This window comes from Vibrio sp. J2-3(2022) (assembly GCF_021725735.1).
Classification (GTDB): Bacteria; Pseudomonadota; Gammaproteobacteria; order Enterobacterales; family Vibrionaceae; genus Vibrio; species Vibrio diabolicus.
The window spans coordinates 1-57553 of sequence record NZ_JAKKCK010000009.1; the positions used below are offsets into that span (position 1 = coordinate 1).

Below are 57553 nucleotides of genomic sequence, written 5' to 3' on the forward strand. Positions count from 1 at the left end.
CGCCGCTCGACGCCGTTATCGTTCCCCGAAGGTTCAGATAACTCGTTTCCGCTCGACTTGCATGTGTTAGGCCTGCCGCCAGCGTTCAATCTGAGCCATGATCAAACTCTTCAATTTAAGATTTTGTCGGCTCAATGAATACTGAACATTACATAAGTAATGTTTGAATTGACTGTGCTGAATCCGAAGATTCAATGGTCACTTCGTTTCATTGAAACCTAATTTGAAACCGAAGTTTCTAATTGGATTATCATCAACGAGTGCCCACACAGATTGATAGGTCTATATTGTTAAAGAGCTTTTCCTGTTGAGCTTTGCTCAAAACAGGACGGCCATTTTAGCGAGTTAAAGTTTAGTGTCAATCACTTTTTCAAACTTTCTTCAAGCGTTTCCGCTTGGCTAATTTGGCTTGCTAACCTCGACTTCGTTTCTTTTGAAGCGTTGCCGTGTCAGCGAGGTGGCATTATAGAGATTGCGATCACATTGGCAAGCCCTTTTTCACGTTTTTTTTGATTTTTTTATCGTTTGGGTGTTTTTTATTCTAAAAGGCGAGTTTTCACTACTATTCTACCTCCATATCCCCAGTAATCGCCCCTAATAAGGAGAAAAGATGAGCTCAATTAGAAGCTACAAAGGTATAAAGCCCCAACTTGGTGAGCGTGTTTACGTTGACTCAACCTCAGTGTTAGTCGGAGATATCCGTATTGGGGACGATTCTAGCATTTGGCCATTAGTAGCGGCACGAGGCGATGTGAACCACATTCACATTGGTGATCGAACTAATATTCAAGATGGCAGTGTTTTGCATGTCACCCATAAGAACTCTGAAAACCCAAACGGCTATCCACTTATTATTGGCAATGACGTTACGATTGGCCACAAAGTGATGCTGCACGGTTGTGAGATACACGATCGTGTATTGGTTGGTATGGGGGCGATTGTTTTAGATGCTGTCGTTATTGAATCAGAGGTGATGATTGGAGCGGGCAGTTTAGTACCGCCAGGAAAGAGATTAGAAAGCGGTTATCTTTATGTCGGTAGTCCAGTGAAACAAGCTCGCCCTCTATCAGAGACAGAACGAGCTTTTTTGCAAAAGTCTGCCAATAACTATGTTCAAAACAAAAACGACTACTTACATGAAGTAGAAGACTTGAACTAAAGGTCTGTTAACCAATGATGATATGGCCTTCTTCATTGAAGGCTTCATCTTCTATTAACTCTTCTGCTATTTCTTCCAGATCAAATCGGTAGTCAATAAAAGCAGAGATCACGGCCTGCTCCGTATCTAACTCTGAGCCAGATAACTTTTCTAACTTTTGTTTCGTCACAAAGCATTCTATTAGCGCACCAGATTGTTGCGCCGCAAAGTTTACTGATTGTGATACTTCATCCCATGATTGCATGTCTGGGAATAAGATGGATTGATTCATCGCTTATTGACCTTCAAGGTTCTTTCTTAATTCACGCAAAATCTGTTTAGCTCCAGGACGAAGACCGCGCCATAACATAAAACTCTCAGCAGCTTGGCCAACTAACATACCTAAACCATCATAAGCATGTGCGACACCATGTTGCTTAGCCCATTGGTTAAATGTGGTATCACCTTTGCCATACATCATGTCGTAGCTTGTACTATTGGCGGCGAACACCGAGGAAGAGATCGCAGGTAACTCACCACTCAATGATGCAGACGTGGAGTTGATTACGACGTCGTACTCTTCAGCAATGGTATTCATCTCTTTTGCTGTAACAGGGCCATATGCAGAAAACAATTCTGCCAATTCTTCGGCTTTGGAAAATGTACGATTAGTTATCGTTAGAGATGTTGGTTTTTGATCGAGCAATGGTTTAATCACTCCTCGAGCGGCACCACCAGCTCCTATGATCAGGATACGTGCACCTTCTAAAACGACTTGATGCTGCAACAAGTCTTGCACTAAGCCTGCACCATCAGTGTTATCACCAATGATTTCACCATCATCAAGCTTCTTAAGTGTATTCACTGCTCCAGCAAGCTGAGCACGCTCGGTCAAACGGCTGGCAAATTGATAGGCATCTTCTTTAAAAGGCAAGGTCACGTTACAGCCTTTGCCGCCGTCAGCAAAAAATGCTTTCGCCGCCTCGATAAATCCACCCACAGGCGCACATTCTGCGGTGTATGTTAGGGACTGATTCGTTTGACGAGCAAAGAGTGTATGGATAAATGGCGACTTGCTGTGCCCGATAGGGTTACCAAACACGGCGTAACGATCGATTTGCAGGGTCATTTCCTTACCTTTATTCCTTACTTAGATATAGAGAGAACAGGGCCATCTGATTACAGATGACCCTATCACTATCTATCTATATAGAAAAGGAGATTCCGTGCTTACCATTCGCGTGGTTTCAGGTATCGATCGTAAAGTTCGGCTTCAGGCGTTCCTGCTTCTGGTTCGTAGCGGTACTCCCATCGCGCTAACGGCGGCATCGACATCAGAATCGACTCGGTACGCCCACCACTTTGTAAACCGAATAAAGTGCCACGGTCGTACACTAAGTTGAACTCAACATAACGACCACGACGGTAAAGTTGGAATTCACGCTCGCGCTCGCCATATTCGATGTCTTTACGACGAGACACGATCGGCAAGTAAGCTTGGCAATAGCCTTCACCCACCGCTTTGATGTAATCGAAACACTTATCAAACTCCCAGTGGTTCAAATCATCAAAGAACAAACCACCGACACCACGAGTTTCGTTTCGATGTGGCAAGAAGAAGTACTTATCACACCACGCTTTGTGTTCTGCATATACTTCTTCACCAAATGGGGCACAGATTGCCTTAGCTGTATCGTGCCATGACTGACAATCTTCTTCGAAAGGATAGAAAGGAGTCAGGTCGAAACCACCACCAAACCACCAAATTGGTTCTTCGCCCTCTTTCTCAGCGATAAAGAAACGCACATTAGCATGAGAAGTTGGGACGTAAGGGTTTTTGGGATGGATAACCAAAGAGACCCCCATCGCTTCAAAACGGCGACCCGCTAGCTCCGGACGATGTGCCGTCGCAGATGCTGGCATTTCTTTCCCTTCTACATGCGAGAAGTTCACCCCACCTTGCTCGAAAACAAGGCCATCACGCATAACACGTGAGCGCCCACCGCCACCAAGACGTTCGCCCGGTTCACGATGCCATGCATCCTCGACAAAGACGGCCTCTCCATCTTCTTGTTCTAACTGCTGACAAATGGAGTCCTGAAGTGACATCAGGAACTGCTTTACGGCGTGCTTATCGATTGCTGACATACGTTATTACCTATTACGTGATACCGGTTGATGACTGGCAAGCAGGGTTAGCCCTGTCTTAATATTTGTGAAGTCTTGGCGTCACGAATCTCGCTGGGTTTATCACGACCGCTGGTTTCACCACGAAGAATGGCCACCAGCTTGTCACCCAATTGCTCTTCGACTTCTTCCGTGGTCATACACGGTGGCAAGCCGGAAAGATTCGCGCTGGTAGAGGTTAACGGCTTTCCGAATGCATTACACATCTTTTGAACCAAAGGATGATCAGTCACACGAACTGCAATCGAATCAAACTGCCCTGAAACCCAGTTGGAGACTTTATCGCTCGCAGGCATGATCCAAGTGTATGGACCTGGCCAAGTTGCATGAACGGTCGCTAATTGTTCTCGAGTCAGTTGAGATTCATCAATATACGGCAAGAGCTGCTCATAACTTGCAGCGATCAGAATCAGCCCTTTTTCCACCGGGCGCTGCTTGAGCTCCAGCAGTTTTTGAATTGCTTCTGGGTTATCTGGATCGCATCCGACACCAAAAACCCCTTCTGTTGGGTAGGCAATCACTTCGCCTTGTTGTAGTGCGTTGAGCACTTGTTCAAAGTTATCCACCGATTACTTCCTGATTGTCTGACTGTATTATTTTCACTAAGTGTACAAATATTCATTCTCAGACACTAAAGCAATTTTTTTATAAAATGTATCAATAGCGACAACAACAAGACGCAAACGTTTGCTTGAGATAAAAATCCCCGTATAATGCGCACAAATTTATCAGCTCACCTAATTTTGCAGCTTGAAGGAGTTTGAGATGAAAGTCGGTATCATCATGGGTTCTAAATCCGATTGGCCAACCATGAAACTAGCAGCAGACATGCTAGACCAATTTGGCGTACCTTACGAAACAAAAGTCGTGTCAGCACACCGAACTCCTCAATTACTGGCGGACTACGCCAGCAGCGCAAAAGAACGCGGCATCAAAGTTATCATCGCAGGCGCAGGTGGTGCAGCCCACCTACCAGGTATGGCTGCTGCGTTTACTAGTTTGCCAGTGCTTGGTGTTCCCGTTCAGTCTCGCGCACTAAAAGGCATGGACTCTCTGCTATCTATTGTACAAATGCCAAAAGGCATTGCCGTCGGTACGTTAGCGATTGGCGAAGCGGGCGCAGCAAACGCCGGTATCCTAGCGGCGCAAATACTAGGCACTCATGACGAAAACATCATGGCGAAGGTAGAAGCATTCCGTAATGAGCAAACGGAAACAGTACTCGCAAATCCAAACCCTGCAGAGGATTAATCAGATGCATGTACTGGTTCTTGGTGCGGGTCAGTTGGCTCGCATGATGTCTCTGGCTGGTGCGCCATTGAATATTCAAATTTCAGCTTACGATGTCAGCAGCGGTGATGTCGTTCATCCTTTGACTCAACAGGTACTTGGCCATGGCTTGGAAAATGCGATTACGCAAGTTGATGTGATTACTGCCGAGTTCGAGCATATTCCACATGACGTGCTCAAGGTTTGCGAAGCGAGCGGCAAGCTCCTCCCTAGTACCGCAGCCATCAAAGCAGGCGGTGACCGCCGTGTTGAAAAAGCGCTACTCGATAATGCTGGCGTGCGTAATGCCAAGTACTACGTGATTGAGACACGTGAAGATTTTGAACGCGCAATTGAACATGTTGGCATGCCTATGGTGCTGAAAAGTGCATTGGGTGGTTACGATGGTAAAGGCCAATGGCGCTTGAAAGAAACGGCTCAGATCGAGACGATCTGGGCAGAAATGACGGAGTGCATTGCAGCAACACCAACTCAAGCGATTGTTGCTGAAGAGTTTGTTCCTTTTAACCGCGAAGTATCACTAGTTGGTGCTCGAAGCAAAGATGGCTGCGTTGAAGTTTACCCTCTAGCAGAAAACGTTCACATCAATGGCGTACTGAGCTTATCCACCGCAATTGATGCGCCAGAACTGCAAGCCCAAGCCAAGCAGATGCTCACGGCCGTCGCAGATAGCCTAGATTACGTTGGTGTATTGGCGCTCGAATTCTTTGATGTCGATGGCACACTGTTAGTGAATGAGATTGCCCCACGAGTGCACAACTCCGGTCACTGGACACAGCAAGGTGCAGAAACCTGTCAGTTCGAGAACCACCTGCGCGCCGTATGCGGCTTGCCGTTAGGCAGCACCAAACTGATTCGCGAAACCTCGATGGTGAATATTCTTGGTGAAGATACGTTGCCAGAAGCGCTTCTCGCCATGGATGGTTGTCACATCCATTGGTACGGCAAAGAGAAGCGTGAAGGGCGAAAAATGGGTCACATCAACGTATGTGGTGACTACCCAGGAGAATTGCACCGTAGGTTGTGCGCTCTCGCGGATGCCTTAGATCCAATGGCATTCCCAGCCGTGCACGAGTTTGCGAAACAAGCATAACGCTAAAATCTAGCCCCAAAAACCACAAAGGGTCGCACGATGCGACCCTTTTTAATTCCTTTGATGTATTTACCCTTGCTGAGTGTGCTGGCACTTACGGTTGGCACATTGCAATTTCACACCACTGGCGAGTTTCTTCTCCACCAACAGAGTAAAACCACATTCTTCGCACCTCCCCTTTACCGGAGGGAGATTCACTGCAAATTTACATTTAGGGTAGTTATCACATGCGTAGAAAGTTTTACCAAAACGCGTCTTACGTTCAACTAAATGACCTTTACCGCATTCAGGACACGCGTGGTGCTCTTGCGACTGCTTTTCTGGCTCTGGTTGATTAATCGACTCAATATGATGGCACGCCGGATAGTTACTGCAACCAACAAACATCCCATAACGCCCTTGGCGTAATACCAACTCGTTACCACAATCTGGACAAGGAACGCCAAGCTCTTTGACGATGTGTCCATCATTGTTGTGCAGGGCTTTGATGTAATCACAGCTTGGATAGTGGCTACAGCCAAGAAAGGGACCGTGTTTGCCATGTTTGAGGGTCAATTCACTGCCACATTTAGGACACGGCTCGTGTTCCAATGCGTGTTCATGGGCAGAGAAAAGGGTGTTGTCGATTTTACTACTCATACTTACCGTTTCGTGAAAAACACACCAAAAGACAAGCTCGCGTTCTTGATAGCTAAACTCGAACTTGCCTAGATTGGGTTAGTGAAGAATCCCTTGTTCCTTGGTGTACAACAGCTCTTCCATTAGCGTATAAGCGTTTTCATTACCAGGCACATTAAACAGCACCATCAAAATGATCCATTTGAGGTCTTCAAGCTCAAACTCGCTCGTTTCTAGACCCATCACTCGGTCAATCACCATTTCGCGAGTTTCTGTGGTTAACACATTGATTTGCTCGAGAAACAATAAAAACCCTCGGCATTCCAAGTCTAAACGCTGCATCTCTTTCGCTGTGTAGATACGAGTTGATGACGAAGCCATGCAAGTCGAGATTGCAGAAGAGGTGTCACTTTGCTGCAATGCGGCAAGCTCTTCTAACCAGACAAGGGCTTTGTAGATATCTTTTTGTTGGAAGCCTGCACGGAGCAACTCTTCTTCCAACTCGTCTTGTTCGACCTGTAACTCTGCATCGCTATGGATGTAGGTTTCGAATAGATACATCAGTATATCCATCATCATAGCTAGCCCCTCCCCTTTCGAATATAGCCACCTGAAACCGCAACGACATGCCCAGAGAGTTCTAACTCTAAGAGCAGCATCATGACTTCCTGGACAGGTATATTGGTCCTGTTTGCAAGAATATCAACCGGTGTAGCTTCACTTCCTACGTTAGCTAACAGCTGAGGAAATGGCAATTCTTCTTCATCATTTAACGTAGAAAATAAATCAGTACTCTGATTAATAGACCAATCAAGCAAAGACTGTATTTCATCTAAGACATCTTTCGTCTTTTCTACGAGGCAAGCACCATGACGTATCAACTGGTTGCCACCGCTGGCATTAGGGGCATTTATCGAGGCTGGCAGCGCAAATACTTCTCGACCTTGATCAAGCGCGTAACGAGCAGTAATTAACGAGCCACTCCTTTCCGCCGCTTCCACAACTAACACACCTAGCGATAATCCGCTAATAATGCGGTTTCGACGCGGGAAGTTTTCCGGGCGCGGCTTGGCATTGGGGCGAAACTCAGACACCAAAGCCCCATGTTCAATAACACGTTGCGCTAAACCACGATGACGTGCCGGATAAATATTTTCTAAGCCAGATCCCAGCACCGCAATCGTCTTACCTTTGGCTTGCAACGCACCATCATGCGCATGACCGTCAATGCCTAAAGCTAGACCACTAGTGACAATAAAATCGTGCTGAACAAATTCTGCTGCAAAGTGGCGTGCATGCTGTAAGCCATCAATACTCGCATTTCGGCTGCCAACCATTGCTATTTGTGGCTGCGAAAGACAAGTAGAATTTCCTTGAACAAAAAGCAGAGGTGGCGGCGCAACGATTTGTTTGAGTTGAGGTGGATAAAGCGGGTCAGTCAGTGTCAGGATATGATGATTTGTAGAAGCCTCAAGCCAACTTAAACAGGCATCAACTTCTTTATCTGTTGAAGCCCAAGCTTGAATTTGCTTAGTTGTTAACCCAAGTTGTTGTAGCTGTTCGGGAGAGAAGTTTACGATGTTACGCGGCGTGTCTCTTGCCAGTAGCTTATTCATTTTGACCCCGCCAATGCCTGGTAAACAACTCAGTTTTAACCAGGCAGCAAGGTCACTGTCGTTATTGCGTGGTTTCATTGGTGGTCGGCTCTTGCGTCAGAGGCGAAACCACAGAGACCTCTTTATTAATGGGTTTAGTGCTGGTTGTGATCAACGCCAAGCTAAAGTACTCATAAGGACGAATCACAAGCAATTCGCCAACTTTACTCTGTGGCAGAGTGATTTTCTTATCAAGCACGCCAAACTCTTTCTTGAACTCATCACCGTCTTTGTAAACTGGGTGCGCGTCTTCTTTTAAATCAAACACACTGCCTTGTTTCAGACTGTCTGACGTGCCTTTATCAATCACCACGACTTGGTTAGTTGAACTAAAGCGAATACCTTCGATATTGCCCAGCAACTTTGCAGAGCTATCTCGTGGCGACGGCAGTGGGTAGAACGTTGTTGTGAAGTCAGTGTTCTCGACTGATTGATTTGGCAACGCGATATCGTTACGCAGGATTTCTTGCAATTGAGAAGTGATCTTCAAACCAGAATAATCGCTCGAAGCTTCAACGAGCTCACCTTTGGCTATCAAACGCAGCGCGGTGATCTCTTTAGACACATCGTCACGCGAAAACGTTTCTACAGGTCGGTAAATAGCCCAGCCTGTCGCGGTCTGATTACCATTGATATACAGCACATCTTCTGCCGTCAGATACTTACTGCCTTTGCTGCTACCCATCACTTTTGCTGCACTGTTCAACGCATCTTGATCCAGCAATCGATCCGATTTGAGGTACGGCATCACCAAACCTTCCGCGACCGTTGGTACCGCTTTCTTTTCCGTGATGCGTGCTTTCGGGCTAATCTTCTTAACTGGTTTTAGGCTTAACACGGGCTGACCGTTAATCCACACCAAAGACAGCTTATCTCCGGGATAAATTAAATGAGGGTTGTCGATTTCCGGGTTTACTTGCCATAAACGAGGCCACAACCACGGGCTATCCAAGTACATGGCCGAAATATCCCATAGCGTATCGCCCTTCACGACTACATATGTTTGTGGCGCATCATCTTTAACAGTCAGTGGGTTTGCATCCACATTTGCTACAGCGTTGAAAGAGAAAAGTAACGGCAACGTAACACTGGCAACGTTGCGGAAAATTCGATTCATGACCCTCGTCCTTGGTCTATTAAGCAGGAACCAGAATGGAAATTGGTGCAAGGATGCTGTCATTTAGGCTATAAAATGTCTAGAATTGAGCCAACAAGGTTTGTGCTGTTTCGGCACAGTTCAATATTTCGAGTGAATATGTCTGTATTACAAGTATTAACATTCCCGGATGATCGCCTGCGCACAGTCGCAAAGCCTGTTGAAGCGGTGACGCCTGAGATTCAAAAAATCGTCGATGACATGATTGAAACCATGTACGACGAAGAAGGTATTGGCCTTGCTGCAACGCAGGTTGATATCCACAAACGTATCGTAGTGATTGATATTTCAGAAACTCGCGATGAGCCGATGGTGCTAATCAACCCTGAGATTCTGGAAAAGCGTGGCGAAGATGGCATCGAAGAAGGCTGTCTGTCGGTACCAGGTGCACGCGCACTTGTGCCTCGCGCTGCAGAAGTTACCGTTAAAGCACTGGATCGTGATGGCAAAGAGTTCACCTTCGAAGCCGACGACCTGCTAGCGATTTGTGTTCAACACGAGCTTGATCACTTACAAGGTAAGCTGTTCGTGGATTACCTATCGCCACTGAAACGCAAACGCATTCAGGACAAGCTAGCAAAAATCAAACGCTTTAACGAGAAGCAGCAAAACGCTTAATCTCGAACCATACCAATTAGAAGGAAGCCTACCTTGAGTCAGTCTTTACGTATTGTCTTTGCAGGTACTCCGGATTTCGCCGCCCGTCACTTGGCGGCGTTGTTGTCTTCGGAGCATGAAGTCATCGCGGTTTACACAAACCCAGATCGTCCAGCGGGTCGTGGCAAGAAATTGGCTGCGCCACCGGTAAAACAACTGGCGCTGGAACACAACATCCCGGTTTACCAACCTGAAAGCTTTAAGTCCGACGAAGCGAAACAAGAACTTGCCGATCTGAACGCCGACCTCATGGTTGTCGTGGCATACGGTATGCTACTGCCACAAGCGGTTCTTGATACCCCTAAACTGGGTTGTATCAACGTACATGGTTCTATCCTACCTCGTTGGCGTGGTGCGGCTCCAATCCAACGCTCTATTTGGGCGGGCGATGCAGAAACTGGCGTGACCATCATGCAGATGGACATCGGTCTCGACACTGGTGATATGCTGAAGATTGCAACTCTGCCAATCGAAGCGACAGATACCAGCGCTTCAATGTACGAAAAATTGGCTGAGCTTGGTCCAGAAGCCCTGATTGACTGCCTAGCAGACATTGCTGCGGGTAAAGCAGTGCCAGTGAAGCAAGACGATGAGCTCGCGAACTACGCGAAAAAACTCAGCAAAGAAGAAGCACGCATTAACTGGAACGACGATGCGGCTCACATTGAGCGCTGCGTTCGTGCATTTAACCCATGGCCAATGAGCCACTTTGAGGCGGCAGAAAACAGCATCAAAGTATGGCAAAGCCGTGTGGCAGAGCAAACCAGTGACAAGCCAGCCGGCACTATCGTGCAAGCAGATAAAACCGGTATTTATGTTGCGACAGGCAACGGCGTACTGGTGCTAGAACAACTGCAAGTTCCTGGCAAAAAAGCCATGTCAGTTCAGGATATTCTAAACTCACGTGCAGCTTGGTTTGAAGTCGGCACTCTGCTGGTTTAAGCCATACTAGGGGTTATCATCCCCAATAATACGAACTTTTAGAGGGCAGAGATGCCCTCCTTTACTTTAAGGTACTCATCATGAATGTTCGCGCTGCGGCTGCTAACGTCCTGTATCTTGTCGTCGACAAGGGCCATTCACTTTCAAGCGCTCTTCCAGCGGCTCAACAAACGGTACGACCTCGTGACCACGCTCTGCTACAAGAGATTTGTTACGGTGCGCTACGTTACCTACCTCGCCTAGAAATGATCGCAAACCAGTTGATGGATAAGCCGCTCAAAGGCAAACAACGTGTATTCCATCACCTAATTCTGGTTGGTATTTACCAACTGAGCTTCATGCGTATTCCTGCGCACGCAGCTGTCGGTGAAACAGTTGAAGGCACTAAAGAGCTGAAGGGTCCTCGTCTGCGTGGTTTGATTAACGCTGTATTGCGTAACTACCAGCGCAACCAAGAAGAACTCGACCAAATGGCTGTCAGCAACAACGCTGGTAAGTACGGTCACCCAAGCTGGTTACTAAAACTGCTGCAAGAGGCCTACCCACAGCAATGGGAAAGCATTGTTGAAGCAAACAACCAAAAAGCACCAATGTGGCTCCGTGTAAATCACCAACACCACACTCGAGATGAATACCTTGCGCTGCTCAAAAATGAAAACATTGATAGCACGCCACACACAGAAGCAATGGACGCCATAAAATTGGCCGCACCATGTGATGTGATGAAGCTGCCTGGTTTTGAGAAAGGTTGGGTTTCGGTACAAGATGCGGCAGCGCAGCTCTCGATCAACTATCTAAAACCACAAGACGGCGAACTGATTTTAGATTGCTGTGCTGCGCCAGGTGGCAAGACGGCGCACATTCTAGAGCGCACGTCGGGCAGTGAAGTGGTCGCGATTGACTGCGACGACACACGCCTGAAACGTGTGCATGAAAACCTGAAGCGTCTCAACCTTCAGGCAAAAGTGGTTTGCGGTGATGCGCGTAATCCTCAAGAATGGTGGCAAGGCGAGCAATTTGATCGGATTTTGCTGGATGCCCCATGTTCTGCGACTGGCGTGATTCGTCGTCACCCAGACATCAAATGGCTACGTCGTGCAGACGACATTGCCGCATTAGCAGAGCTACAAAGTGAAATTTTTGATGCCATGTGGACGCAACTGAAACCCGGCGGCACAATGGTTTACGCGACTTGTTCAATCACACCGCAAGAAAACGTGGAGCAAGTAAAAGCGTTTTTAGCACGTACCGCGGATGCGCAACTGCTGGATTCTGATCCCGACCAGCCTGGTCGTCAAATTCTACCAGGCGAAGAAGACATGGATGGTTTCTACTACGCAGTGCTAACCAAAACACACGCGTAACAGCATGCTAAATAGGGCGATTGGAGTTATTTCAATCGCCTTTTTCAGATAACGAGAAAAGAGTATGAAGATCATTATTCTTGGTGCAGGTCAGGTTGGCGGCACACTGGCAGAAAACCTAGTGGGTGAAAACAACGACATCACCATCGTCGACAACAATGCCGACCGACTGCGCGAATTACAGGACAAATACGACCTGCGTGTGGTCAATGGCCATGCGAGCCACCCCGACGTGCTGCACGAAGCTGGTGCGCAAGACGCCGATATGCTCGTCGCGGTGACCAACACTGATGAAACCAACATGGCCGCCTGCCAGGTCGCGTTCACTCTATTCAACACCCCAAACCGCGTTGCACGTATTCGCTCTCCAGAATACTTGGCAGAAAAAGAAGCCCTGTTTAAATCTGGCGCCATTCCTGTCGATCACCTTATCGCCCCAGAAGAACTCGTTACGAGCTACATCGAACGTCTGATCCAATACCCGGGCGCGCTGCAAGTGGTAAGCTTTGCTGAACAGAAAGTCAGCCTAGTCGCAGTAAAAGCCTACTACGGTGGCCCGTTGGTGGGTAACGCGCTGTCTGCTTTGCGTGAGCACATGCCGCACATCGATACCCGTGTGGCAGCGATTTTCCGTCAAGGTCGCCCGATTCGCCCGCAAGGCACCACCATTATTGAAGCCGATGATGAAGTGTTCTTCGTCGCCGCAAGCAACCATATTCGCTCAGTGATGAGTGAGCTTCAGCGCCTAGAAAAACCGTACCGCCGCATCATGATTGTTGGCGGGGGTAACATTGGTGCCAGTCTCGCAAAGCGCTTAGAACAAAACTACAGCGTGAAGCTGATTGAACGTAACTACCAACGTGCAGAAAAACTGTCAGAAGAGCTAGAAAACACCATCGTGTTCTGCGGCGACGCGGCAGACCAAGAGCTTCTCTCGGAAGAGAACATCGACCAAGTCGACGTCTTCATCGCGCTGACCAACGAAGATGAAACCAACATCATGTCTGCGATGTTGGCAAAACGCATGGGTGCGAAAAAAGTAATGGTGCTGATCCAACGTGGCGCTTATGTAGATCTGGTACAAGGCGGCGTAATTGATGTGGCCATCTCACCTCAGCAAGCCACTATTTCAGCCTTGCTAACGCACGTTCGTCGCGCTGATATCGTTAACGTATCCTCACTTCGCCGCGGCGCTGCGGAAGCAATTGAAGCCGTCGCTCACGGTGATGAAAGTACATCCAAAGTTGTTGGACGTGCGATTGGAGATATTAAGCTCCCACCTGGGACCACCATTGGTGCTATCGTTCGTGGCGAAGAAGTCCTTATTGCCCACGACCGTACGGTCATCGAGCAGGATGACCATGTGGTGATGTTCCTGGTCAACAAAAAATACGTATCAGACGTCGAAGCGCTATTCCAGCCGAGTCCATTCTTCCTCTAGGATTTTCCTATGGTCAACTTACGTCCCGTACTGTTTGTTATCGGGCTGGTTTTATCCAAACTGGCCCTGTTTATGTACGTGCCGACTTTGGTCGCTTTCTTCACTGGTACGGGTGGATTTCTCGATTTCGCCCAAGCCGTTGTGATCACGCACCTTGCCGCTTTCATTTGTTTGACGATCGGTCGAACCGCTAAGTTCAAACTCAGCGTACGCGATATGTTCCTCATCACCAGTTTGGTTTGGACCATCGCGAGTGCGTTTGCTGCCTTGCCGTTTGTGTTCATCAACCACATCAGCTTCACTGACGCCTACTTTGAAACTATGTCAGGCATTACTACCACTGGTTCCACAGTGCTCAGCGGTTTAGACAACATGGCGCCAAGTATTTTGTTGTGGCGTTCTATCTTGCAGTGGCTTGGGGGGATTGGTTTTATCGTAATGGCGGTGGCGGTGCTACCTATGCTCAATGTCGGTGGTATGAAACTATTCCAAACCGAATCATCCGACTGGTCGGATAAAAGTAGCCCGAGAGCAAAAACGGTCGCCAAAAACATCGTAGCAGTTTATTTGATGCTTACTGGCTTATGCATTGTGGGCTACTTGGTCACAGGCATGAACCTGTTTGAAGCGATCAATCACGCCTTTACCACGCTATCAACGGGCGGATACTCTACATCCGACGGGTCGATGAACCACTTCTCTAATGGCGCACACTGGGTGGCCACTACCTTTATGTTCTTAGGTGGCTTGCCATTTTTGCTCTTCATCGCCGCGTTACGTAAACGCCGTATTGATGTGTTGGTTAACGACGCTCAAGTTCGAGGATTCGCGTACCTGTTCGTGTTCTCAAGCTTAGTGATTTCAGCCTGGTTAGTGATTCGAGATGGATACACCATTTTGGATGCGCTACGAGTGTCGATGTTTAATATCGTCTCTGTCGTCACCACAACCGGCTTTGGCTTAGAGGACTTCACCGCGTGGGGCGCATTGCCCACAACTCTTTTTGCCTTCTTAATGATGGCGGGCGCATGTTCGGGGTCAACGTCTGGTGGGATCAAAATCTTCCGTTTCCAAATCGCAATGACACTGCTGAACAAACAGATGATGAAATTGATTCACCCTTCAGGTGTGTTTGTACAGCGCTACAACCAACGCCCAGTGAATGATGACATTGTTCGCTCGGTGGTCGCGTTTGGCTTGATGTTCTTTATCACCATCATCTTTATCGCGGGTTGCTTGAGTGCGCTGGGTTTAGACCCCATCACTAGCATCTCTGGTGCCATCACTGCGGTAGCCAACGTCGGCCCAGGTATGGGAAGCGTGATTGGACCAACGGGTAACTTCGCGCCTCTGCCAGATACCGCCAAGTGGCTCCTGAGCTTTGGCATGTTAATGGGCCGCTTGGAAATTCTGACTATTCTTGTACTGTTCTTCCCTGCGTTTTGGCGCCGTTAAGCAGACACAAATAAAAGGTATAACAATGAAAACATGGATTACTCTGGCGACCCTACTTGCCGCCTCATCCACATACGCCGCTGAAGTCATCACTTTAGCCGATGGTCGAGAAGTGAAGTTAAACGATGACTTTACTTGGGAATACGTCATGAAAAAATCTGCGCAGCAAGCAACAGAGACGCAAGCGACAACAAGTGCGGTTGAAACGATCGCATCTCCCGCAATTGCGACAATTCCAGTTGTGACGAAAACTGTTGGCACTACCGTGGTGGTAAACGCCAAAAAGCCAACCATGCAGCTGTCTGACTCTGGTGTCGACGTACTGATTGGCTCCGCGAGCTATCAAGATGGTGAGCTCGTACTGCCAACGTCCATTACCAATCAAAGCTCACAATCGGTGATTCAAGTTGAAGTGGAAGTTCAGGTATTTGATATGTCTGGCCAGCAACTGGCGAAAGAAAAAGTCACAGTTTGGCAATCCATCAAGCGAATGGCGGATACTTACCTGCGACCAAAGCAAGCAGAACAGGGTAAAAGCATCAAACTGGCAGTGCCGCAGTCTCAGCAATACCAGTTTTCAGCCAAAGTGTTAGAAGTGAAAACTCGTTAATGTGATAACACATGTTTTGTCGAGTTCATATCTATCCGTTAGATAGGCTCGACAAAATAATAAATTGCGAAGAAGTGACACACACAACCCGCTAAAACGAAGCCGTGCCAAATCGCATGATTGAATGGAATACGCTTCGCAACGTAGAAAATCACCCCCAGTGAATACACAATCCCACCAGCTGCGAGTAATGTCAGTCCGCCAATATCCAAGTTGATCGCCAACTGATAAATCACAATCAACGACAGCCAGCCCATGACCAAATACGTCATCAAGGAAAGCTTTTTAAATCGGTAAACAAACGCGACTTTCATGATGATGCCGAGTAGAGCGATGGTCCAGATGACAATCATCAAACCAAACGCGAGCGGCGTACGTAAACTCACCAACAAAAAAGGCGTATAACTGCCAGCAATGAGTAGATAAATGGCGCAGTGATCGAAAGTTTTTAGCCAACGTTTGGCGTTGGGGTGCGGAATTGCATGATACAGCGTCGAAGCCAAAAATAGCACGATAATACTCGCACCGTAGACAGCCATACTGGCCAGCGTCAGCGTATCAGCTTGCTGGTCTATGGCTTTGATTAGCAGCAGTATCAGGCCAACAATACCAAAAATCATCCCAATGCCATGAGTGATGGTATTGGCCAGTTCTTCGCGTTGACTGTATTGAGGTTTCTGCAGTTCAGACATCAATGCGCCTATACTAGAGTTTGAAATTTGCTCTAGTATGGCACATTAGGCTTACACGTGTAAGCTTAAATTAAGACTCATGAACGGCCGTGGTTTGGTCGAGGTAATTAAGTACAAGTTCGCCCACTTGATCAAGCTTAGTTGTGGCTGGAATGGTCAACTCTCGTTTGAGTTTTCCGCTACCCAGTAAGCTTGCGAGCATGCCACCCTCGCCCTTGCGTGTGCGGTCAACTTCAAACCATAATTTAAGTTCTTGCTCGCTACGATGAGCGACAAATTCTAACTCACGCCACACGCCATGGTATGGCCCGTCAGTCGGCACCATCTCAAATTCTTGCACAAATGGCAGGTCGAACCCTTTTACTTCCTCACACTCCACTTGGCGAATACGCAAACCCTGCGCTTCAAATGCGGATAACACCGCATCCATTAGTGGATCAGGTCGAACGGTGAGGATGTCTTTATCGGTCGGGTCTAAAGCAGCAGCAACGTCCAAGCCGGTTTCGAGCCACACTTTGGCGTCACCAATGGTGACAGGCGTATTCCAAGGCACATCGAGCTGAACATCGAAGGTACGCTCTTCGCCAGAATGGATGGTAAACGCATAAGGGAGGCTCCACTTAGCAAGCACATGAGTCTGAGGTACTCGACGCATGCTGTGTCCTTCTCGCGCACCACGGTCATCAGGAGCTTCCGCGATATAGCGGCAACACAGTTTTAAATCGATGTTGTCGATCGCTTGTTCAGTGGCACCACCATAAACATGGATAGACACATCCACACTTTGACCAGGATATAGCACGTCTTGATTTAGGATTGAGTCAACCTTAGCACTCCCAATCCCAAAACTGGCAAGTGTCTTCTTCAAAAATGACATAGGCACCTCCTTCGTCGAGATCTCATACTACTACTGCTGATCGAGGGATCAAACAAAAATTGCCTCGATCATCGCGACAAAATGACAAAATCTAAACAATTCAATTGCTCAACTATCGACCAATTATTACAAGGATGCTAATCTTATACGTGATATGCATGCATATCGGTATTCCTGATTCATTAACTGGATTGGCGAGAGCCAGAAGAGTGATTCTTCAATCTTGTTGGAGCCTAGCTCATAATGATTCAGGCCATTACATCGGCAATGGATATGCCTGACAGTTAGGTAAATTAATGCGCCCAACAACAGTCAGGTTCGCACACACTAATACTAGTGCAATGCGCCGCCGCAGTGGCTTTACTACTGCACCAAAGGCAAAGCAAGTTGCGCCAGCAATGACATTGGTTGAGAAGACAGCAATGATGTCGAGTGTTCCGGCCAAAGTTATCAAAGCAGCTTAATCAAAAGCGCGGCGCCAGCTGCGCTTTTTTCTTTGCACGCGACTCAAACCACCTCAACGACTTAGAACAAAACACAGTGAAATAGGTAGTTTTTCCTATTTGGTCTTCGCAAAGCAATTTGGTACCTTTACAGCTAATTACACCTATAAATTCTGTGGAGAAAGAAATGAAGTGTCATCGCATTGAAGAGCTGCTTGAGCTACTAGAGCCTGAATGGCATAAAGACCAAGAAATGAACCTACTGCAGTTCATCGTGAAGCTAGCGAAAGAAGCAGGCTACGAAGGCAAGCTAGAAGATCTGACCGACGACGTGCTGATCTACCACCTTAAAATGCGTAACAGCAGCAAAGACGAAATGATCCCAGGTCTTAAGAAAGACCAAGAAGATGATTTTAAAACTGCGATTCTGCGCGCTCGTGGCATCATCAAATAACCGGCTCAACAACCCAGTATTCTTTAAGCGACTCCCTCAAATGAGTCGCTTTTTTATAACTAAAATTTTTAGTCCCACAGTTGGTTATAACTGTTCAGCCAATTATCAGGTTAACTGTACTGACTTTTGTTGTTAAACGTTGACTGCGTTAAAGAAAAGGAATTGTTATTGATTGTATAATCGCCGTTCATCAGTATTTACTAAAATAATTATGTCCGGTCATGATTTATGATAAGGACGAAGTAGCAATGTCATCGAGCGACATCAATAGAAATGACGCCGTACATTATAAAAGCCTAAGAAGGATGAGTGCATGAGTCAGGATAAGATCGATATCAAAGATGTGACTCCTAAAACCTACAACCCTAAGACTCATAAAGGGAATGGGGATCGGTTCAACCCAAGTAATCGCATCTATGTACGCGAAAGCAAAGGGACTTACCAGAAACTGCGTCGTTACGGTGGTTGGTTCTTACTGCTTCTCTTCGCTTTGATACCGTGGATCCCTTACGGTGAACGTCAAGCGATCTTGCTCGATATTGGCAACCAGCAGTTCAACTTTTTCGGTACCACGTTGTATCCGCAAGATCTTACCCTACTCGCCTTGCTATTTGTGATCGCGGCATTTGGGTTGTTCTTTATTACCACCTTCTTAGGTCGAGTTTGGTGTGGCTATCTCTGCCCACAAACCGTCTGGACCTTCATGTATATCTGGTTTGAAGAGAAGCTAGAGGGCAGCGCCAATAAGCGTCGTAAGCAGGACTCCAATAAGCTGACGGCAAATTTAGCGATGCGCAAAACCGTCAAACATATCGCTTGGTTTGCCATTGCGCTCGCCACTGGTTTTACTTTTGTTGGCTACTTCGTACCAATGAAGCAATTGGTTATCGACTTTTTCACCTTTAACGCCACCTTCTGGCCCGTCTTTTGGATCATGTTCTTTGCCATTTGTACTTATGGTAATGCTGGTTGGATGCGTTCCATCATGTGTATCCACATGTGTCCTTATGCGCGCTTCCAGTCTGCCATGTTTGATAAAGACACCTTCATCGTTGGCTATGATGCCAAACGTGGTGAAAAACGTGGTCCACGTCCGCGCAAAGCCGATCCAAAGCAACTTGGTTTGGGGGATTGTATTGATTGTGACTTGTGTGTGCAGGTGTGCCCAACAGGTATCGATATTCGTGACGGCTTACAATATGAATGTATTAACTGTGGTGCCTGTATTGATGCGTGTGACAACACCATGGATCGCATGGGTTACGAGAAAGGACTAATCAGCTACACCACAGAGCATCGCTTATCGGGTAAGAGTACCAAAGTCATGCGTCCGAAGCTGCTGGGCTATGGAGCTGTGCTACTGGTCATGATTGGTCTGTTCTTTGCCCAAATCGCAGCGGTAGACCCAGCAGGCATGAGTGTTATTCGCGACCGTAACCAACTGTTCCGAGTAAATAGCTCAGGCGAAGTAGAAAACACCTACACCCTCAAAGTGATCAACAAAACCCAGCAAGTGCAAGAGTACTCGTTGGATGTTGAAGGGCTATCCGATGTAAGCTGGTACGGTAAGCAGACAATTCAGGTACAGCCAGGTGAAGTATTGAACTTACCAATGAGCCTTGGCGCCGATCCTGACAAGCTAAACTCTGCGATTACGACAATTCAGTTTATACTCACCGATAAGAGCAACGAATTCACCATTGAAGTGGAAAGCCGCTTTATAAAAAAACTATAGCGTCTACTTCAGTGACTAATGGAAAAAGGCTCAGCAATGAGCCTTTTTGTTTATATGTCCCAAAGTATGTTTAACTTTGACGCCCTTACCCCAGATTTTATGTGGTACGCGTTAGAAAGCATCGGCGTTCGCGCAGAATCAGGCTTTCTTCCCCTCAATAGCTACGAAAACCGTGTTTATCAATTCACTGACGAAGAGCGTCGTCGTTATGTCGTCAAGTTCTACCGCCCTGAACGTTGGAGCAACGAACAGATCCAAGAGGAGCACGACTTCACTTTAGAACTGATTGGCAACGAAATCCCCATCGCACCACCTGTGCGCATCAACGGTGAAACCCTTCATCACTATCAAGGCTATGCATTTGCGCTGTTTGAGAGCGTAGGTGGTCGCCAGTACGAGGTTGACAACTTAGATCAGCTCGAAGGTGTAGGGCGTTTCCTTGGCCGAATCCATAAAGTCGGCAGCCGCCAAGCCTTCCAACATCGCCCAACGATTGGCTTGCAAGAATACCTGTATCAACCAAGAGAGATTCTGCAAAACGCCAACATGATTCCAATGCACTTGGAGAACAGCTTCTTCAATGACTTGGATATGCTGATCAAATCGATTGAAAGCCACTGGCAAGAAAGCTTCAATATCATTCGTTTGCATGGCGATTGCCACCCAGGCAATATTTTGTGGCGAGATGGCCCTATGTTTGTTGATTTGGATGACGCTCGTAACGGCCCTGCTGTGCAGGACTTATGGATGCTACTGAACGGTGAACGCCAAGACAAACTTATGCAGCTGGATATTGTTTTAGAAGCTTATCAAGAGTTTTGCGACTTTAACCCCGCAGAATTGAAACTAATTGAGCCACTTCGCGGTCTACGAATGGTGCACTATATGGCATGGCTAGCAAAACGTTGGCATGACCCTGCGTTTCCTCTCGCTTTTCCATGGTTTAATGAGCCAAAATACTGGGAAGGTCAGGTCCTTGCATTTAAAGAGCAGATCGCCGCTTTAGAAGAAGCACCGCTGTCTTTAATGCCTCAATGGTAAGTCAGGCCACAAATTCAAAAATGGAGATATTTCGATGAAAAAACTGTTCGCACTGTTTTCTATGCTGATGCTAAGCCTGTCGGCACATGCAGCGCAATTCAAAGAAGGTGAACATTACAAAGTATTGGATCTTGAGGCATCAAAAAAACCTCTTGTGACGGAGTTTTTCTCTTTCTACTGCCCGCACTGTAATAGCTTTGAACCTGTTATCCAGCAACTGAAAAAGCAGTTGCCAGAAGGCACTAAACTACTAAAAAACCACGTTTCTTTCATGGGTGGCAACATGGGCCCATCAATGAGCAAAGCCTACGCGACCATGGTTGCACTAAAAGTGGAAGACAAAATGGTGCCAGTGATGTTTAACCGCATCCACAATCTAAAGAAGGCGCCACGTAACGATGAAGAGCTTCGCCAAATCTTCCTTGATGAAGGTGTAGACGCGAAGAAATTCGACTCTGCATTCAAAGGCTTTGCGGTTGATTCCATGGTTCGCCGTATGGACAAGCAATTTGAAAACAGCGGTCTAACAGGCGTTCCTGCGGTTATCGTTAACAACAAATACCTAGTTCAAGCACAAAGCATCAAGACGATGGATGAGTACTTCTCTCTGGTGAACTACTTGCTGACACTAAAATAAGCGCATCGATATCAATCAAAAGGGGAGCTCATCGCTCCCCTTTGTTTATTTGTAAATCTCTTGTAGCAACCGATCTTTTTCTTGCCACACATCACCCAACCATTGCTGAAATTGTCGCTTATAGGGCTTATCGTTAAAGTAATCACCAAGCACTCGTTCATCGACGGGCAACACATTCACACGCACAACAACCTTGCCCATTCGGCCCATTAATAAATCCTTGAATGGCTTATTTGTATTTTCTGGGTACGCAAGCGTCACATCGATAATGTTCTCGAACTGCTCCCCCATTGCCGCTAACGTGTATGCGATCCCGCCCGATTTTGGTTGCAGCAAATATTGGTAGCTCGTCTTACTCTTACGCTGTTTTTCTTCGGTAAATCGAGTGCCTTCGACATAATTAACCACTGTGGTTGGTGCATGTTTGAACTTGGCGCACGAGCGACGTGTCGTCTCTAAATCTTGACCTCGTTTGTGCGGGTTGCGGATCAGATACTCTCGCGAATAACGACGCATAAATGGCATGTCGAGCGCCCAACACGCCATCCCAATGAAAGGCACATACAACAGTTGTTGTTTGAGGAAAAACTTCGGCATAGGAATGCGGTCTTTAAACACGCAGCAAAGCACCACAATATCGGTCCAACTGAGATGATTACTGATCAACAGATACCACCCGTCTTTTTTCAGCGCCTCACCGCCCTGAACATCCCAGTCAACACGGTTAGAAACCGCCAGAATGCCCGCATTGACGGTAGCCCATAACCACATCACCTTGTTGGCACAAGCGGTCGCTTTCGCTTTTAGCTCCACGCTTGGAAGCAATACTTTAAACACAGCGATAATACAAATTGCGAGTGAACACAGCGCAGAATTGATAATCACAAAAGAAGCGTTAAAAAAAAATAACAAATATGCCAACATGATAGTCAAACAACAGTGATAATGTGTGAAGAATAAAACAGCGTGTAATTATACTGCGCCTTTGCCACATTGGAATATGCGTGGGAATGGTCAGATTTGTTACCTCAACCAATATTTGCACCACTCATTCGACAATAAGGAGATAACGAATGAAACCAAGGCTAATTCTCTTGCCTTTGGCCTTTGTCGTCAGTTCTGCTCAGGCTCAACTCGCTGAAACCGCAGGTTTTGGCGGTGAAATTTCGCTGAATGCCGGATTTGTATCATCAGAATCCAACTTCAATACGGAAAATAGTAACACCATCGATTCTCTCGATAAGCGCGCCGATAGTGACAGCTCCGTTATCGCTGCGCCGCTAGGAAGCATTACTTACACTTTTGGTAACCGACTCAATCACCAAGTGTACGCGGGTACCACACGTTCCGATGTCGCGGTTGGTACACTCGCTTTTCAGCTGGGCTATCAACACGAGTTGCCATCCGGCACCGTGCTCGATATTTCCTATCTACCGACCGTGCTCAAAAGCGAAACTTGGCGTAACCCATATCAAGTCGGAATCGCCCGTCAAGAAACGGATGTGGACGGCAATGCCTATCGCTTTCAAATCAAGGGATTGATTGATAAAAACTTCAACCTTGATCTCGCTTATGCTGATAAAGACATTGAGCAAGAAGAAGTAACGGACCGTTCACTCGCTCGCGATGCGAGCCTTTACTACGTTAAAGGTGACTATCGGATTTCACTTAATCAAACATCCATGTTGCAACCGGCGTTTACCTACATTAATCAAGATGCCGACGGTAAGGCGGAATCATTTGATTCGTACGGGTTTGACATCAGTTGGTTTAAATTTATCAACCGCCATCGGTTGGCCCTCACCGCAGGTTATGCATGGAAAGACTATCAAGCCGCTAGCCAAACTTTTGCTAAAATACGAAATGACGACACCGTCAGCCTATTTGCAGCCTATGAATATCAAAACGTATTTGACTGGCAAAACTGGTCGTTCATTTCTTTAGCCGGCTACAGCCAAACGGACTCAAATATCACGTTCTATGATGAAAAAGAGTACCTGTTGTCTCTTGGTCTCAACTACACCTTCTAACGTACTTCATCGCGACAAGGCACTTACAACACTTGTTGCGGTGATATTTGCACGTCTCTATACCGCTTGCGCCGTGAGTTGTTTCAGTAAGCGGTCCATCGCTCGATACCCAAGCGCCTCGGCTAAGTGCGCTCGTTCAATCTGCTCCGCCCCATCAAGATCGGCGATTGTTCGCGCCACTTTGATAATGCGATGATACGCGCGAATCGAAAGCCCCAAACGATGCAAAGCGGTTTCAAGAAACTCCGCATCACTTTTGTGTAAGGGGCAAAACGCCTCGATTTCTCGACTGCCTAACAAAGCATTTACCTTACCGCTGCGGTTCAACATATTGGTACGCGCATGATTCACACGTTCTTTAACGATAGCGGTCGGCTCGCCGCGATCACCACCTTCTGCTAATGTCCCTTTGGGCAGAGCAGGGATTTCTAAAGACATATCAAAGCGATCTAACAATGGTCCAGATAATCGACCAAGGTAGCGCAAAATAGCTTGTGGATTGGTGCGAGCTTGATTGCCTTCATAATATCCTGTCGGACTTGGGTTCAATGCTCCAACTAATTGGAAGCGAGCCGGAAAGCGTGTTTTACCTTGCGCTCGAGAGATAATGATCTCGCCAGATTCGAGCGGTTCGCGTAACGAGTCTAGAACTTTACGATCAAATTCGGGCATTTCATCGAGAAACAACAAACCGTTGTGGGCTAAAGAGATCTCCCCGGGTCTGGGTACCGAGCCACCGCCAACTAATGCAGCCATTGAACTTGAATGATGCGGAGAGCGAAACGGACGCGACTTCCAATTGTGCTCATTAATTTCACTCTGCGTCAGCGACGCCACCGAAGCGGTTTCCATTGCTTCTTCGTCACTCATCTCCGGTAGTAAGTCACACAAACGCGAAGCCAACATGGTTTTCCCGGTACCTGGCGGGCCAAGGAAAAGTAAGTTGTGGTTTCCAGCGGCAGCTATCTCCAATGCGCGCTTACCTTGTTGTTGGCCAATAATATCTTGTAAGTCTCGACCATGTTTTTCGACTATTTTGCGCTTAGGCGTTTGAAAAAGATTCAGTCGATGTTGACCACAAAGCTCGGCACATACTTCCAGTAATGATTGAGCCGATTTATGTTGTTCTTTCCCCACTAGCGCCGCTTGATCGCCATTCACATGTGGGACCACTAAATGACGTTGAATCTTACTGGCTTCCAGCGCAGCAGGCAGCACACCTTTTACAGGTCTCAAACCACCAGATAGCGCTAACTCACCAACAAATTCGTAGTTTTTAAGCTTATCTGTCGCGATTTGCTCCGAAGCGGCCAAAATTCCCAATGCAATAGGAAGATCAAAACGCCCTCCCTCCTTGGGTAGATCTGCCGGAGCCAAGTTCACGGTGATCCGCTTAGCTGGAAACTGAAAATTAGAATTAATGATCGCGCTACGAACGCGATCTTTGGACTCTTTTACCGTCGTCTCTGGTAGCCCTACCAAGGTAAACCCGGGCATACCATTGCTAATATGAACTTCTACACTAACCGATGGCGCTTGCACCCCGACGCTTGCTCGACTATGAATGATTGCCAGCCCCATACGTTCCTCAATTTATTGAACACTCTGTAAACAAATGTTTTATCTAGTTGGTTATGTTATATACCGCGTCCCAATTGAGAGTTAATGTGAAAAAAGAATGACTTTTTGCTTGTCATGCAGCGGAATTGTGTGATACCACTAATGACGCAAACAATTTCGTAGAACATTACACAACATTTTTTAACGAAAAAAGAACGACAGACAGATGAACCTTTTCGCTCATATCAACGCACTGCTAGCCCTGATTATCGTGGTCATTATTGGCACCGCGCGGGGTATTGTGGGCGAAAGGTAACCACAAATTACAAAAAACCCCCGCACTGAAAAGTCCGGGGGTTTTTTTACAACTACAAGTTGTCATCTGTCTAACCCTCGGACAGTTTAACGGGAAGAATGGGAGTGCACATGAAGTGCAATAAATATGGCAATCGCTACGAGCCACAACGTAGCAAAGGAGGTTTACGATGACTGGTGCACAACTTGTCGTAGCCGCTTTAAGACAGCAAGGCATCGAAACCGTTTTTGGCTACCCTGGCGGGGCCATCATGCCAATCTACGATGCTTTGTATGACGGAGGGGTGGAACACATCCTATGCCGTCATGAGCAAGGGGCCGCCATGGCCGCAATTGGTATGGCTCGTTCCACTCAAGACGTTGCTGTATGCATGGCAACTTCCGGCCCAGGGGCCACTAACCTTGTTACCGGCCTTGCCGACGCTTTCCTTGACTCCGTACCTCTAGTTGCCATCACAGGCCAGGTTGCTAGCTCTCATATCGGTACCGATGCATTCCAAGAAATGGATGTGATCGGAATGTCCCTAGCCTGTACTAAGCACAGCTATCTCGTGACCGAAATTGAAGACCTAGCACCAACGCTAGCCGAAGCGTTTGAAGTGGCCAAAACGGGTCGTCCGGGTCCAGTCATTGTCGATATCGCCAAAGACGTTCAACTGGCTCAAACCCCAACAGATCTACTGCCTCCATACGTAGCGCCTGCAATCGAAGATGTCAGCGCTGAAGACATTAAGCGCGCACAAGATGTACTGGCAGCCTCAACTCGCCCAGTGTTGTATGTTGGTGGTGGCGTGCAACTCGCTAAAGCAACCGATGCAGTACGCGAATTCCTTCGCTTAAACCCAATGCCAGCAGTTAGCACACTAAAAGGCCTCGGTACCATTGAACGCCATGACCCTCACTATCTTGGTATGTTGGGCATGCACGGCACCAAAGCCGCTAACCTAGTGGTTCAAGAAGCCGATCTATTGATCGTGGTTGGCGCGCGCTTTGATGACCGTGTGACGGGTAAGCTCGACACGTTTGCACCAAATGCGAAAGTGATTCACATCGACATTGATGCTGCGGAGATTCATAAACTGCGCCACGCCAACGCACCATTGCGTGGCGACATCAACACCATTCTTCCTCAGCTAGAGCTGACTCAAGATATCTCACCGTGGGTACATCACAGTGAAAGTCTGCGCAGCGGCTTTAAGTGGCGTTACGACCACCCGGGCGAGTTAATCTACGCACCGCTATTGCTTAAACAACTGTCAGACATGATGCCAGACAGCTCAATTGTCTCGACTGATGTCGGTCAGCACCAGATGTGGGCAGCGCAACATATCCAGCCACGCGAACCACAAAATTTCATCACTTCTGCTGGCCTTGGCACCATGGGCTTTGGCTTGCCAGCAGCGATGGGTGCAGCAGTCGCACGTCCTGATGATCAGTCTATCCTTATTACAGGTGACGGTTCATTTATGATGAACGTGCAGGAATTGGGCACGCTGAAGCGTCGTCAGATTCCAGTGAAGATTGTCCTTCTTAATAACCAACGTCTTGGCATGGTTCGCCAATGGCAATCGCTGTTTTTCGACGGTCGCCACAGTGAAACCATTCTTGATGACAACCCAGATTTCGTGATGCTAGCAAAAGCGTTCGATATCCCGGGCAAGACCATCACCAAGAAAGAAGAAGTGGAGCCAGCGCTGAAAGAGATGCTAGCGAGTGAAACTTCTTACATGCTTCACGTTTTGATTGATGAAGAAGAAAACGTGTGGCCATTGGTGCCACCTGGCGCATCAAACAGTGATATGTTGGAAAATACATAGGAGACAATCGCATGGACAGATATTTACTCGACATCAAAGCCGATGACAAACCGGTACTGTTGGAGCGCGTTCTACGTGTGATTCGTCACCGAGGCTTCGTGATCAAACAAGTCGCTGCTACGCAAAACCATGAAAGTAAAGTAGCCAGCGTCGAGATCATCGTCGACAGCGATCGACCAATCTCGTTTTTGATCAATCAAATAGAGAAGTTGTGGGACGTTCGTAAGGTTGAGGTGCTAAAAATCCGCAACGATGAACTGCCAAATCACAACTTACAACAACACGTAAGTGCATAAGGAAGGCAACAAATGGCAACGAAAACTGCAGATTTCATTTGGTTTAATGGTGAGATGGTTCCATGGGCAGAGGCTAACGTTCACGTTCTGACTCACGCAATGCACTATGGTACATCCGTGTTTGAAGGCGTGCGCTGTTACAACACACCAAAAGGCCCAATTGTCTTCCGTCACCGTGAGCATGCACAACGTTTAAAAGATTCCGCCAAGATTTACCGTTTCCCGATCCCTTTTTCTGTAGAAGAAATCATGGAAGCTACCCGCGAAACACTGCGCCAAAACAAACTCGATAGCGCTTACATTCGTCCATTAGGTTTTGTCGGTAATGTTGGTTTGGGCGTGTGCCCACCAGTTGGCACTGAAATGGATCTAATCATTGCGGCATTTCCTTGGGGCTCTTACTTAGGCGAAGAAGCGCTAGAAAAAGGTGTCGATGCGATGATTTCAAGCTGGAACCGCGCTGCGCCAAACACCATCCCAACTGCGGCTAAAGCAGGCGGTAACTACCTATCTTCACTACTGGTTGGTGGTGAAGCGCGTCGTCACGGTTACGACGAAGGTATTGCGCTAAGCGTAGATGGTTACCTATCGGAAGGCGCCGGTGAAAACATCTTCGTTATCAAAGATGGCGTAATCACCACACCACCAGCAACTAGCGCGATTCTACCGGGCATCACTCGTGACTCGATCATGACGATTGCACGCGATAAAGGCTACGAAGTGCGTGAAGCGAACATTGCTCGTGAAGCCCTTTACCTTGCCGATGAAGTCTTCATGACAGGTACTGCGGCTGAAATTGTGCCTGTGGCAACCATCGACAAAATTGAAGTGGGCACAGGTAAACGCGGCCCAATCACTAAAGAATTACAAGCAGCCTACTTTGGCTTATTTGACGGCACCACGGAAGATAAGTGGGGCTGGTTAGACTATGTGTACCCAGAACAGAAGTAAGAAGGATTTAAGAAATGCCAAAATATAGATCAGCTACCACCACACATGGTCGTAACATGGCGGGCGCACGCGCGCTGTGGCGTGCAACGGGTGTGAAAGAAGAAGACTTCGGTAAACCAATCATCGCCGTGGTGAACTCGTTTACTCAATTTGTTCCGGGTCACGTACATCTTAAAGACATGGGTCAGCTTGTCGCACGTGAAATCGAAAAAGCCGGCGGCATCGCAAAAGAATTCAACACCATCGCGGTTGATGATGGTATCGCAATGGGTCACGGCGGCATGCTGTACTCACTGCCTTCACGCGAACTAATCGCAGACTCAGTAGAATACATGGTCAACGCGCACTGTGCCGATGCCATGGTATGTATCTCTAACTGTGACAAAATCACTCCGGGAATGTTGATGGCATCTATGCGTCTTAACATCCCTGTTATCTTTGTTTCTGGTGGCCCAATGGAAGCGGGTAAAACCAAGCTTTCTGATCAGATCATCAAACTAGACCTTGTTGATGCAATGATCCAAGGCGCGGATCCAAAAGTATCTGATGAGCAAAGCGAGCAGATCGAACGCAGCGCATGTCCAACCTGTGGATCGTGTTCAGGCATGTTCACGGCAAACTCGATGAACTGCCTAACAGAAGCACTGGGTCTTTCTCAGCCGGGCAACGGTTCTATGCTGGCGACTCACGCTGATCGTGAACAGCTATTCCTTAACGCGGGCAGGCGCATTGTTGAACTGACTCGTCGTTACTACGAGCAAGATGACGAATCCGCGTTGCCACGCAACATCGCAACTTATGATGCCTTCGAAAATGCAATGGCACTGGATATTGCCATGGGTGGTTCAACCAACACCATTTTGCACCTGTTAGCTGCAGCGCAAGAAGGTGAAGTGGATTTCGATATGGAAGATATCGATCGCCTGTCTCGCCAAGTGCCACACCTATGTAAAGTGGCACCATCCACTCAGAAATATCATATGGAAGACGTACACCGCGCTGGTGGTGTAATGGCGATTCTTGGTGAGTTAGATCGTGCTGGTCTACTGCACAATGATGCTCGCACCGTACTGGGTCTTTCAATGAAAGAGCAGTTGGCAAAATACGACATCATCCAAACGGAAGACCAAGAAGTACTTAAATTCTACCGTGCCGGTCCGGCTGGTATTCGTACCACCCAAGCGTTCTCGCAAGATTGTCGTTGGGATCGCCTTGATGACGACCGTGCAGAAGGTTGTATTCGCGCGAAAGACAACGCCTTCAGCCAAGAAGGTGGCCTAGCCGTTCTATCAGGCAACATCGCATTGGATGGCTGTATCGTTAAGACAGCCGGTGTTGATGAAAGCATTCTTAAGTTCACTGGTCCGGCTGTGGTATTTGAAAGCCAAGAAGATGCGGTGGAAGGCATCTTAGGAGGTAAAGTGAAAGCCGGTGATGTGGTTGTTATCCGTTATGAAGGTCCAAAAGGTGGCCCAGGCATGCAAGAAATGCTTTACCCAACCACTTACCTAAAATCGATGGGCCTTGGTAAAGAATGTGCACTGCTGACTGACGGCCGTTTCTCTGGTGGTACATCAGGACTCTCTATCGGCCATGCTTCTCCTGAAGCCGCTAACGGCGGTGCTATTGGACTGGTGAAACCGGGCGATATGATCGCGATTGATATTCCGAACCGTTCAATTTCACTCGAAGTGTCTGAACAAGAACTTGCAGAGCGCCGTGCAAAACAAGATGAACTTGGCTGGAAACCTGTTGATCGTCAAAGAGAAGTTTCCTTTGCACTTAAAGCGTACGCGAGCATGGCCACCAGTGCTGACAAGGGTGCAGTACGAGACAAGTCGAAGCTAGAGGGCTAGCAATGATGGAATCTCAACCCGAAAAGAAAGTAAATCAAACTGGCGCAGACTATCTGCGCCAAATCCTCCGCGCTCCGGTGTATGAAGTCGCAACAGTAACACCACTGCAAGAAATGCCACGATTGTCTGCACGTATTGGTAACAATGTGCAAATCAAGCGCGAAGATCGCCAACCCGTGCACTCATTTAAATTACGCGGTGCGTACAACATGGTGGCAAGCCTAACTGAAACACAAAAAGCCGCTGGTGTCATCGCTGCATCGGCAGGTAACCACGCTCAAGGCATGGCACTGTCTGGCACTAAGCTGGGAATCAAAACCACTATCGTGATGCCAAAGACCACGCCGGATATCAAAGTCGACGCCGTACGCAGCTTTGGTGGCAATGTGGTGCTGCACGGCAGCAACTTTGATGAAGCAAAAGCAGAAGCCGAACGTTTGTCAGAGCAATATGGCTATACTTTTGTGCCCCCTTTTGATCACCCACTGGTGATCGCAGGTCAAGGCACCATCGGTATGGAAATGCTGCAGCAAAATGGTCACCTTGATTACATCTTTGTTCCTGTCGGTGGTGGCGGTTTAGCTGCCGGTGTTGCGGTACTCGTGAAGCAGCTCATGCCAGAAATCAAAGTCATTGCCGTAGAGCCGGAAGACTCATCTTGTCTTAAAGCCGCGCTGGATGCTGGTGAACCAGTGGTACTAGACCAAGTCAGCATGTTTGCCGATGGCGTCGCAGTAAAACGCATTGGTGAAGAGACTTTCCGTCTGTGTCAAAAGTACATTGATGGCCATATTGCGGTCTCTAGTGATGAAATCTGCGCAGCCGTAAAAGACATCTTTGAAGATACCCGTGCGATTGCTGAGCCTTCGGGTGCGCTTGCTCTGGCGGGGCTGAAGAAATTTGCTGAACAGAACAAGCTGAAAGACAAAAACCTAGGCACGGTACTGTCTGGCGCAAACACCAACTTCCACGGGTTACGCTATGTGTCAGAACGTTGCGAGTTAGGTGAAAAACGTGAAGGTTTATTGGCAGTGACGATCCCTGAACGCCAAGGAGCGTTCTTTGAGTTCTGTAACTTGATTGGCGGTCGTGCCGTAACGGAGTTTAACTATCGTTATAACGATGACGAACTCGCTAATATCTTTGTCGGTGTCCGTCTGCAAGGCGGTCAAGAAGAGTTGGAAAACATCATTCACGATCTACGTGAAGGTGGCTATCCGGTGGTTGACCTTTCTGACGATGAAATGGCGAAGCTACACGTTCGCTACATGATCGGCGGGAAGCCATCGAAGCAACTCAAAGAGCGACTCTACAGCTTTGAATTTCCAGAGTACCCAGGTGCCTTGCTGAAATTCTTAAGCACTCTTGGTACCCATTGGAATATTAGCTTGTTCAACTACCGTAACCACGGCGCAGACTACGGACGCGTTTTATGTGGTTTCGAGTTAGATGAAGGAGATTTAGCTCAGTTTTCTGCGCATTTACGCGAACTTGGCTATCAATGCAAAGACGAAACAGACAACCCGTCTTACAAGTTCTTCCTGTCATAAAACGCCACATTCCAAACATATCAAATAAAACACCTCGCTATTGCGAGGTGTTTTTTTTATGACTGTAACCAATCTTGATGTAGCTGATTAGGCGATCCTAGGTAATCCACCATCCATTGGATCAATTTATGATTATCATCTTTGCGCCAGACCAAGCAACAATGACTGAGCGGCTTATCATCTGGCATCACCTTCTCCACCAGCACACCATCATTGATCAGTGGCGTTGCAATATGACGTGGCATGTAACCCACGCCAACTCCATTTTTCAAACATTCAATTGCACTGTACCAGTTGGGTAGTAACAATCGGCGTTGTTGCGGGTAATGGCCAGTATGGCGCTTTGGCAGCACGTTTGAAGTATCATCAAGGCAGATCGCCGGAAATTGACTCACAAACTCTTCAGTAAGCACTTGTTGGCGAACACAGGGATGAGCGGGAGACATCACAAATGCCCAATCCAATACGCCCATATCTTTGACTTCAAAATCCCCACCAACGGGAACCGCAGACGTGGCTCCAACGACTATATCAGCTCGTCCTTGTGCTATAGCCTCCCAAGAACCATTGAAGACCTCCATATTGATCTGCAATTCAGCAAATTCAAACTCGCGATAAAAATCTTCCACCAAAGGTTTGAGCTTCTCTAACTTCACCACGTTATCTAAGGTCAGCTTTAACGTGCTCTTCCATCCTTGAGCTGCTCGGCGTGTTTGTGCTTTCACCTCTTCCATTTGACGCAGCAAAGAGCGAGCCTCAGCCATAAAAAGTTCACCTGCTGGAGTTAACTCCACTTTCCTCGGTAAGCGTCGAAACAGCACCACATCTAAATCTTGCTCGACCTGCCTTACTCCATAACTGATGGCTGAAGGGACTTTATGCAGCACCTCAGCCGCAGCGGTGAAACTGCCTAAACGGGCAACCGTATCCAGCATTTCCAGAGACGCTTTAGAGAACATGATTTAACCTTTCAAAAAATTTGATTGATAACCAACAATTTTAGCGTTTTATTTTCTTAAAATCGAAAAATAGAATAATAAGGTAAATAAATCAGGGTTGGCGCCAACTGATGTTGATTAAAAAATGATTAAATAATTTGACTGGTTGAATCATGAAAATATCAAAACTACAGCTCATTTATCTGGCAGCATTATCGATGCTTGGCTTCGTTGCTACCGATATGTATCTGCCAGCATTCAAAGCGATGGAAATCGACTTTGCAACAGGCCCAGAGCAAATAGCGCTCTCTTTAACGGTATTCCTAGTTGGTATGGCGGTTGGCCAGCTAATGTGGGGATTGGCATCCGATAAATTTGGCCACCGCAATACACTCGCGGCCGGGTTAGTGCTGTTTACTATCGCGTCATTCGGTTTGGCTTTCTGTGACCAAGTATGGCAACTACTGACACTGCGCTTTATCCAAGCTATCGGTGTATGTGCACCAGCAGTGATCTGGCAAGCCATGGTCATTAAACGCTACTCAAGCAGCAGTCAGCAAATTTTCGCAACGATCATGCCGTTAGTCGCGCTATCACCAGCGCTAGCACCTCAATTAGGGGTAGTGTTGGCAGATAACTTCGGCTGGCACAGTATCTTTATTACGCTAACACTAGTTGGTGTCTTCTTGGTCTTTGCGACAATGGCCCAAAAAGACGAGAAAGCAGAAATCAAACAAACCAGTATTTCTGCCGACATCAAAGCGCTGCTGAGTTCTAAAAAATACCTTGGCAACGTATTTATGTTTGCGACGGCTTCGGCTGCATTCTTTGCTTACCTAACTGGTATGCCAGAAATCATGGCGCAACTAGGCTATGAAGCCAAAGATATTGGTTTGAGCTTTATCCCACAAACTATCGCGTTTATGGCTGGTGGTTACTTGGGTAAAGTCGGCGTTCGTAAATTTGGTGATGAAAAAGTTCTACGTCAATTGATTGGACTATTTAGTGTCGCGGCAATAATGATATTCATTGCCTCACAATGGGAACTGTCTTCTATCTGGCCAATTCTAGCGCCTTTCTGTTTAATTGCGGTAGCCAATGGTGCGCTATACCCAATCGTAGTAAACCGCGCGTTGGCAAGTGCTAAGCAAAGCCCTGCAACAGCTGCAGGCCTGCAAAACAGCTTACAAATTACTGTGAGCAGTCTATCAAGCGCATTAGTTGCTGCAATGGCAAGCCAAGCTCAAATGGTAACGGGCGTTGCAATCATCATCTGTATGGGTGGTCTTTGGATGGGTTACATCTTATCTAACCGTGAATTGTCTCAGCACTTCACGACTCCAGACAATGCTCGTGTAGTGAGTGAAGACGAACTTTAATTGTTCAGATAATAAAAAAGAGCCGCGTAATGCGGCTCTTTTTGTTTATAAGCTTTTCAACCCCCACTTCTTGGCAGTCAACTTGAAAAAGCCTTGGGTCTTTTTCAGCTCAACCCAATGGTTGATGTAATTAATCCATACTTGATCGTCTTGCGGCAACAGCATCGCAATTGGTGTCGGTTTACGCGGAGCGGTCACTGGTACTATCGCCAGTTGTTTAAACTTGTCCACCAACGTCGCTGCTTCCACATTGGACGTCACCGATACATCGGCCCTGCGAGCTAGTAATTCTTGGAAGTCGCGCGCTGGCGCTTCAATCACAATGTGTTGAGCCAGCGGGAAAAACTCTTTCACCATTTTTTCTTGCACCGTTCCTAGTGTCGCCGCGACTTTCACATCAGGCGTATTAAAATCTGCCCAATCAGAGAATTTGGCGAGATCTTTCTTTTGCACAACAGGTACAAAGGCAAGGTAGAAATACGGTTGGCTGTATCCAGCGACTTTGGCGCGCGACATATTCAGGGACGCGCTGCCAGTAATATCGTATTTGTTGGCGGTAATGCCATTGACTAACGTCTTCCAATCCGTGGCTACATACTCTACTTTTACACCGAGATCTTTAGCAAGCTCTGTCGTTACGTCGATATCAAAGCCACGATAACTGTTGGTTGCAGGGTCTTTCATCGTCATCGGATTCCAATCTCCCGTCGTTCCAACACGGAGAACACCACTGTCTAAAATGGATTGAAGACGGCTTTCAGCATGAGCAATTTGAGTTGCAGCAAGTAAACACATTCCTAGCGCTAGTAAAATCTTTTTCATTTTTATTCCCTTAAAAATAATGACCTTATGCGGTTTAATGATTAACCTTTATTAAAGCTCTATTGATAACATAGCAGCAACAATGGAAGTTTTTTAGTTAATTCAGGGAGTAAATGTGACCTTTCGAACTCTATGGCTGATTTCGCTGCTGTTGCTCACAGGTTGCTCAGATTATCAATGGGGCTGGTATGTGCTCGATCCCTCCACGGAGCAAGGACTCACCAATCTGAAGTTTTTAATCGCCGGATTTAGTGACACCATCCAAGTATCACTCCTCAGTATGTTATTTGCGATGACCTTAGGTTTAATCATCGCCCTACCGGCTCTGTCGAACTCTCCCTACTTGAAGTGGATCAACCGCATTTATGTCGAGGTAGTCCGTTCAGTGCCTGTTTTAGTCTTACTACTTTGGGTGTATTACGGCATGCCAACGCTGTTGGATGTCTCACTCAATCACTTTTGGGCGGGTGTTATTGCCCTGACCATTGCTGAGAGTGCGTTTATGGCGGAGGTGTTTCGCGGCGGAATCCAAGCCATCAGTCGTGGCCAGCATGAAGCGGCTGAATCTTTGAGCTTAAGCTATTGGCAAAAGATGCACTTGGTAATTCTTCCTCAAGCGTTTCGACAAATTCTCCCACCATTGGGCAATCAATTTGTCTACATCCTCAAGATGAGCTCTTTAGTCAGTGTGATTGGTTTAAGCGATCTCACTCGCCGTGCTAATGAGCTAGTGGTGAATGAGTACTTACCCCTAGAGATTTATACCTTCCTCGTTTTGGAGTACTTGTTGCTCATTCTATTCGTATCCCAAGCCGTTCGTTGGCTCGAAAAACGCATCGCCATTCCCAGTTACTAACGATGAAGCCTTTAGCTAGAAACAACAAAGCCGCTCTTGTTGAGCGGCTTTGACAATATAGCGACAGAGTGCAGGTACTGCTTATTTCTGTTTTACAGGGCGTTGCCAGCCATTAATTTTGCGCTCTTTGACGCGAGTAATCACTAACTCGCCTTCTTCAACATCTTTTGTCAGCGTCGTGCCTGCACCGATGGTTGCGCCATCAGCGATAGTGACAGGCGCCACCAGCTGACTATCAGAACCAACAAATACATCATTACCGATGATGGTTTTAAACTTGTTCGCACCATCGTAGTTACAAGTAATCGTACCGGCACCGATGTTCGTACGTTGACCGATTTCAGCATCACCAAGGTAAGTTAGGTGGTTCGCTTTTGAGCCTTCTCCGATACGCGCATTTTTAACTTCTACGAAGTTACCCACATGGGAATCGTTACGCATCTCAGCACCAGGACGAAGGCGAGTAAATGGACCAACGGTACATTCTTCACCAACCGTTGCACCTTCAATCACACTGTAAGGGCGAACGATGGTGTTGTCGTCGATTTCGCAATCTTTCAGTACACAGCCAGCACCGATAACCACGTTATCACCGAGTGATACTTTACCTTCAATGATAACATTCACGTCAATTTCACAGTCCATACCGCACTGCAACTCACCACGCAAATCAAAGCGTGCTGGATCGCGTAGCATCACACCTTGCTCTAGTAGCTTCTGAGCTTGCATTGATTGGAAAGCACGCTCTAGACGAGCAAGCTGTGCGCGGTCGTTGACCCCTTCCACCTCAATGGCATTGACTGGGTGTACAGCTTCAACGGCACGACCTTCATCGTGTGCGGCTGCAATAACGTCAGTTAGGTAGTATTCGCCTTGCGCGTTGTTGTTGTTTAAGCCAGACAACCAACGCTTGAGATCCCCACCAGTCGCAACCATGACACCCGTGTTGATCTCTTTAATTTGTTTTTGTTCTTCCGTTGCATCTTTTTGCTCAACGATCGCAACAACAGGACCATTTTTACGAATAATACGACCATAACCTGTTGGGTTATCAAGCATCACTGTAAGCAGTGCAATACCACCAGTTGGTTGAGCATCCAACAAGTTCTCGATGGTTTCAGCTGAGATTAATGGCACATCACCATAAAGCACGAGGATTTTCTCATCGTCTTCGAAGCGAGGAGATGCTTGGTCAACTGCATGGCCAGTCCCCAACTGATCCGCTTGCAGCACCCAGTTTACTGGCTCTTCAGCAAGAGTGGTTTGCATTTGATCACCACCGTGACCAAATACTAAGTGAATATTTTGTGCACCAAGACCAGTACATGTATCAATCACATGTTTTGCCATTGGCTTCCCTGCCAAAGTGTGTAGCACTTTAGGCATGTTCGAATGCATACGGGTACCTTTACCCGCAGCAAGAATCACAGCACTGAATTTCATTGAGAACCTATTGACGTTTTATGTTAATTGGCCGTTATTTTAAACAGCTCTTTTAAAATAGTTAATGGAGTAAGGTAAATTTCCAACTAAAATTAATCAAAAAGGCGACCATTTGGCCGCCTTTTGTCATGCAACGTTGCTAATTGAGCTTAGCGACGCTTTTTTGTCAGCTCGATAACTCGTAGCTGAGCAATGGCTTTAGCCAGTTCACTGGCCGCTTGTGCGAAGTCCATGTCACCATGCTGATTCTGGATTTGCTCCTCAGCGCGGCGCTTGGCTTCTTCTGCCTTCGCTGCGTCTAGCTCTTCACCACGGATAGCGGTATCAGCCAGTACAGTCGCTGTACCAGGCTGAATCTCTACCATACCACCAGAAACATAAATGATTTCTTCGTGGCCGTGCTGTTTCACAATACGCACCATACCAGGCTTGATAGCGGTCAGCAGCGGTGTGTGACCATGGAAAATACCAAGTTCACCTTCGCTACCGGTCACCTGAAACGTTTCAACACGACCAGAGAAGATTTTCTTCTCAGCGCTTACTACGTCTAGGTGAAAGGTTATTGCTGCCATATCGCCTCCTAGTTAGCCTTATAGCTTCTTCGCATTCTCAATAGCATCGTCGATGCTACCGCAGTACATGAATGCCTGCTCAGGAATGTCGTCGTATTCACCAGCTAGTAGACCTTTAAAGCCACGTAGAGTCTCTTTTAGAGGTACGTAAATACCAGGGTCACCTGTAAATACTTCTGCTACGTGGTAAGGCTGAGTTAGGAAACGCTCAATCTTACGTGCACGAGATACAACTTGCTTATCTTCTTCAGATAGCTCGTCCATACCTAGGATAGCAATGATGTCTTTCAGCTCTTTGTAGCGCTGAAGTGTCTGCTGAACGCCACGAGCAACTTCGTAGTGATCTTGACCAACTACTAGTGGATCAAGCATACGAGATGTTGAATCTAGTGGGTCGATCGCAGGGTATAGACCCATTGCCGCGATGTTACGGTTAAGTACAACCGTTGCATCCAAGTGCGCGAACGTGGTTGCTGGAGACGGGTCAGTCAAGTCATCCGCAGGTACGTATACCGCCTGTACAGACGTGATAGAACCTGATTTCGTTGACGTGATACGCTCCTGAAGTACACCCATCTCTTCTGCAAGAGTTGGCTGGTAACCTACCGCAGAAGGCATACGACCTAGCAGTGCCGATACCTCTGTACCTGCAAGTGTGTAACGGTAGATGTTATCAATGAACAGTAGTACGTCACGACCTTCGTCACGGAAACGTTCTGCCATTGTTAGACCAGTCAGTGCAACACGTAGACGGTTACCTGGAGGCTCGTTCATCTGACCGTAAACCATTGCTACTTTAGATTCTTCAGGCTTCTCAACGTTTACAACGCCCGCTTCCTGCATCTCGTAGTAGAAATCGTTACCTTCACGAGTACGCTCACCAACACCCGCAAATACGGATAGACCTGAGTGCTGTAGTGCGATGTTGTTGATAAGTTCCATCATGTTAACGGTCTTACCTACACCTGCACCACCGAATAGACCGATTTTACCACCCTTAGCGAATGGACAAATTAGGTCGATTACTTTAACGCCCGTTTCTAGAAGTGCGATCTCGTTTGATTGTTCTTCGTAGCTTGGTGCGCTGCGGTGGATAGAGTAAACCTCTTCCGCGCCCACTTCACCACGCTCATCAATCGCGTCACCTAGGACGTTCATGATACGACCTAGAGTTTTAGTACCGACTGGTACTGAAATTGGAGCGCCAGTGTTAACCACTTCAACTCCACGACGTAAACCATCAGAGCTACCCATTACGATACAACGAACTACGCCACCGCCTAGCTGTTGTTGAACTTCAAGAACTAGACGCTCTTTTGAGTCCGTTACGTTTAGAGCGTCATATACACTAGGTACATTGCTCTGTGGGAACTCTACGTCGACTACCGCACCGATGATCTGTACGATCTTACCTGTAGCCATCGTTAATCCTCTAAACTATTTCGTTTTACCTAAGCTTAAACCGCAGCTGCACCACCAACGATTTCCGATAGTTCTTGTGTGATCGCAGCCTGACGGGCTTTGTTGTACACAAGTTCCAAATCGTCAATCAAGTTGGTTGCATTATCCGTTGCAGCCTTCATCGCAATCATTCGAGCCGCTTGTTCACAAGCAAGGTTCTCAACCACACCTTGGTATACCTGAGACTCTACGTAACGCACTAGTAGCGTATCCAGTAGAGGTTTTGGCTCAGGCTCATAGATGTAGTCCCATGAGTGCTCACGCTGCATCTCTTCGCTGTCCGATTTAGGCAAAGGTAGCAATTGATCGATCGTTGGTTGCTGAACCATAGTATTCACAAACTTGTTGAATACTACGTATAAACGGTCCAGTTCACCTTCATCGTATTTCTTCAGCATTACGCCAACAGAACCGATTAGGTCTTCTAAGCTTGGGTTATCACCCAGGCCAGAAACCTGTGCCGCAACTTTTGCGCCACCATGTTTAAAGAAAGCTGTTGCTTTTGAGCCAACAACGGCAAGCTCAATCTCAGCACCTTTCTCTCTCCATGCTTGCATGTCTGTAACGGCTTTTTTGAACACGTTAATGTTCAAACCACCACACAGACCACGGTCTGTCGAAACGATGATGTAACCAACACGTTTAGCTTCACGCTCTTCTAGGTACGGATGACGGTACTCTAGGTTTGCGTTAGCCACATGACCGATCACTTTACGCATTGTTTCAGCGTATGGACGAGAAGCTTCCATTGCATCTTGAGAACGACGCATTTTTGAAGCTGCTACCATTTCCATCGCTTTCGTAATTTTCTGCGTGCTTTTAACACTACCGATTTTATTACGTATCTCTTTTGCGCCGGCCATCGTTACTCTCCGTTAGTTGGTGGCAGAAACTGCCACCGACCTAATTACCAAGTTTGGGTTGCTTTGAAGTCGTCAGTCAGTTTCTTCAACTGAGCTTCGATTTCATCGTTGTAAGCGCCAGACTTGTCGATCTCAGCTGCTAGTTCAGCGTATTGACCGCGAGCGTACGATAGTAGAGCCGCCTCGAAATCTAGAACTTTGTTAAGTTCTACATCATCAAGGTAACCGCGCTCTGCCGCGAAGATAGTTAGAGCTTGGTCAAATACAGACATTGGAGCGTACTGCTTCTGCTTCATTAGTTCTGTTACTTTTTGACCATGGTCTAGCTGTTTCTTCGTTGCTTCATCAAGGTCAGAAGAGAACTGAGCAAATGCTGCTAGTTCGCGGTATGCAGCTAGTGCTGTACGGATACCACCTGATAGTTTCTTGATGATTTTCGTCTGAGCTGAACCACCTACACGAGATACTGAGATACCTGGGTCAACCGCTGGACGAACACCGGCGTTGAATAGCTCAGTTTGTAGGAAGATCTGACCATCGGTAATCGAGATTACGTTAGTCGGTACGAATGCTGAAACGTCACCTGCTTGAGTTTCGATGATAGGAAGAGCAGTCAATGAACCAGTCTTACCTTTCACTTCACCGTTAGTGAAACGTTCTACGTACTCTTCGTTTACACGAGCTGCACGCTCTAGTAGACGCGAGTGTAAGTAGAATACGTCACCTGGGAATGCCTCACGGCCTGGTGGACGTTTAAGTAGTAGAGAGATCTGACGGTAAGCTACCGCTTGCTTAGATAGGTCATCGTAAACAATCAGTGCGTCTTCACCGCGATCGCGGAAGTATTCACCCATCGCACAACCTGCGTATGGCGCTAGGTATTGCAGCGCTGCAGATTCAGAAGCTGATGCAACTACAACGATAGTGTTTTGTAGTGCGCCGTGCTCTTCTAGTTTGCGAACTACGTTAGCGATAGTCGATGCTTTCTGACCAATTGCTACGTAGATAGAGAAAATACCAGAGTCTTTCTGGTTGATGATCGCGTCGATCGCCAGTGCTGTTTTACCAATCTGACGGTCACCGATGATAAGCTCACGCTGACCACGACCGATTGGGATCATTGAGTCAACTGACTTATAACCAGTTTGCACAGGTTGGTCTACCGATTTACGGTCGATTACACCTGGTGCGATCACTTCTACAGGCGAAGTCATTTTCGCTTCGATTGGACCTTTACCATCGATAGGCTCACCCAGCGTGTTTACTACGCGGCCTAGTAGTTCTGGACCAACTGGCACTTCAAGAATGCGGCCAGTACCTGTAACTTTCATGCCTTCCTTAAGGTCAGCATATGGGCCCATTACAACCGCACCAACCGAGTCACGCTCAAGGTTAAGTGCCAGTGCATAACGGCCACCCGGTAATTCAATCATTTCACCTTGCATCACGTCCGCTAGGCCGTGGATGCGGATGATACCATCGCTTACCGATACGATAGTACCCTCGTTGCGAGCTTCACTAACAACTTCGAAAGATTCGATACGTTGTTTGATTAGATCGCTAATTTCCGTGGAATTAAGTTGCATGCTCCAATCCCCATTAAGACTGCAATGCATCGCTCAGGCGGTTCAAACGACCACGCGCTGAGTCATCGATGACTAGGTCTCCGGCTCGAATAATAACCCCACCAAGTAGGGTCTCATCTACACTGCAATTCAGCTTCACTTTGCGTTCAAGACGCTTTTCAAGTTTGCTGCCAATGTTTGCAAGTTGCTCATCAGAAAGTTCTGTAGCTGAAATGACTTCAACATCGATTTCTTTCTCATGCTCTTTCTTCAGAGTGTAAAACTCTGTGCAAACATCAGGAAGGGCCGCTAAACGACCATTCTCAGCCATCACCTTCAAAAGGTTTTGACCGTGCGTATCAACTTGTTCGCCGCAAACTGCAACAAAAATCTCTGCCATTTTATCAGCAGAAACCGAACCGGTTAGAAGTTCGTTCATTTGTTCGTTTTTGGCCACTTCAGCAGCAAAAGATAACATTTGGCCCCATTGGTCCAACTGGTCTTTCTCTAAAGCAAAGTCGAAGGCTGCTTTAGCATAGGGGCGTGCGATAGTAGTCAAATCAGACATATGCGCCCCCAGACTTAAAGTTTTGCAGTAATGTTGTCGAGAATATCTTTTTGCGCATCTTTATCGATAGAACGCTCAAGGATTTTCTCAGCACCAGCTACAGCCAGAGTAGCAACTTGTTTGCGCAGGTCATCGCGCGCACGATTGCGTTCAGCTTCAAGTTCTGCTTCTGCTTGCGCTAGGATTTTCTGGCGTTCTGCCTGAGCTTCCTCGCGAGCTTCATCAAGAATTTGAGACTTGCGCTTGTTCGCTTGTTCGATGATCTCAGTTGCTGTGCGCTTCGCTTCTTTCAATTGATCAGAAGCGTTGGCTTGTGCTAGATCCAAGTCTTTCGCAGCACGTTCTGCTGCTTGAAGGCCATCAGCAATTTTCTTCTGACGCTCTTCGATCGCTTTCATCAATGGTGGCCATACATACTTCATGCAGAACCACACAAATAGTGCAAACGAGATTGCTTGACCTAGCAGAGTTGCGTTTATGTTCACAACAGCTACCCCTCTATTTGGACTTAGTGTTAATCAGTGACAAGCGCTAATCGCTCGTCCCGAGTTAAAGGTGATTAACCTAGTTGACCAACGAATGGGTTTGCGAAAGTGAATAGTAGCGCGATTACGATACCGATCATTGGAACCGCATCAAGTAGACCCGCGATGATGAACATCTTAACTTGTAGCATAGGAGCCATTTCTGGTTGACGTGCAGCACCTTCTAGGAATTTACCACCTAGCAGTGCGAAACCAATCGCTGTACCAAGAGAAGCAAGACCGACGATAATACCTACGGCGATTGCAGAAAAGCTCAGTAAAGTTTCCATTACTATCTCCAATTTATAGTTGTTGGCTTAGTGCCCAAATAAAAAGCTTTAAAAAAATTAATGATCAGGATCTTCGTGTGCCATTGACAGGTAAACAATTGTCAACATCATGAATACGAAGGCTTGAATCGTAATAACCAAGATATGGAAGATTGCCCACGGTAGTGAACCCATCCATTGTAAGTACCATGGTAGCATTGCCGCACAAAGAATGAATACAACCTCACCCGCGAACATGTTACCGAATAGACGCATACCAAGTGATAGAGGTTTCGCCAATAGCGATACCACTTCAATCAGTAGGTTAAACGGAATCATAAGTGGGTGATTGAATGGATGTAGTGCAAGTTCTTTTGCGAATCCACCTAGACCTTTCACTTTGATGCTGTAGTAAATCATCAATGCAAAAACGCCTAGAGCCATAGCCATGGTGATATTCACATCAGCAGACGGTACAACCTTAAGGTAAGGGATACCTAGCCAATGTTCTGCTGGGTACGGTAAGAAGTCGATAGGAACTAAGTCCATCACGTTCATCAAAAATACCCAACAAAAGATAGTCAGTGCTAAAGGCGCGATCAGTGGGTTGCGTCCATGGAACGTGTCTTTGACGTTATCGGCGACAAATTCAACGATCATTTCTACAGCACACTGAAGCTTACCCGGTACACCCGCTGTTGTTCTCTTCGCTACTTTGTAAAAAATTCCGAGGAAGATTAAACCAGTAAACCAAGAAAAAAACAGGCTATCGATATGTACGTTCCAGAAACTTGTCTCCGACCCTACTAAACCCAACTTATACAGCGATAGGTTAGAAAGGTGGTGGGCAATGTAACCGGACGATGTTAGCGCTTCACCTGGCGCAGCCATAACTCATCCTATTTTTTGTTGTTAATGAATAGCACTGGTGCACAGATATTAATACCTAGTACCAGCAAATAGGTTAGTTTGAGGGGAACAAGTTCCACCTGCATATACATGTAGGCAACATAGAACAGTGCAACCGTGATGAGAATTTTCAGTACTTCACCCGTATAGAAGGAAGCCGCGATGCGCTTGGCAGCGCGAGCCCCACTAAACATGAAAGCACACAGCGCGAATACTGCATTGGCAACAACAAAAATGCCTCCGCCAATCAGCGCTGAAAATCCCCAGTCAGGATTTATGGCTACCGCCATTCCTGCTGCCACAAAAATAACCGCGCCAGACTGGATCATTAACAATTGCCTTGCGAGCTCTCGTCCTGGTCTAGCTAACGCAGCTACCATGTATTCGTACCTCTAGTAATATCCACTTCGCACTAAACTCTCTGTGCTGGGAAATTGGCGAAAATTATACGTTCAGTTCAACGTAAAGCAATTCGATTGCATCAAAAACTTACAGTTTTGTTTACAAAACGACAACTTTCGCACAAAATTCGATTAATTAGATTAATTGACCTAAATCAATTATCTCATCTAGGCCTCAAGCTTGGCAATTAGTTGGTCCAATTTGTGAGGCTCATCAAGACTTATCGTCAATTTCGCTTTTCCGTTTGCAGAACGGGTCAGAGAAACTTTTGCATCAAGCAGCTGACTCAATTTATGCGACATTTGCTCAGCTTCGGTATCTTCTTGTTGCCCTTTTTGCTCATTTTGTGGGGCTAAGCACTTTTTTACTAACTGTTCGGTTTGGCGAACAGTCATTTGCTTTTTCGCGACTTGTTGAGCAACCTCTACCTGCTGTTCACCCTGCAAGGCCAATAGCGCTCGCGCATGACCCATTTCTAGCAATTTATCCGCAACCAAGCTTTTCACATCGGACTCAAGCTGGTTTAAACGTAACAAGTTACTGACCGTCGTTCTCGACTTACCAATCACTTCTGCGACTTGTTGATGCGTAAGCGTAAATTCGTCTTGTAAGCGCTCAAGCGCTTGTGCTTCTTCAATCACATTCAAGTCTTCACGTTGAATGTTCTCAATCAACGCCATGGCAATCGCCGCGCGATCTTCGACTTTCTTCACCAAACACGGCACGCGTTTTAAACCAGCCTGCCTTGCCGCACGCCAGCGGCGCTCACCTGCGATGATCTCAAACTGGCCGCTTTCAACCTGGCGAACCACGATTGGCTGAATAATGCCTTGTGACTGAATCGAAGCCGCTAATTCTTCTAGCGCTTCAGGCGCCATATCTTTACGCGGTTGGTATACGCCCGGTTGCAATTGACCAATCGCTAAGTCGGTTAACTCACCGTCTGCCGATAATTCTTGGCTATGCGATGCAATATGCTGTTTTTCACGAGCAAACGAACTGGTCGACAATAACGCATCCAGTCCTTTTCCGAGACCACGCTTAGACATGGGATTGAATTCCTTAGGTTAGAGTTAAACTGGGATTTCTTCGCGGCGGAGCATTTCGCCCGCTAGAGCAAGATACGCTTTGGCCCCTGCAGAGTACTTATCGTAGTACATCGCTGGTTTACCGTGACTTGGCGCTTCAGCCAAACGTACATTACGCGGAATGACGGTACGGTAAACTTTATTGCCAAAGTGTTTTTTAAGTTGATCGGACACTTCATTCGATAGGCGGTTGCGCGGGTCGTACATAGTACGCAGTAAACCTTCGATTTTGAGGTTTTCATTAACCACAGCCGCTAACTTGCTGATTGTGTCCATAAGAGCAGTTAAACCTTCTAACGCAAAGTATTCACATTGCATCGGCACCAGCACAGAATCAGCTGCCGCCATCGCATTGATTGTAAGAAGGTTTAGAGAAGGAGGACAATCAATAAAGATGAAATCATAGTTATCGCGAACTGACGACAATGCATTTTTTAAACGCACTTCGCGAGCGAACACTTCCATCAATTTGATCTCTGCCGCGGTTACGTCACCGTTCGCCGCGATCAAATCATACTTCCCTGTGGTTTGGGTACATACGACTTGATCGAACGGTGTATCTTCGACCAAAAGATCGTATGCGGTGGCATCGACCATATATTTATCCACGCCACTGGCCATCGTAGCATTGCCTTGCGGGTCGAGATCGATCACCAAAACCTTGCGCTTTGTTGCCGCCATCGAAGCCGCTAAGTTAATGCACGTTGTTGTTTTGCCGACCCCACCTTTCTGGTTGGCGATTGCTACAATTTTACCCACGATTACCTCGCTAATTTTCCTTGCGCGATAAGATTACTAGATGACGATCACCTTCCAACTCAGGAACAGCTAAAGATATGATCTCTGTCACACTGCACCATTCAGGAAGCTGATCCATTTCATCTTTAGGGTGCTGTCCTTTCAGCGCTAGAAACACCCCATGCTCTTGTTTCGGCAAATGGTGGCACCATTCCACCATGTCTGTCATTGAAGCAAAAGCTCGACTCAAAACGCCATCAAATTTTTCTTCAGGTTGGAATTCTTCGACGCGACTTTGAATTGGTGTCACGTTTTTCAGCCCTAATGTGTGCACGACCTGCTTGATAAAACGGATGCGTTTGCCAAGACTGTCGAGCAAGAAGAAGGTCTTCTCAGGGTTCATGATTGCCAAAGGTATGCCCGGTAAGCCCGGACCAGTACCAACATCAATAAAGCGCTCACCGGGCAGGTGTGCGCTCACCACGATGCTATCAAGAATATGTTTCACTAACATATCAAGCGGATCGCGCACCGACGTTAAGTTGTACGCTTTGTTCCACTTGTCGAGCAGTTCGACGTAACCGACCAATTGCTCTCTTTGTTGCTCTGACACTTCTAAATCGGTTTTCGCGATCAGTGAGTCCAGTTTTGTTCGCAATGCGCTCATTTTATTCTTCCTCACCTTTCTTCAGCAAACCATGCTTTTTCAAGTGAACAAGAAGAATAGAGATTGCTGCAGGCGTAATACCAGAAATGCGCGATGCAATACCGATGCTCTCTGGTTTGGCCTCACTCAGTTTAGCAACGACTTCGTTTGATAAACCTTTTACATCGCGGTAATCCAAATCTGCGGGTAGCTTGGTATTTTCGTGACGCAATGATTTTTCGATTTCTTCCTGCTGACGCTTGATGTAACCATCGTATTTTACTTGAATTTCAACTTGCTCAGCCGCTTGCTGATCTTCAAGTGCAGGAGCAAACGCTTCAAGTTGCGTCAGTTGCGAATAAGTGATCTCTGGACGACGCAGAAGATCCTCACCACTCGCTTCACGTGCCATTGGGGTTTTCAGCAGCTTGTTCAGCTCATCAACGCCTTCTGATTTCGGATTCATCCACGTTGATTTCAAACGCTGACGTTCCGTTTCCATGTTATTGATTTTCTCGTTAAAGCGAGCCCAACGAACATCGTCAATCAAGCCTAACTCGCGTGCTTTTTCCGTTAAACGTAAATCGGCGTTATCTTCACGTAGCAACAAGCGGTATTCCGCACGAGAAGTGAACATGCGGTACGGTTCTTTCGTACCCATGGTCGATAAATCATCAATCAATACGCCCATATAAGCTTGGTCACGTCGTGGGCTCCAGCCTTCTTTGTCTTGGCTGTACAAGCTTGCGTTTAGACCCGCCATCAAGCCTTGCGCTGCGGCTTCTTCGTAACCAGTCGTACCATTAATCTGACCAGCAAAGAACAGACCATGAATAAACTTGGTTTCGTACGTTTGCTTCAAATCACGTGGATCGAAGAAATCGTATTCAATCGCATAACCAGGACGAACGATATGCGCATTTTCAAAGCCTTTCATTGAGCGAACGATTTGTACTTGCACATCAAATGGCAAGCTAGTCGAGATACCGTTAGGGTATAGCTCGTGCGTCGTTAAACCTTCTGGCTCAATGAAGATTTGGTGGCTATTTTTATCCGCAAAACGCATCACTTTGTCTTCAATCGACGGGCAGTAACGCGGACCAATGCCTTCAATCACACCTGCGTACATCGGACTGCGATCCAAGTTGCTACGGATCACGTCGTGCGTTTGCTCATTGGTGTGCGTAATAAAACATGGGATCTGACGCGGGTGTTGTTCGCGTTTACCCATGAATGAAAATACAGGGGTAGGGTTATCACCGTGCTGAGCTTCAAGCACTGAAAAATCAACAGTGCGAGCATCAATGCGCGGTGGGGTACCCGTTTTTAAACGATCCACACGGAATGGCAGCTCACGTAATCGATCCGCTAATGCGATCGACGGTGGATCCCCTGCACGTCCGCCTGAAGAGCTCTCCATGCCAATGTGGATCTTACCACCAAGGAACGTACCTACCGTTAGTACGACGGCTTTCGCATGGAAGCGAAGTCCCATTTGAGTCACCACGCCAACCGCGCGGTCTTGCTCAACAATCAGATCATCCACTGACTGCTGGAACAGCGTTAAGTTAGGTGCATTTTCTAATGCGTTACGGACGTACGCTTTGTACAGAGCACGATCCGCTTGAGCTCGAGTCGCCCGAACTGCAGGACCTTTGGAGGCATTTAGTGTACGGAATTGAATACCTGCATGGTCGATGGCTTCAGCCATCAAACCGCCCATAGCATCCACTTCTTTTACTAAGTGACCTTTACCAATACCACCAATCGCCGGGTTACAAGACATCTGGCCTAATGTATCGATGTTATGGGTAAGGAGAAGCGTTTTTTGTCCTGTGCGTGCAGATGCGAGCGCGGCTTCCGTTCCTGCGTGTCCGCCACCGACAACAATGACGTCAAAGTTTTCGTGATAAAGCATGAACTGACCTCAGGTATTCAAAGGGATTTAATGGACAGATAAAGGAGCAGTATTTTACCTGCTTTATGCCACAGAGAAAAACGTTTTCTCGTTTTATCCGTTTTAAGCTTCAAGATAAATATATATAAGATCTATATATATGATCTTTTATTAGATCTACTATTAGGATCGACCGTTTCTGTGGATAACCTAAAAATGATCAACAAGATCATGGATCTTCTTTGGATCATATCTTGTGATCATGATTGGATCAGATCGAGGATTACCTGGGATCAAAAGTGGTAGTTATACACAGAGGGTAAAATTGATCAAAGTTGTTATTGGGATAACTAAAGGAAAATCACTGGATCTTATCGTAGTTATCCACAGCTCGTTTGATTGGTTTTTGAGCAGTTAAACAAAATAATTTGACGGGAGTTATTCACATTGGGGAAAACAGAGCCGAATTTCGACTCTGTTGAAGGGAAAGCGGGGAGCTTAAAAGCGTTCGATATTCTCTTTTAACCATGCCTCAGCGGCGTCTTCGGGTACTGCATGGCTCAGTACATCAATCTTAAGACAATCAGCGAGCGGTGTGGCACCAATGTCCTCTAGTAAATCATAAGCGTGTTGACCAGCGGCGCAGAACGTATCATAGCTTGAATCACCAATCGCAATCACTGCGAACTTTACGTCGGTCATTTTCGGCGGGGTATTTTGTAATGCCGCGATAAAAGGTTGAATATTGTCAGGGTACTCACCAGCCCCATGGGTTGAGGTGATCACCAACCACGTTCCTTGATTTTCGATCTCATCGAGGGATGGCTGATTGTGGATCGTTGTTTCAAATCCATTCTCGTTGAGTAGATCACTCAGGTGATCCCCTACGTATTCTGCGCCACCTAGCGTGCTGCCTGTAATAATGTGGATCATACTTCTTCCTTATTGAATGCGACGGCTAAAGCTCATGGATGGCTTGCCGTACAAAAAGAAACGCGGTGTGAGTTAAGCTCAGCACCGCGCGTTCGATTATTTACTTCCCGATACAGAATGAAGAGAAGATTCGGCCCAGTAAGTCGTCAGAACTGAACTCGCCGGTAATCTCGTTGAGATGCTGTTGGGTGATGCGCAGCTCTTCTGCCAGTATCTCACCAGCCATATAGCCTTCAAGCTGTTCTTGGCCTATTTGAAGGTGCTGTGCGGCGCGTTCCAACGCATCGAGGTGACGGCGACGAGCCATAAAGCCACCTTCACTGTTGCCTGAGAAGCCCATGCATTCTTTTAGGTGTTCACGCAGAGCTTCAACCCCTGCACCAGTTTTCGCTGACAAGCGGATGAGGGTAGGGTTATTGACGTGGCAGATCCCCATTTCTTCACCCGTTTGATCCGCTTTGTTTCGGATCACGGTTATGCCGATATTGTCGGGTAGGCGATCCACAAAGTCTGGCCAGATATCTTTCGGATCGGTGGCATCGGTTGTGGTGCCATCCACCATGAACAAGACGCGGTCTGCTTGAGCTATTTCATCCCACGCGCGCTCGATACCGATTTTCTCGACTTCGTCGGAGGCATCACGCAGACCTGCTGTATCAATGATGTGCAGTGGCATTCCATCAATGTGGATATGCTCACGCAGGACGTCACGCGTGGTACCTGCGATGTCGGTTACGATTGCAGACTCTTTGCCTGATAGCGCGTTCAGTAGGCTTGATTTGCCCGCATTTGGACGGCCTGCAATCACGACTTTCATCCCTTCACGCATGATCGCGCCTTGGTTGGCTTCTTTACGCACCGCATCTAGGTTGTCGATGATGGCTTGTAGGTCACCAGCCACTTTACCGTCGGCCAAAAAGTCGATTTCTTCTTCTGGGAAGTCGATGGCTGCCTCAACATAGATACGCAAATGAATCAGCGACTCAACTAAGGTATTAATGCGCCCTGAAAAGGCGCCCTGTAAGGATTGCAACGCCGATTTTGCTGCTTCTTCAGAACTTGCATCAATGAGGTCTGCAATTGCTTCTGCTTGAGCGAGGTCGAGTTTATCGTTCAGGAACGCGCGTTCAGAGAACTCACCAGGGCGAGCTGCTCGAATACCATCAATACCTAGAATGCGTTTTATCAGCATATCCATCACGACAGGGCCGCCATGGCCTTGCAGTTCAAGTACGTCTTCACCTGTAAATGAGTGCGGGTTAGGGAAGTACAGAGCGATGCCCTGATCAAGCACAGTGCCATCTTCTGACTTAAATGGCAGGTACTCTGCATAGCGGGGCTTTAGTGTCTTACCCGTGACTTCTAACGCCACTTGGTTGGCTTTAGGGCCTGATACTCGAATAATACCGACACCGCCACGACCAGGCGCGGTCGCTTGAGCGACAATCGTATCTGTAGTCATAATTTTGCCTTTTGAGCTGGGCTCAAATTGAGCCATAACTTTAGTTAGCTGAATTGTAATCAGCCAAAAACAAAAAGGCGACCTTTTGGCCGCCTTTCTCAATCATTTCCTAAAAGGTTACTTGCTGTGTAAGCCTTTTTTCTCTAACCCTTTGTAGATCAGAGTTTGCTGGATAAGCGTTACGATGTTCGACACCAACCAGTACAGAACTAGGCCTGATGGGAAGAACAAGAAGAAGAAGGTAAACATAACCGGCATAAAGGTCATGATCTTCTGCTGCATTGGATCCGTTACTGTTGTCGGGCTCATCTTCTGGATTAGGAACATAGACGCACCCATCAATAGCGGCAGGATGTAGTAAGGGTCCTGCGCTGACAAGTCGTGAATCCAACCAAAGAATGGTGAGTGACGAAGCTCTACCGATTCCATTAGCGCCCAGTATAGTGCGATGAAGATAGGCATCTGTAGGATAAGAGGTAAACAGCCACCGAGTGGGTTCACTTTCTCTTTCTTGTACAGTTCCATCATTTCTTGGCTCATGCGCTGACGGTCATCACCGATACGCTCACGCATTGCTTGCAGCTTAGGCTGTAGCATACGCATTTTCGCCATAGACGTGTATTGCGCTTTTGTTAGTGGGTACATTGCACCACGAACGATGAAGGTCAGACAGATGATTGCCACACCCCAGTTACCAACAAAGCTCTGGATGAATGAAAGCAACATATGAAGAGGCTTCGCAATGAACCATAACCAGCCGTAGTCCACTACTAGGTCTAGGTTAGGTGCCACTTCTGCCATTTCATCTTGCAGTTTTGGACCAACCCAAAGTGTTGCTTCAAACTTAGCCTGATCGCCTGTTGCGATAGTTTTGTTCGGCATACGAACGCCGATGTCGCCTAGGTTGCCAATTACACGAGTGTATAGGTTAGTACCTGGTTCGTTACGTGGGATCCAAGCTGCGGCAAAGTAGTGCTGAATCATTGCTGCCCAACCTTGGCCATCGGCTAGGTTAAGAGACAGGTTGCGATCCTGCATATCATCAAAGCTGTACTTCTTGTAACGCGTATCTTCTGTTGAGTATGCGCCACCACGGTAAGTAGGCATTGTGATGCTACCACCATCGTCCATTAGGTTTTGACGTAGGTGAGCGTACATACCAAATGTTGCGTTATTGCCTGAGTTGTTCACTACATCGTATTCAACATTAAGCGCGTAGCTGCCGCGTTTAAAGATGTAAGTTTTGGTGTATTCGATGCCGTTTGCAGTGAATGTCATCGGAACACGAAGTTCATCTTGACCGTCAGCTAGAGTGAAGCTGTCTGCACTTACGTTGTAGTGAGGGCGATTTGTGCTGCTCAAGTCGATACCTTGAGGACCCACTAGACCGCTTTGAGCGATAAATTGGTGACCTTGAGCGTCTTTAAGCAGAACAAAAGAATCTGATGAATCTAACTCAGCAGAGTATTCGTTAAGGTTGGCATGTACCACATCGCCACCAACGGTGTCGATCGACAGAGTTAAAACATCAGTCGTTACTGTGATAGTTTTTGCAGAAGCTTGCTGTTGGCCAGGAACTGGGTCAAGTTCATCAGCAAAAGATGGTGCAGGTAGAGTGCTGCTTGATTGAGCCTGTTCAACTGCTTGAGGTTCTGGATTCTTTGCAACTTGCCATTGTTGAAACAGCAAAAAAGAAACCAGGGCCAAACCGATGAGCAGGATATTACGTTGAGAATCCATCGTTAGTTATCTCTGTCTTGTTTTTGGACTGGTGGAACGGGGTCATACCCCCCTTCATTCAAAGGGTGGCATTTTAATAGACGTTTGCCTGATAACCAACATCCTTTTACAAAACCGTGAGCTCTCAAAGCTTCTAGCGCGTAAGTGGAACAAGTTGGTGTGAACCGGCAACGAGGACCAATCAAAGGGCTGATAAACCAGCGATACAGATAAACGAGCCCAATGGCTATCCACGTGAAGGGCGAGACAGGCGTTGCCATAGCTTATCAAACAACTTAAAAATTTCCTCATTGCTTAAATCTTGCGCGCTTTTCTTCGCAATCACAACAAAATCTTTGTTTGGAAGCTGATGTTGATTGTTACGAAAGCTTTCACGAGCCAAACGCTTAAATCGGTTACGACCGACAGCCGTTTTGATTTGCTTTTTTGGAACCGCTAAACCTAATCGTGGATGAGAAAGTTTGTTATTGCGAGCAATGATGGTGAAATGAGGCGAGCCAGCTCGATGAGCTTGCTGGAAGACGTTTTGATAATGCTCGGGAGTTAACAAACGTAACTCCCGATTAAACGCGTACGTGTTCAAAATAAACTAGCGATTATTTTGATAGGCGCGCACGGCCTTTTGCACGACGTGCGTTGATAACTTTACGACCGTTCTTAGTTGCCATGCGAGCACGGAAGCCGTGAGTACGCTTGCGCTTTAGAACTGTAGGTTGAAAAGTGCGTTTCATGATAATTACCTTTACTGATCAGTAGTTTTAGGTTCTTGTTAAACCCGGCGTGGGTATTTGCTTTCTTATATAAAGAAGCTCTTTATATAGAGAAGGACAACCGACGCCTCTCAACAAAGAGGCGGAATTGTAATCACACTCACATAATGTGTCAATGACTCAATGAGTACGAAATTCCGGCCGGGCGATTATACGTAGTGTGAGTAAAATCTCAAGGATCAATCGATCCTGATGCTTGATCGTTACTCTATTCCTACTTGGTTAAGGAATTTTTTCAAACGAGGATCTTGTGGATTATCGAAGATATCCTGTGGAGAACCTTGCTCTACGATATTGCCTTCCGCCATGAAGATCACTCTATCAGCGACTTCTTTCGCGAATTGCATCTCGTGCGTCACCACCAGCATGGTTTGATGCTGATTAGCTAACTTCTTCATTAATGAGAGAACTTCACCGACCCATTCAGGATCCAGCGCAGAAGTTGGTTCGTCAAATAACAGCAGTTCTGGTTGCAGCGCCATCGCTCGGCCGATACCCACACGTTGTTGTTGGCCGCCAGACAATGCCGCTGGATAACTATCGCCTTTATCCCCAAGGCCGATGTCATCCAGAATTTGTTGCGCTCGTTTGAGAGCATCGGCTTTTTTCCAACCTCGAACGGTCACTAGACCTTCGGCAATGTTCTGGCGCGCATTCATATGGGCAAACAGGGCATAGTTTTGGAACACAAAGCCAGTTCGACGACGCAGCGCTAATACTTCGGCTTTAGTGTGGTTTTGAGTATCAACAGAGACGTCATCTATCGTGATACGACCTTCATCTGCCTGTTCTAGAAAGTTCACCGTACGCAGCAAGGTTGATTTACCCGTGCCACTTGAGCCGATAATTACGATGATCTCACCTTGCTTAATATCGAGGTTGATGCCTTTCAGCACTTCAGTCTCACCAAAACGTTTGTGAATATTTTCTAACTTAATCATCGTACGTACGCCTTATTCAGTTTTGCTTCTGCCCAGATTTGTACGCGAGTCAGAATTACCACCACGCCCCAGTAAATAAGAGCAACCGCAAGGAAAGCTTCAAAGAAACGGAAACTTGATGAGGCTTCCATCTGTGCTTTCGCCATGATTTCGGCCACACCAAGCGTAAAGGCGAGAGACGTTGACTTGATCATATCGATGAAATAGTTCATCAGTGAAGGCAGCGCTACGCGGGTTGCTTGAGGCAAAATGACGCGGCGCATTGCTTGGGATGTTGTCATGCCCACCGATAAGCTCGCTTCCATTTGACTACGATCAATACCAATAATGGCGGCACGAATGCTTTCCGCCATATAAGCGGCAAAGTGCAGCGTTAAACCGATCACCGCTGCTGAGAAGGCATCAATACCCACCATCAATGGGAAAATTTGTGGTAAGCCGTAATAAAGCAGGAAAAGCTGAACTAGGAGAGGGGTGCCACGGAAGAAGCTGATGTACAGTTGGCTTAATTGATCCAGAACTGGCAGTTTAAATACGCGAATATTGGCTAAAATAACGGATAAAATCAGTGAAAACACCAATCCCCACGTCGCCATTTCCATGGTAGTGCCAAGATATTTCAGCAATATCGGCAGCAGTTCCAACATGTAATTAAAGTCAAATCCCATACGGCTTACCTAAAGGCTAGAGAAAAGAAAAGGTGGAAAACAAGTTCCACCTTTACGTAAGTTTATTTTAGTCCGAGAGTGATACCACTTTGCGGCCTAAAGTACAAAGAGTTCTTATTTCGTGATGTCAGCGCCAAACCACTTCACGGAAATTTTCTCTACTGTACCATCTGCGCGCATCTCAGCCAGTGCTTTGTTTACTTCTTCTTGCAGCTTACGACCTTTCTCGTTGTCAACGAAAGGCCATGCGTTTTGAATGGTCTCAAACGGTTCGCCTGCCAATTCCAGAGGAAGGCCAGTTTTCTTAATCAGCTCTAACGCAGAAAGACGATCCATTACAAACGCGTCTGCACGACCGAGCGCCACGTCATGTTCGATACCTGTGTCGTACGTTTTAATGTTGATCTTGCCGTCTTTGTCGTATTGACGCAGCAGTTGCTCGAAGTTAGATCCTAGGTTCACCGCAACGGTTTTACCCGCGAGATCGTCAACACCTTTAATGCTGTCGTTACCTTTACGCACGGTAATTTGTGCGCCATCTACAACGTAAGGGTCAGCAAATAGGTATTTGGCTTTACGCTCATCAGTCATGGTGATTTGGTTGGAGATCGTATCGATGCGACCGGTTTCTAGCAGACCAAATAAACCAGAGAAGTTAGCGGTTACGTATTCGATTTTGTAATCGTTGCGTTTGCCGATTTCATCCCACATGTCGACTTCAAAGCCTTGTAGCTTATCTTGCTTTACAAAAGTAAACGGGAAGTAGCGACCTGACATACCAACTTTGACTTCAGTAGCGGCTTGTACGGTTGCTGCCGACAGTGCAATGGCTGCAACGGCAACCTTAATCCAGTTTTTCATAATACATCTCCATAATTTTATGGTTGGAAATACTACTGTTAGTTAGCTCAATTAAATAAATAACCAAGAGCAATAACCTAGACCTGTGAGTTATTAGATAATAGAAGAAGAATGTTAAATGTGACGAAAATGCGAACTGAACCAGGGGAAATGATCGACAAAATCAGCATTGGGAATAAAATAATACACAGACTTATCACCAATCACTCGATCTTGTGAATTTTGCCCAATTGTGGATCGTTGTGTGGGCAAATTTGGGGCAAGGTGTGTTGATCTCATCAAGTTTGCAGAAATAATTGTGAATAACTTGGATCTTATTCACTGGATCGTCGATCAATCGCTGGCGATCTTGGTTATCAACAGGTAAAATTGCCAGTCTTTTCCGATAATTCAATTACTCAGTGGGGGCACCGTGTCATCTTCGCTTTGGCTGCAATGTTTGCAGCAGCTTCAAGAAGAGCTACCAGCTACAGAATTCAGCATGTGGGTTCGTCCGCTACAAGCGGAGCTCAATGACAATACTCTCACTCTATTCGCGCCAAACCGCTTTGTGTTGGACTGGGTGCGTGATAAGTATCTGAACAATATTACTCGCTTACTGCAGGAATACTGTGGTGGCGACATTCCTAACTTACGCTTTGAAGTGGGGAGCCGACCTGTCTCTGCTCCAAAACCAGCGCCGACACGTACGCCTGCAGATGTGGCTGCGGAGTCATCTGCACCTGCGCAATTACAGGCACGTAAGCCAGTACACAAAACCTGGGATGACGACGCTCAAGCGATTGCGGCGATCAATCACCGCTCAAACATGAACCCAAAACACAAGTTCGACAACTTTGTTGAAGGTAAGTCGAACCAACTGGGTTTGGCTGCGGCGCGTCAGGTATCGGATAACCCAGGTGCAGCTTACAACCCACTATTCCTATACGGCGGCACGGGTTTGGGTAAAACCCACTTATTGCATGCGGTGGGTAACGCGATTGTGGATAACAACCCGAACGCGAAAGTGGTCTACATGCACTCAGAGCGTTTTGTGCAAGACATGGTAAAAGCGCTGCAAAACAATGCGATTGAAGAATTCAAACGCTACTACCGCAGTGTGGATGCACTCCTTATCGATGACATCCAATTCTTTGCTAATAAAGAACGTTCGCAAGAAGAATTCTTCCATACCTTCAACGCACTATTGGAAGGTAACCAGCAGATCATCTTAACGTCTGACCGTTATCCTAAAGAGATTAATGGCGTTGAAGATCGTCTTAAATCTCGCTTTGGTTGGGGTCTTACTGTTGCGATCGAGCCGCCTGAGCTTGAAACGCGTGTGGCGATCTTGATGAAAAAAGCCGAAGATCACCAAATCCACCTTGCTGATGAAGTG

General features: G+C 47.0%; 60 protein-coding genes and 1 rRNA gene (1 of these 61 cut by a window edge). 23 read left to right on the forward strand and 38 right to left on the reverse strand.

Annotation, left to right across the window (positions count from 1 at the left end; all coding sequences use genetic code 11):
• Window positions 1-117: ribosomal RNA gene (locus tag L3V27_RS21270) — 16S ribosomal RNA — on the reverse strand; the annotation flags it as partial.
• 493 nt (window positions 118-610) lie between these two features.
• Between L3V27_RS21270 and L3V27_RS21275 the strand changes: the two genes are divergently transcribed.
• Window positions 611-1159 (forward strand): gamma carbonic anhydrase family protein, encoded by a 549-nt coding sequence (locus L3V27_RS21275; protein ID WP_005461433.1) that lies wholly within the window; start codon window positions 611-613, stop codon window positions 1157-1159.
• A gap of 7 nt (window positions 1160-1166) precedes the next feature.
• On the opposite strand, the gene L3V27_RS21280 is transcribed toward L3V27_RS21275, so the two are convergent.
• The 4 genes from L3V27_RS21280 to L3V27_RS21295 form a co-directional block, all read right to left on the reverse strand.
• Window positions 1167-1430: a DUF1488 domain-containing protein gene (locus tag L3V27_RS21280; RefSeq protein WP_005461429.1), complete on the reverse strand. Its 264-nt coding sequence runs from the start codon at window positions 1428-1430 to the stop codon at window positions 1167-1169.
• A 3-nt stretch (window positions 1431-1433) separates the two neighbouring features.
• The gene (gene aroE, locus L3V27_RS21285) at window positions 1434-2267 is read right to left on the reverse strand and encodes a shikimate dehydrogenase (RefSeq protein WP_237312694.1); all 834 of its coding nucleotides are present in this window, start codon (window positions 2265-2267) and stop codon (window positions 1434-1436) included.
• Window positions 2268-2368: 101 nt separating this feature from the next.
• Window positions 2369-3286: an oxygen-dependent coproporphyrinogen oxidase gene (gene hemF / locus L3V27_RS21290; protein ID WP_065645011.1), complete on the reverse strand. Its 918-nt coding sequence runs from the start codon at window positions 3284-3286 to the stop codon at window positions 2369-2371.
• Between the two features lie 47 nt (window positions 3287-3333).
• Window positions 3334-3891, reverse strand: coding sequence for an L-threonylcarbamoyladenylate synthase (locus L3V27_RS21295; protein ID WP_046874602.1), 558 nt, complete (start codon window positions 3889-3891; stop codon window positions 3334-3336).
• Between the two features lie 199 nt (window positions 3892-4090).
• On the opposite strand from L3V27_RS21295, the gene purE reads away from it, so the two are divergent.
• Both purE and L3V27_RS21305 read left to right on the forward strand, forming a co-directional pair.
• A complete protein-coding gene (gene purE / locus L3V27_RS21300; protein ID WP_134648207.1) occupies window positions 4091-4576 on the forward strand; it encodes a 5-(carboxyamino)imidazole ribonucleotide mutase in 486 nt (161 codons plus the stop codon).
• Between the two features lie 4 nt (window positions 4577-4580).
• Window positions 4581-5708, forward strand: a complete 1128-nt coding sequence (locus tag L3V27_RS21305; protein ID WP_237312695.1) for a 5-(carboxyamino)imidazole ribonucleotide synthase — start codon at window positions 4581-4583, stop codon at window positions 5706-5708.
• Between the two features lie 69 nt (window positions 5709-5777).
• Here the strand turns inward: L3V27_RS21305 and L3V27_RS21310 are convergent, their stop codons facing one another.
• From L3V27_RS21310 to L3V27_RS21325, 4 genes are all read right to left on the reverse strand, one after another.
• Complete coding sequence (locus L3V27_RS21310) at window positions 5778-6347, reverse strand: topoisomerase DNA-binding C4 zinc finger domain-containing protein (RefSeq protein WP_005386647.1); 570 nt, start codon at window positions 6345-6347, stop codon at window positions 5778-5780.
• 78 nt (window positions 6348-6425) lie between these two features.
• Window positions 6426-6905 (reverse strand): DUF494 family protein, encoded by a 480-nt coding sequence (locus L3V27_RS21315; protein ID WP_005379074.1) that lies wholly within the window; start codon window positions 6903-6905, stop codon window positions 6426-6428.
• Between the two features lie 2 nt (window positions 6906-6907).
• Window positions 6908-8020: a DNA-processing protein DprA gene (gene dprA, locus L3V27_RS21320; protein WP_237312696.1), complete on the reverse strand. Its 1113-nt coding sequence runs from the start codon at window positions 8018-8020 to the stop codon at window positions 6908-6910.
• Entirely contained in the window at window positions 8004-9098 is a 1095-nt protein-coding gene (locus L3V27_RS21325) for a LysM peptidoglycan-binding domain-containing protein (protein ID WP_237312697.1), read from the reverse strand. Before L3V27_RS21325 ends, dprA begins: the two co-directional genes overlap by 17 nt.
• A gap of 138 nt (window positions 9099-9236) precedes the next feature.
• Here L3V27_RS21325 and def point away from each other — a divergent pair, with 138 nt between their 5' ends.
• The 6 genes from def (at window position 9237) to L3V27_RS21355 (ending at window position 15606) form a co-directional block, all read left to right on the forward strand.
• Window positions 9237-9755, forward strand: a complete 519-nt coding sequence (def, locus tag L3V27_RS21330; RefSeq protein WP_005379068.1) for a peptide deformylase — start codon at window positions 9237-9239, stop codon at window positions 9753-9755.
• A 33-nt stretch (window positions 9756-9788) separates the two neighbouring features.
• A complete protein-coding gene (fmt, locus tag L3V27_RS21335) occupies window positions 9789-10736 on the forward strand; it encodes a methionyl-tRNA formyltransferase (protein WP_005461453.1) in 948 nt (315 codons plus the stop codon).
• An 80-nt stretch (window positions 10737-10816) separates the two neighbouring features.
• Complete coding sequence (rsmB, locus tag L3V27_RS21340) at window positions 10817-12100, forward strand: 16S rRNA (cytosine(967)-C(5))-methyltransferase RsmB (RefSeq protein WP_025628789.1); 1284 nt, start codon at window positions 10817-10819, stop codon at window positions 12098-12100.
• 64 nt (window positions 12101-12164) lie between these two features.
• The gene (gene trkA / locus L3V27_RS21345; protein WP_005394041.1) at window positions 12165-13541 is read left to right on the forward strand and encodes a Trk system potassium transporter TrkA; all 1377 of its coding nucleotides are present in this window, start codon (window positions 12165-12167) and stop codon (window positions 13539-13541) included.
• A 9-nt stretch (window positions 13542-13550) separates the two neighbouring features.
• Window positions 13551-14996: a TrkH family potassium uptake protein gene (locus L3V27_RS21350; protein ID WP_006742925.1), complete on the forward strand. Its 1446-nt coding sequence runs from the start codon at window positions 13551-13553 to the stop codon at window positions 14994-14996.
• Window positions 14997-15021: 25 nt separating this feature from the next.
• Window positions 15022-15606, forward strand: coding sequence for a DUF3157 family protein (locus L3V27_RS21355; protein WP_237312699.1), 585 nt, complete (start codon window positions 15022-15024; stop codon window positions 15604-15606).
• 38 nt (window positions 15607-15644) lie between these two features.
• Here the strand turns inward: L3V27_RS21355 and L3V27_RS21360 are convergent, their stop codons facing one another.
• Window positions 15645-16298, reverse strand: a complete 654-nt coding sequence (locus tag L3V27_RS21360; RefSeq protein WP_005394044.1) for a hemolysin III family protein — start codon at window positions 16296-16298, stop codon at window positions 15645-15647.
• A 70-nt stretch (window positions 16299-16368) separates the two neighbouring features.
• Window positions 16369-17175 carry a sporulation protein gene (locus tag L3V27_RS21365; protein ID WP_005394045.1) on the reverse strand — a complete coding sequence of 269 codons (807 nt, stop codon included), beginning with the start codon at window positions 17173-17175 and terminating at the stop codon, window positions 16369-16371.
• Window positions 17176-17471: 296 nt separating this feature from the next.
• Between L3V27_RS21365 and L3V27_RS21370 the strand changes: the two genes are divergently transcribed.
• The 5 genes from L3V27_RS21370 (at window position 17472) to L3V27_RS21390 (ending at window position 21485) form a co-directional block, all read left to right on the forward strand.
• Window positions 17472-17639, forward strand: coding sequence for a hypothetical protein (locus L3V27_RS21370; protein ID WP_005379043.1), 168 nt, complete (start codon window positions 17472-17474; stop codon window positions 17637-17639).
• Between the two features lie 166 nt (window positions 17640-17805).
• A complete protein-coding gene (locus L3V27_RS21375) occupies window positions 17806-18072 on the forward strand; it encodes a YihD family protein (protein WP_048625604.1) in 267 nt (88 codons plus the stop codon).
• A 313-nt stretch (window positions 18073-18385) separates the two neighbouring features.
• A complete protein-coding gene (ccoG, locus tag L3V27_RS21380; protein WP_046874594.1) occupies window positions 18386-19807 on the forward strand; it encodes a cytochrome c oxidase accessory protein CcoG in 1422 nt (473 codons plus the stop codon).
• A gap of 54 nt (window positions 19808-19861) precedes the next feature.
• On the forward strand, window positions 19862-20848 hold the full coding sequence (locus tag L3V27_RS21385) for a serine/threonine protein kinase (RefSeq protein ID WP_167427052.1): 987 nt from the start codon (window positions 19862-19864) through the stop codon (window positions 20846-20848).
• 34 nt (window positions 20849-20882) lie between these two features.
• Complete coding sequence (locus tag L3V27_RS21390; protein WP_005379036.1) at window positions 20883-21485, forward strand: thiol:disulfide interchange protein DsbA/DsbL; 603 nt, start codon at window positions 20883-20885, stop codon at window positions 21483-21485.
• Window positions 21486-21530: 45 nt separating this feature from the next.
• Here L3V27_RS21390 and L3V27_RS21395 read toward each other — a convergent pair whose 3' ends face one another.
• Window positions 21531-22409, reverse strand: a complete 879-nt coding sequence (locus L3V27_RS21395; protein WP_005394051.1) for an acyltransferase — start codon at window positions 22407-22409, stop codon at window positions 21531-21533.
• Between the two features lie 149 nt (window positions 22410-22558).
• On the opposite strand from L3V27_RS21395, the gene L3V27_RS21400 reads away from it, so the two are divergent.
• Window positions 22559-23515, forward strand: coding sequence for a DUF2860 domain-containing protein (locus tag L3V27_RS21400; protein ID WP_193448148.1), 957 nt, complete (start codon window positions 22559-22561; stop codon window positions 23513-23515).
• Between the two features lie 57 nt (window positions 23516-23572).
• On the opposite strand, the gene L3V27_RS21405 is transcribed toward L3V27_RS21400, so the two are convergent.
• On the reverse strand, window positions 23573-25096 hold the full coding sequence (locus L3V27_RS21405) for a YifB family Mg chelatase-like AAA ATPase (RefSeq protein ID WP_006742918.1): 1524 nt from the start codon (window positions 25094-25096) through the stop codon (window positions 23573-23575).
• Between the two features lie 464 nt (window positions 25097-25560).
• Here L3V27_RS21405 and ilvG point away from each other — a divergent pair, with 464 nt between their 5' ends.
• The 5 genes from ilvG to ilvA are packed head-to-tail and all read left to right on the forward strand — an operon-like array spanning window position 25561 to window position 31860.
• Window positions 25561-27207, forward strand: coding sequence for an acetolactate synthase 2 catalytic subunit (ilvG, locus tag L3V27_RS21410; RefSeq protein ID WP_005394061.1), 1647 nt, complete (start codon window positions 25561-25563; stop codon window positions 27205-27207).
• Between the two features lie 11 nt (window positions 27208-27218).
• On the forward strand, window positions 27219-27503 hold the full coding sequence (gene ilvM, locus L3V27_RS21415) for an acetolactate synthase 2 small subunit (RefSeq protein WP_005378958.1): 285 nt from the start codon (window positions 27219-27221) through the stop codon (window positions 27501-27503).
• A 12-nt stretch (window positions 27504-27515) separates the two neighbouring features.
• A complete protein-coding gene (ilvE, locus tag L3V27_RS21420; RefSeq protein WP_005378953.1) occupies window positions 27516-28454 on the forward strand; it encodes a branched-chain-amino-acid transaminase in 939 nt (312 codons plus the stop codon).
• Window positions 28455-28468: 14 nt separating this feature from the next.
• Entirely contained in the window at window positions 28469-30310 is a 1842-nt protein-coding gene (ilvD, locus tag L3V27_RS21425) for a dihydroxy-acid dehydratase (RefSeq protein WP_053807527.1), read from the forward strand.
• Between the two features lie 2 nt (window positions 30311-30312).
• Window positions 30313-31860, forward strand: a complete 1548-nt coding sequence (gene ilvA / locus L3V27_RS21430; RefSeq protein WP_237312700.1) for a threonine ammonia-lyase, biosynthetic — start codon at window positions 30313-30315, stop codon at window positions 31858-31860.
• A 56-nt stretch (window positions 31861-31916) separates the two neighbouring features.
• Here ilvA and punR read toward each other — a convergent pair whose 3' ends face one another.
• Window positions 31917-32819: a DNA-binding transcriptional activator PunR gene (punR, locus tag L3V27_RS21435; protein ID WP_005394068.1), complete on the reverse strand. Its 903-nt coding sequence runs from the start codon at window positions 32817-32819 to the stop codon at window positions 31917-31919.
• A gap of 152 nt (window positions 32820-32971) precedes the next feature.
• Here punR and punC point away from each other — a divergent pair, with 152 nt between their 5' ends.
• Window positions 32972-34177, forward strand: a complete 1206-nt coding sequence (punC, locus tag L3V27_RS21440; RefSeq protein WP_104974661.1) for a purine nucleoside transporter PunC — start codon at window positions 32972-32974, stop codon at window positions 34175-34177.
• 45 nt (window positions 34178-34222) lie between these two features.
• Here the strand turns inward: punC and L3V27_RS21445 are convergent, their stop codons facing one another.
• On the reverse strand, window positions 34223-34999 hold the full coding sequence (locus L3V27_RS21445) for a transporter substrate-binding domain-containing protein (RefSeq protein WP_005394073.1): 777 nt from the start codon (window positions 34997-34999) through the stop codon (window positions 34223-34225).
• Window positions 35000-35114: 115 nt separating this feature from the next.
• Between L3V27_RS21445 and L3V27_RS21450 the strand changes: the two genes are divergently transcribed.
• A complete protein-coding gene (locus L3V27_RS21450; RefSeq protein WP_046874589.1) occupies window positions 35115-35855 on the forward strand; it encodes an amino acid ABC transporter permease in 741 nt (246 codons plus the stop codon).
• Window positions 35856-35936: 81 nt separating this feature from the next.
• Here L3V27_RS21450 and glmU read toward each other — a convergent pair whose 3' ends face one another.
• The 23 genes from glmU to L3V27_RS21565 form a co-directional block, all read right to left on the reverse strand.
• Window positions 35937-37298, reverse strand: coding sequence for a bifunctional UDP-N-acetylglucosamine diphosphorylase/glucosamine-1-phosphate N-acetyltransferase GlmU (gene glmU / locus L3V27_RS21455; RefSeq protein ID WP_005394079.1), 1362 nt, complete (start codon window positions 37296-37298; stop codon window positions 35937-35939).
• Between the two features lie 149 nt (window positions 37299-37447).
• Window positions 37448-37870: a F0F1 ATP synthase subunit epsilon gene (locus tag L3V27_RS21460; RefSeq protein ID WP_005378937.1), complete on the reverse strand. Its 423-nt coding sequence runs from the start codon at window positions 37868-37870 to the stop codon at window positions 37448-37450.
• Window positions 37871-37888: 18 nt separating this feature from the next.
• Window positions 37889-39292, reverse strand: coding sequence for a F0F1 ATP synthase subunit beta (atpD, locus tag L3V27_RS21465; protein WP_005383849.1), 1404 nt, complete (start codon window positions 39290-39292; stop codon window positions 37889-37891).
• Between the two features lie 35 nt (window positions 39293-39327).
• Window positions 39328-40194 (reverse strand): F0F1 ATP synthase subunit gamma, encoded by an 867-nt coding sequence (gene atpG, locus L3V27_RS21470; protein ID WP_005394082.1) that lies wholly within the window; start codon window positions 40192-40194, stop codon window positions 39328-39330.
• 44 nt (window positions 40195-40238) lie between these two features.
• Entirely contained in the window at window positions 40239-41780 is a 1542-nt protein-coding gene (gene atpA, locus L3V27_RS21475; RefSeq protein ID WP_005394084.1) for a F0F1 ATP synthase subunit alpha, read from the reverse strand.
• 13 nt (window positions 41781-41793) lie between these two features.
• Window positions 41794-42327, reverse strand: a complete 534-nt coding sequence (gene atpH / locus L3V27_RS21480; RefSeq protein WP_005394085.1) for a F0F1 ATP synthase subunit delta — start codon at window positions 42325-42327, stop codon at window positions 41794-41796.
• Window positions 42328-42341: 14 nt separating this feature from the next.
• Window positions 42342-42812, reverse strand: coding sequence for a F0F1 ATP synthase subunit B (gene atpF / locus L3V27_RS21485; RefSeq protein WP_031780375.1), 471 nt, complete (start codon window positions 42810-42812; stop codon window positions 42342-42344).
• Between the two features lie 74 nt (window positions 42813-42886).
• Window positions 42887-43141: a F0F1 ATP synthase subunit C gene (gene atpE / locus L3V27_RS21490; protein WP_002540812.1), complete on the reverse strand. Its 255-nt coding sequence runs from the start codon at window positions 43139-43141 to the stop codon at window positions 42887-42889.
• A gap of 57 nt (window positions 43142-43198) precedes the next feature.
• Window positions 43199-44011 (reverse strand): F0F1 ATP synthase subunit A, encoded by an 813-nt coding sequence (gene atpB, locus L3V27_RS21495; RefSeq protein WP_005378922.1) that lies wholly within the window; start codon window positions 44009-44011, stop codon window positions 43199-43201.
• Between the two features lie 8 nt (window positions 44012-44019).
• Complete coding sequence (locus L3V27_RS21500) at window positions 44020-44409, reverse strand: F0F1 ATP synthase subunit I (RefSeq protein ID WP_005378921.1); 390 nt, start codon at window positions 44407-44409, stop codon at window positions 44020-44022.
• A 189-nt stretch (window positions 44410-44598) separates the two neighbouring features.
• Window positions 44599-45480: a ParB/RepB/Spo0J family partition protein gene (locus L3V27_RS21505; RefSeq protein ID WP_237312702.1), complete on the reverse strand. Its 882-nt coding sequence runs from the start codon at window positions 45478-45480 to the stop codon at window positions 44599-44601.
• A gap of 24 nt (window positions 45481-45504) precedes the next feature.
• Window positions 45505-46278, reverse strand: coding sequence for a ParA family protein (locus L3V27_RS21510; RefSeq protein ID WP_005383838.1), 774 nt, complete (start codon window positions 46276-46278; stop codon window positions 45505-45507).
• Window positions 46279-46288: 10 nt separating this feature from the next.
• Window positions 46289-46924: a 16S rRNA (guanine(527)-N(7))-methyltransferase RsmG gene (gene rsmG / locus L3V27_RS21515; protein WP_005378902.1), complete on the reverse strand. Its 636-nt coding sequence runs from the start codon at window positions 46922-46924 to the stop codon at window positions 46289-46291.
• Window position 46925: 1 nt separating this feature from the next.
• Window positions 46926-48821, reverse strand: a complete 1896-nt coding sequence (mnmG, locus tag L3V27_RS21520) for a tRNA uridine-5-carboxymethylaminomethyl(34) synthesis enzyme MnmG (RefSeq protein ID WP_005394094.1) — start codon at window positions 48819-48821, stop codon at window positions 46926-46928.
• A 477-nt stretch (window positions 48822-49298) separates the two neighbouring features.
• Window positions 49299-49733 carry an FMN-binding protein MioC gene (mioC, locus tag L3V27_RS21525; protein ID WP_005394096.1) on the reverse strand — a complete coding sequence of 145 codons (435 nt, stop codon included), beginning with the start codon at window positions 49731-49733 and terminating at the stop codon, window positions 49299-49301.
• Between the two features lie 100 nt (window positions 49734-49833).
• Window positions 49834-51195, reverse strand: a complete 1362-nt coding sequence (mnmE, locus tag L3V27_RS21530) for a tRNA uridine-5-carboxymethylaminomethyl(34) synthesis GTPase MnmE (RefSeq protein WP_012841264.1) — start codon at window positions 51193-51195, stop codon at window positions 49834-49836.
• Window positions 51196-51312: 117 nt separating this feature from the next.
• Entirely contained in the window at window positions 51313-52935 is a 1623-nt protein-coding gene (gene yidC, locus L3V27_RS21535) for a membrane protein insertase YidC (RefSeq protein ID WP_005394100.1), read from the reverse strand.
• 2 nt (window positions 52936-52937) lie between these two features.
• Window positions 52938-53195 (reverse strand): membrane protein insertion efficiency factor YidD, encoded by a 258-nt coding sequence (yidD, locus tag L3V27_RS21540; RefSeq protein ID WP_005378822.1) that lies wholly within the window; start codon window positions 53193-53195, stop codon window positions 52938-52940.
• Window positions 53162-53485 (reverse strand): ribonuclease P protein component, encoded by a 324-nt coding sequence (gene rnpA, locus L3V27_RS21545; protein ID WP_005394102.1) that lies wholly within the window; start codon window positions 53483-53485, stop codon window positions 53162-53164. Before rnpA ends, yidD begins: the two co-directional genes overlap by 34 nt.
• A gap of 46 nt (window positions 53486-53531) precedes the next feature.
• Entirely contained in the window at window positions 53532-53666 is a 135-nt protein-coding gene (rpmH, locus tag L3V27_RS21550) for a 50S ribosomal protein L34 (RefSeq protein WP_005378825.1), read from the reverse strand.
• A gap of 242 nt (window positions 53667-53908) precedes the next feature.
• Window positions 53909-54646 (reverse strand): amino acid ABC transporter ATP-binding protein, encoded by a 738-nt coding sequence (locus L3V27_RS21555; RefSeq protein ID WP_237312703.1) that lies wholly within the window; start codon window positions 54644-54646, stop codon window positions 53909-53911.
• On the reverse strand, window positions 54643-55314 hold the full coding sequence (locus L3V27_RS21560; RefSeq protein ID WP_005378829.1) for an amino acid ABC transporter permease: 672 nt from the start codon (window positions 55312-55314) through the stop codon (window positions 54643-54645). The genes L3V27_RS21555 and L3V27_RS21560 overlap by 4 nt, the downstream gene beginning before the upstream one ends.
• Window positions 55315-55428: 114 nt before the next feature.
• Complete coding sequence (locus L3V27_RS21565) at window positions 55429-56175, reverse strand: amino acid ABC transporter substrate-binding protein (protein ID WP_005378831.1); 747 nt, start codon at window positions 56173-56175, stop codon at window positions 55429-55431.
• Window positions 56176-56587: 412 nt separating this feature from the next.
• Here L3V27_RS21565 and dnaA point away from each other — a divergent pair, with 412 nt between their 5' ends.
• Window positions 56588-57553: the 5' portion of a chromosomal replication initiator protein DnaA gene (dnaA, locus tag L3V27_RS21570; protein WP_005378835.1), read on the forward strand. 441 nt of this gene lie beyond the right edge of the window; only the first 966 of its 1407 coding nucleotides appear in the window; its start codon is at window positions 56588-56590; its stop codon lies off the right edge, out of view.

Coding starts and splice junctions, on each gene's coding strand:
- L3V27_RS21275 (WP_005461433.1), top strand. CDS start 611: ATGAGCTCAATTAGAAGCTACAAAGGTATAAAGCCCCAACTTGGTGAG.
- L3V27_RS21280 (WP_005461429.1), bottom strand. CDS start 1,430: ATGAATCAATCCATCTTATTCCCAGACATGCAATCATGGGATGAAGTA.
- aroE (WP_237312694.1), bottom strand. CDS start 2,267: ATGACCCTGCAAATCGATCGTTACGCCGTGTTTGGTAACCCTATCGGG.
- hemF (WP_065645011.1), bottom strand. CDS start 3,286: ATGTCAGCAATCGATAAGCACGCCGTAAAGCAGTTCCTGATGTCACTT.
- purE (WP_134648207.1), top strand. CDS start 4,091: ATGAAAGTCGGTATCATCATGGGTTCTAAATCCGATTGGCCAACCATG.
- L3V27_RS21305 (WP_237312695.1), top strand. CDS start 4,581: ATGCATGTACTGGTTCTTGGTGCGGGTCAGTTGGCTCGCATGATGTCT.
- L3V27_RS21310 (WP_005386647.1), bottom strand. CDS start 6,347: ATGAGTAGTAAAATCGACAACACCCTTTTCTCTGCCCATGAACACGCA.
- L3V27_RS21315 (WP_005379074.1), bottom strand. CDS start 6,905: ATGATGATGGATATACTGATGTATCTATTCGAAACCTACATCCATAGC.
- dprA (WP_237312696.1), bottom strand. CDS start 8,020: ATGAAACCACGCAATAACGACAGTGACCTTGCTGCCTGGTTAAAACTG.
- L3V27_RS21325 (WP_237312697.1), bottom strand. CDS start 9,098: ATGAATCGAATTTTCCGCAACGTTGCCAGTGTTACGTTGCCGTTACTT.
- def (WP_005379068.1), top strand. CDS start 9,237: ATGTCTGTATTACAAGTATTAACATTCCCGGATGATCGCCTGCGCACA.
- rsmB (WP_025628789.1), top strand. CDS start 10,817: ATGAATGTTCGCGCTGCGGCTGCTAACGTCCTGTATCTTGTCGTCGAC.
- trkA (WP_005394041.1), top strand. CDS start 12,165: ATGAAGATCATTATTCTTGGTGCAGGTCAGGTTGGCGGCACACTGGCA.
- L3V27_RS21350 (WP_006742925.1), top strand. CDS start 13,551: ATGGTCAACTTACGTCCCGTACTGTTTGTTATCGGGCTGGTTTTATCC.
- L3V27_RS21355 (WP_237312699.1), top strand. CDS start 15,022: ATGAAAACATGGATTACTCTGGCGACCCTACTTGCCGCCTCATCCACA.
- L3V27_RS21360 (WP_005394044.1), bottom strand. CDS start 16,298: ATGTCTGAACTGCAGAAACCTCAATACAGTCAACGCGAAGAACTGGCC.
- L3V27_RS21365 (WP_005394045.1), bottom strand. CDS start 17,175: ATGTCATTTTTGAAGAAGACACTTGCCAGTTTTGGGATTGGGAGTGCT.
- L3V27_RS21370 (WP_005379043.1), top strand. CDS start 17,472: ATGCGCCCAACAACAGTCAGGTTCGCACACACTAATACTAGTGCAATG.
- L3V27_RS21375 (WP_048625604.1), top strand. CDS start 17,806: ATGAAGTGTCATCGCATTGAAGAGCTGCTTGAGCTACTAGAGCCTGAA.
- ccoG (WP_046874594.1), top strand. CDS start 18,386: ATGAGTCAGGATAAGATCGATATCAAAGATGTGACTCCTAAAACCTAC.
- L3V27_RS21385 (WP_167427052.1), top strand. CDS start 19,862: ATGTCCCAAAGTATGTTTAACTTTGACGCCCTTACCCCAGATTTTATG.
- L3V27_RS21390 (WP_005379036.1), top strand. CDS start 20,883: ATGAAAAAACTGTTCGCACTGTTTTCTATGCTGATGCTAAGCCTGTCG.
- L3V27_RS21395 (WP_005394051.1), bottom strand. CDS start 22,409: ATGTTGGCATATTTGTTATTTTTTTTTAACGCTTCTTTTGTGATTATC.
- L3V27_RS21400 (WP_193448148.1), top strand. CDS start 22,559: ATGAAACCAAGGCTAATTCTCTTGCCTTTGGCCTTTGTCGTCAGTTCT.
- L3V27_RS21405 (WP_006742918.1), bottom strand. CDS start 25,096: ATGGGGCTGGCAATCATTCATAGTCGAGCAAGCGTCGGGGTGCAAGCG.
- ilvG (WP_005394061.1), top strand. CDS start 25,561: ATGACTGGTGCACAACTTGTCGTAGCCGCTTTAAGACAGCAAGGCATC.
- ilvM (WP_005378958.1), top strand. CDS start 27,219: ATGGACAGATATTTACTCGACATCAAAGCCGATGACAAACCGGTACTG.
- ilvE (WP_005378953.1), top strand. CDS start 27,516: ATGGCAACGAAAACTGCAGATTTCATTTGGTTTAATGGTGAGATGGTT.
- ilvD (WP_053807527.1), top strand. CDS start 28,469: ATGCCAAAATATAGATCAGCTACCACCACACATGGTCGTAACATGGCG.
- ilvA (WP_237312700.1), top strand. CDS start 30,313: ATGATGGAATCTCAACCCGAAAAGAAAGTAAATCAAACTGGCGCAGAC.
- punR (WP_005394068.1), bottom strand. CDS start 32,819: ATGTTCTCTAAAGCGTCTCTGGAAATGCTGGATACGGTTGCCCGTTTA.
- punC (WP_104974661.1), top strand. CDS start 32,972: ATGAAAATATCAAAACTACAGCTCATTTATCTGGCAGCATTATCGATG.
- L3V27_RS21445 (WP_005394073.1), bottom strand. CDS start 34,999: ATGAAAAAGATTTTACTAGCGCTAGGAATGTGTTTACTTGCTGCAACT.
- glmU (WP_005394079.1), bottom strand. CDS start 37,298: ATGAAATTCAGTGCTGTGATTCTTGCTGCGGGTAAAGGTACCCGTATG.
- L3V27_RS21460 (WP_005378937.1), bottom strand. CDS start 37,870: ATGGCAGCAATAACCTTTCACCTAGACGTAGTAAGCGCTGAGAAGAAA.
- atpD (WP_005383849.1), bottom strand. CDS start 39,292: ATGGCTACAGGTAAGATCGTACAGATCATCGGTGCGGTAGTCGACGTA.
- atpG (WP_005394082.1), bottom strand. CDS start 40,194: ATGGCCGGCGCAAAAGAGATACGTAATAAAATCGGTAGTGTTAAAAGC.
- atpA (WP_005394084.1), bottom strand. CDS start 41,780: ATGCAACTTAATTCCACGGAAATTAGCGATCTAATCAAACAACGTATC.
- atpH (WP_005394085.1), bottom strand. CDS start 42,327: ATGTCTGATTTGACTACTATCGCACGCCCCTATGCTAAAGCAGCCTTC.
- atpE (WP_002540812.1), bottom strand. CDS start 43,141: ATGGAAACTTTACTGAGCTTTTCTGCAATCGCCGTAGGTATTATCGTC.
- atpB (WP_005378922.1), bottom strand. CDS start 44,011: ATGGCTGCGCCAGGTGAAGCGCTAACATCGTCCGGTTACATTGCCCAC.
- L3V27_RS21500 (WP_005378921.1), bottom strand. CDS start 44,409: ATGGTAGCTGCGTTAGCTAGACCAGGACGAGAGCTCGCAAGGCAATTG.
- L3V27_RS21505 (WP_237312702.1), bottom strand. CDS start 45,480: ATGTCTAAGCGTGGTCTCGGAAAAGGACTGGATGCGTTATTGTCGACC.
- rsmG (WP_005378902.1), bottom strand. CDS start 46,924: ATGAGCGCATTGCGAACAAAACTGGACTCACTGATCGCGAAAACCGAT.
- mnmG (WP_005394094.1), bottom strand. CDS start 48,821: ATGCTTTATCACGAAAACTTTGACGTCATTGTTGTCGGTGGCGGACAC.
- mioC (WP_005394096.1), bottom strand. CDS start 49,733: ATGATCCACATTATTACAGGCAGCACGCTAGGTGGCGCAGAATACGTA.
- mnmE (WP_012841264.1), bottom strand. CDS start 51,195: ATGACTACAGATACGATTGTCGCTCAAGCGACCGCGCCTGGTCGTGGC.
- yidC (WP_005394100.1), bottom strand. CDS start 52,935: ATGGATTCTCAACGTAATATCCTGCTCATCGGTTTGGCCCTGGTTTCT.
- yidD (WP_005378822.1), bottom strand. CDS start 53,195: ATGGCAACGCCTGTCTCGCCCTTCACGTGGATAGCCATTGGGCTCGTT.
- rpmH (WP_005378825.1), bottom strand. CDS start 53,666: ATGAAACGCACTTTTCAACCTACAGTTCTAAAGCGCAAGCGTACTCAC.
- L3V27_RS21555 (WP_237312703.1), bottom strand. CDS start 54,646: ATGATTAAGTTAGAAAATATTCACAAACGTTTTGGTGAGACTGAAGTG.
- L3V27_RS21560 (WP_005378829.1), bottom strand. CDS start 55,314: ATGGGATTTGACTTTAATTACATGTTGGAACTGCTGCCGATATTGCTG.
- L3V27_RS21565 (WP_005378831.1), bottom strand. CDS start 56,175: ATGAAAAACTGGATTAAGGTTGCCGTTGCAGCCATTGCACTGTCGGCA.